This is a genomic window from Suttonella sp. (assembly GCF_056855035.1).
Genome location: NZ_JBXGGR010000043.1, coordinates 1 through 56001 on the forward strand (window position 1 = coordinate 1; position 56001 = coordinate 56001).

General features: G+C 45.3%; 61 protein-coding genes, 1 tRNA gene and 1 pseudogene. 25 read left to right on the plus strand and 38 right to left on the minus strand.

The window, feature by feature from the left end:
- Positions 1 to 565: 565 nt before the first annotated feature.
- Genes ACJHVI_RS03845 through ACJHVI_RS03855 form a run of 3 tightly spaced genes read right to left on the minus strand, consistent with a single transcriptional unit; the run spans position 566 to position 1937 of the window.
- Positions 566 to 886, minus strand: a complete 321-nt coding sequence (locus ACJHVI_RS03845; RefSeq protein WP_483183301.1) for a hypothetical protein — start codon at positions 884 to 886, stop codon at positions 566 to 568.
- Positions 883 to 1584 (minus strand): hypothetical protein, encoded by a 702-nt coding sequence (locus ACJHVI_RS03850; RefSeq protein WP_483183302.1) that lies wholly within the window; start codon positions 1582 to 1584, stop codon positions 883 to 885. Before ACJHVI_RS03850 ends, ACJHVI_RS03845 begins: the two co-directional genes overlap by 4 nt.
- A 17-nt stretch (positions 1585 to 1601) precedes the next feature.
- Positions 1602 to 1937 (minus strand): helix-turn-helix domain-containing protein, encoded by a 336-nt coding sequence (locus ACJHVI_RS03855; RefSeq protein ID WP_483183303.1) that lies wholly within the window; start codon positions 1935 to 1937, stop codon positions 1602 to 1604.
- A 352-nt stretch (positions 1938 to 2289) separates the two neighbouring features.
- Between ACJHVI_RS03855 and mobC the strand changes: the two genes are divergently transcribed.
- From mobC to ACJHVI_RS03875, 4 genes are all read left to right on the plus strand, one after another.
- Positions 2290 to 2649 (plus strand): plasmid mobilization relaxosome protein MobC, encoded by a 360-nt coding sequence (gene mobC, locus ACJHVI_RS03860; RefSeq protein ID WP_483183305.1) that lies wholly within the window; start codon positions 2290 to 2292, stop codon positions 2647 to 2649.
- A complete protein-coding gene (locus tag ACJHVI_RS03865; RefSeq protein WP_483183306.1) occupies positions 2639 to 5155 on the plus strand; it encodes a hypothetical protein in 2517 nt (838 codons plus the stop codon). Before mobC ends, ACJHVI_RS03865 begins: the two co-directional genes overlap by 11 nt.
- Before the next feature lie 321 nt (positions 5156 to 5476).
- Positions 5477 to 5830, plus strand: coding sequence for a hypothetical protein (locus ACJHVI_RS03870; RefSeq protein ID WP_483183307.1), 354 nt, complete (start codon positions 5477 to 5479; stop codon positions 5828 to 5830).
- An 11-nt stretch (positions 5831 to 5841) separates the two neighbouring features.
- A complete protein-coding gene (locus tag ACJHVI_RS03875; RefSeq protein WP_483183308.1) occupies positions 5842 to 5973 on the plus strand; it encodes a hypothetical protein in 132 nt (43 codons plus the stop codon).
- Positions 5974 to 6699: 726 nt separating this feature from the next.
- Here the strand turns inward: ACJHVI_RS03875 and ACJHVI_RS03880 are convergent.
- The 19 genes from ACJHVI_RS03880 to ACJHVI_RS03970 all read right to left on the minus strand — a co-directional run bounded on the left by ACJHVI_RS03880 (position 6700) and on the right by ACJHVI_RS03970 (position 26651).
- Positions 6700 to 7203, minus strand: coding sequence for a hypothetical protein (locus ACJHVI_RS03880; protein WP_483183309.1), 504 nt, complete (start codon positions 7201 to 7203; stop codon positions 6700 to 6702).
- An 85-nt stretch (positions 7204 to 7288) separates the two neighbouring features.
- Entirely contained in the window at positions 7289 to 7789 is a 501-nt protein-coding gene (locus ACJHVI_RS03885; protein WP_483183310.1) for a conjugal transfer protein TraL, read from the minus strand.
- Between the two features lie 110 nt (positions 7790 to 7899).
- The gene (locus ACJHVI_RS03890) at positions 7900 to 9057 is read right to left on the minus strand and encodes an LPD7 domain-containing protein (protein ID WP_483183311.1); all 1158 of its coding nucleotides are present in this window, start codon (positions 9055 to 9057) and stop codon (positions 7900 to 7902) included.
- A 42-nt stretch (positions 9058 to 9099) separates the two neighbouring features.
- The gene (locus tag ACJHVI_RS03895; RefSeq protein WP_483183312.1) at positions 9100 to 11082 is read right to left on the minus strand and encodes a type IV secretory system conjugative DNA transfer family protein; all 1983 of its coding nucleotides are present in this window, start codon (positions 11080 to 11082) and stop codon (positions 9100 to 9102) included.
- Between the two features lies 1 nt (position 11083).
- Positions 11084 to 12151, minus strand: coding sequence for a P-type DNA transfer ATPase VirB11 (gene virB11, locus ACJHVI_RS03900; protein WP_483183313.1), 1068 nt, complete (start codon positions 12149 to 12151; stop codon positions 11084 to 11086).
- Positions 12148 to 13239: an LPD3 domain-containing protein gene (locus ACJHVI_RS03905; RefSeq protein WP_483183315.1), complete on the minus strand. Its 1092-nt coding sequence runs from the start codon at positions 13237 to 13239 to the stop codon at positions 12148 to 12150. The genes virB11 and ACJHVI_RS03905 overlap by 4 nt, the downstream gene beginning before the upstream one ends.
- On the minus strand, positions 13236 to 14645 hold the full coding sequence (locus ACJHVI_RS03910) for a PBECR3 domain-containing polyvalent protein (protein ID WP_483183316.1): 1410 nt from the start codon (positions 14643 to 14645) through the stop codon (positions 13236 to 13238). Before ACJHVI_RS03910 ends, ACJHVI_RS03905 begins: the two co-directional genes overlap by 4 nt.
- On the minus strand, positions 14645 to 15793 hold the full coding sequence (locus ACJHVI_RS03915; RefSeq protein WP_483183317.1) for a TrbI/VirB10 family protein: 1149 nt from the start codon (positions 15791 to 15793) through the stop codon (positions 14645 to 14647). Before ACJHVI_RS03915 ends, ACJHVI_RS03910 begins: the two co-directional genes overlap by 1 nt.
- A gap of 224 nt (positions 15794 to 16017) precedes the next feature.
- The gene (locus ACJHVI_RS03920; protein WP_483183318.1) at positions 16018 to 18603 is read right to left on the minus strand and encodes a DUF5710 domain-containing protein; all 2586 of its coding nucleotides are present in this window, start codon (positions 18601 to 18603) and stop codon (positions 16018 to 16020) included.
- A gap of 25 nt (positions 18604 to 18628) precedes the next feature.
- Positions 18629 to 18985 carry a hypothetical protein gene (locus tag ACJHVI_RS03925; RefSeq protein WP_483183319.1) on the minus strand — a complete coding sequence of 119 codons (357 nt, stop codon included), beginning with the start codon at positions 18983 to 18985 and terminating at the stop codon, positions 18629 to 18631.
- A gap of 11 nt (positions 18986 to 18996) precedes the next feature.
- Complete coding sequence (locus ACJHVI_RS03930) at positions 18997 to 20022, minus strand: TrbG/VirB9 family P-type conjugative transfer protein (protein WP_483183320.1); 1026 nt, start codon at positions 20020 to 20022, stop codon at positions 18997 to 18999.
- Positions 20019 to 20735 (minus strand): VirB8 family type IV secretion system protein, encoded by a 717-nt coding sequence (locus tag ACJHVI_RS03935; RefSeq protein ID WP_483183321.1) that lies wholly within the window; start codon positions 20733 to 20735, stop codon positions 20019 to 20021. The genes ACJHVI_RS03930 and ACJHVI_RS03935 overlap by 4 nt, the downstream gene beginning before the upstream one ends.
- Positions 20736 to 20932: 197 nt before the next feature.
- The gene (locus tag ACJHVI_RS03940) at positions 20933 to 21979 is read right to left on the minus strand and encodes a type IV secretion system protein (RefSeq protein WP_483183323.1); all 1047 of its coding nucleotides are present in this window, start codon (positions 21977 to 21979) and stop codon (positions 20933 to 20935) included.
- A gap of 20 nt (positions 21980 to 21999) precedes the next feature.
- Positions 22000 to 22728 (minus strand): type IV secretion system protein, encoded by a 729-nt coding sequence (locus ACJHVI_RS03945; protein ID WP_483183324.1) that lies wholly within the window; start codon positions 22726 to 22728, stop codon positions 22000 to 22002.
- Positions 22729 to 22747: 19 nt separating this feature from the next.
- On the minus strand, positions 22748 to 25129 hold the full coding sequence (locus tag ACJHVI_RS03950) for a VirB4 family type IV secretion/conjugal transfer ATPase (RefSeq protein ID WP_483183325.1): 2382 nt from the start codon (positions 25127 to 25129) through the stop codon (positions 22748 to 22750).
- 1 nt (position 25130) lies between these two features.
- The gene (locus ACJHVI_RS03955) at positions 25131 to 25469 is read right to left on the minus strand and encodes a VirB3 family type IV secretion system protein (RefSeq protein ID WP_483183326.1); all 339 of its coding nucleotides are present in this window, start codon (positions 25467 to 25469) and stop codon (positions 25131 to 25133) included.
- Complete coding sequence (locus ACJHVI_RS03960; protein WP_483183327.1) at positions 25469 to 25819, minus strand: TrbC/VirB2 family protein; 351 nt, start codon at positions 25817 to 25819, stop codon at positions 25469 to 25471. Before ACJHVI_RS03960 ends, ACJHVI_RS03955 begins: the two co-directional genes overlap by 1 nt.
- Before the next feature lie 9 nt (positions 25820 to 25828).
- The gene (locus ACJHVI_RS03965; RefSeq protein WP_483183328.1) at positions 25829 to 26410 is read right to left on the minus strand and encodes a lytic transglycosylase domain-containing protein; all 582 of its coding nucleotides are present in this window, start codon (positions 26408 to 26410) and stop codon (positions 25829 to 25831) included.
- Positions 26403 to 26651 (minus strand): Cro/CI family transcriptional regulator, encoded by a 249-nt coding sequence (locus ACJHVI_RS03970; RefSeq protein ID WP_483183363.1) that lies wholly within the window; start codon positions 26649 to 26651, stop codon positions 26403 to 26405. Before ACJHVI_RS03970 ends, ACJHVI_RS03965 begins: the two co-directional genes overlap by 8 nt.
- 162 nt (positions 26652 to 26813) lie before the next feature.
- Here ACJHVI_RS03970 and ACJHVI_RS03975 point away from each other — a divergent pair, with 162 nt between their 5' ends.
- On the plus strand, positions 26814 to 27476 hold the full coding sequence (locus ACJHVI_RS03975) for a LexA family protein (RefSeq protein WP_483183329.1): 663 nt from the start codon (positions 26814 to 26816) through the stop codon (positions 27474 to 27476).
- A 165-nt stretch (positions 27477 to 27641) separates the two neighbouring features.
- On the opposite strand, the gene ACJHVI_RS03980 is transcribed toward ACJHVI_RS03975, so the two are convergent.
- The 3 genes from ACJHVI_RS03980 to topA all read right to left on the minus strand — a co-directional run bounded on the left by ACJHVI_RS03980 (position 27642) and on the right by topA (position 31271).
- On the minus strand, positions 27642 to 28772 hold the full coding sequence (locus ACJHVI_RS03980; RefSeq protein WP_483183330.1) for a hypothetical protein: 1131 nt from the start codon (positions 28770 to 28772) through the stop codon (positions 27642 to 27644).
- Between the two features lie 86 nt (positions 28773 to 28858).
- On the minus strand, positions 28859 to 29203 hold the full coding sequence (locus ACJHVI_RS03985; RefSeq protein ID WP_483183331.1) for a hypothetical protein: 345 nt from the start codon (positions 29201 to 29203) through the stop codon (positions 28859 to 28861).
- A gap of 37 nt (positions 29204 to 29240) precedes the next feature.
- Complete coding sequence (gene topA, locus ACJHVI_RS03990; protein ID WP_483183332.1) at positions 29241 to 31271, minus strand: type I DNA topoisomerase; 2031 nt, start codon at positions 31269 to 31271, stop codon at positions 29241 to 29243.
- 125 nt (positions 31272 to 31396) lie between these two features.
- Here topA and ACJHVI_RS03995 point away from each other — a divergent pair, with 125 nt between their 5' ends.
- Both ACJHVI_RS03995 and ACJHVI_RS04000 read left to right on the plus strand, forming a co-directional pair.
- Positions 31397 to 31729, plus strand: a complete 333-nt coding sequence (locus tag ACJHVI_RS03995) for a helix-turn-helix transcriptional regulator (protein ID WP_483183333.1) — start codon at positions 31397 to 31399, stop codon at positions 31727 to 31729.
- A 49-nt stretch (positions 31730 to 31778) separates the two neighbouring features.
- The gene (locus tag ACJHVI_RS04000) at positions 31779 to 31985 is read left to right on the plus strand and encodes a hypothetical protein (RefSeq protein WP_483183334.1); all 207 of its coding nucleotides are present in this window, start codon (positions 31779 to 31781) and stop codon (positions 31983 to 31985) included.
- Positions 31986 to 32093: 108 nt separating this feature from the next.
- Here ACJHVI_RS04000 and ACJHVI_RS04005 read toward each other — a convergent pair whose 3' ends face one another.
- From ACJHVI_RS04005 to ACJHVI_RS04020, 4 genes are read right to left on the minus strand one after another with little or no spacing between them, the layout of a single operon-like run.
- A complete protein-coding gene (locus tag ACJHVI_RS04005; protein WP_483183335.1) occupies positions 32094 to 32417 on the minus strand; it encodes a HigA family addiction module antitoxin in 324 nt (107 codons plus the stop codon).
- Between the two features lie 9 nt (positions 32418 to 32426).
- Positions 32427 to 32771, minus strand: coding sequence for a type II toxin-antitoxin system RelE/ParE family toxin (locus ACJHVI_RS04010; RefSeq protein ID WP_483183336.1), 345 nt, complete (start codon positions 32769 to 32771; stop codon positions 32427 to 32429).
- Between the two features lie 60 nt (positions 32772 to 32831).
- A complete protein-coding gene (locus ACJHVI_RS04015) occupies positions 32832 to 33143 on the minus strand; it encodes a HigA family addiction module antitoxin (protein WP_483183338.1) in 312 nt (103 codons plus the stop codon).
- Between the two features lie 12 nt (positions 33144 to 33155).
- Complete coding sequence (locus ACJHVI_RS04020) at positions 33156 to 33434, minus strand: type II toxin-antitoxin system RelE/ParE family toxin (RefSeq protein ID WP_483183339.1); 279 nt, start codon at positions 33432 to 33434, stop codon at positions 33156 to 33158.
- A 348-nt stretch (positions 33435 to 33782) separates the two neighbouring features.
- Between ACJHVI_RS04020 and ACJHVI_RS04025 the strand changes: the two genes are divergently transcribed.
- Genes ACJHVI_RS04025 through ACJHVI_RS04040 form a run of 4 tightly spaced genes read left to right on the plus strand, consistent with a single transcriptional unit; the run spans position 33783 to position 36229 of the window.
- Entirely contained in the window at positions 33783 to 34007 is a 225-nt protein-coding gene (locus ACJHVI_RS04025) for a hypothetical protein (RefSeq protein ID WP_483183340.1), read from the plus strand.
- On the plus strand, positions 33994 to 34203 hold the full coding sequence (locus ACJHVI_RS04030) for a hypothetical protein (protein ID WP_483183341.1): 210 nt from the start codon (positions 33994 to 33996) through the stop codon (positions 34201 to 34203). Before ACJHVI_RS04025 ends, ACJHVI_RS04030 begins: the two co-directional genes overlap by 14 nt.
- Before the next feature lies 1 nt (position 34204).
- A complete protein-coding gene (locus tag ACJHVI_RS04035; RefSeq protein WP_483183342.1) occupies positions 34205 to 34510 on the plus strand; it encodes a hypothetical protein in 306 nt (101 codons plus the stop codon).
- A gap of 12 nt (positions 34511 to 34522) precedes the next feature.
- Entirely contained in the window at positions 34523 to 36229 is a 1707-nt protein-coding gene (locus ACJHVI_RS04040; RefSeq protein ID WP_483183343.1) for a DUF927 domain-containing protein, read from the plus strand.
- Positions 36230 to 36590: 361 nt separating this feature from the next.
- Here ACJHVI_RS04040 and ACJHVI_RS04045 read toward each other — a convergent pair whose 3' ends face one another.
- From ACJHVI_RS04045 to prfB, 9 genes are all read right to left on the minus strand, one after another.
- Positions 36591 to 37784: a tyrosine-type recombinase/integrase gene (locus ACJHVI_RS04045; protein ID WP_483183344.1), complete on the minus strand. Its 1194-nt coding sequence runs from the start codon at positions 37782 to 37784 to the stop codon at positions 36591 to 36593.
- A gap of 241 nt (positions 37785 to 38025) precedes the next feature.
- Positions 38026 to 38116: transfer RNA gene (locus tag ACJHVI_RS04050), tRNA-Ser, on the minus strand.
- A gap of 9 nt (positions 38117 to 38125) precedes the next feature.
- Entirely contained in the window at positions 38126 to 40207 is a 2082-nt protein-coding gene (gene pnp, locus ACJHVI_RS04055; RefSeq protein ID WP_483183346.1) for a polyribonucleotide nucleotidyltransferase, read from the minus strand.
- Positions 40208 to 40226: 19 nt separating this feature from the next.
- A complete protein-coding gene (gene rpsO, locus ACJHVI_RS04060; RefSeq protein WP_115218879.1) occupies positions 40227 to 40493 on the minus strand; it encodes a 30S ribosomal protein S15 in 267 nt (88 codons plus the stop codon).
- A 111-nt stretch (positions 40494 to 40604) separates the two neighbouring features.
- Positions 40605 to 41069: an S-ribosylhomocysteine lyase gene (locus ACJHVI_RS04065; protein ID WP_483183347.1), complete on the minus strand. Its 465-nt coding sequence runs from the start codon at positions 41067 to 41069 to the stop codon at positions 40605 to 40607.
- Positions 41070 to 41130: 61 nt separating this feature from the next.
- Positions 41131 to 43320, minus strand: a complete 2190-nt coding sequence (locus ACJHVI_RS04070; protein WP_483183348.1) for a 3'-5' exonuclease — start codon at positions 43318 to 43320, stop codon at positions 41131 to 41133.
- Between the two features lie 51 nt (positions 43321 to 43371).
- Complete coding sequence (locus ACJHVI_RS04075) at positions 43372 to 44301, minus strand: L,D-transpeptidase family protein (protein WP_483183349.1); 930 nt, start codon at positions 44299 to 44301, stop codon at positions 43372 to 43374.
- Positions 44302 to 44379: 78 nt separating this feature from the next.
- Complete coding sequence (lysS, locus tag ACJHVI_RS04080; protein ID WP_483183350.1) at positions 44380 to 45885, minus strand: lysine--tRNA ligase; 1506 nt, start codon at positions 45883 to 45885, stop codon at positions 44380 to 44382.
- A protein-coding gene (prfB, locus tag ACJHVI_RS04085; protein WP_483183351.1) for a peptide chain release factor 2 occupies positions 45882 to 46983 on the minus strand; the annotation gives its coding sequence in 2 pieces (ribosomal slippage) (positions 45882 to 46910 and positions 46912 to 46983; 1101 coding nt in all). Before prfB ends, lysS begins: the two co-directional genes overlap by 4 nt.
- Positions 46984 to 47099: 116 nt before the next feature.
- Between prfB and purD the strand changes: the two genes are divergently transcribed.
- The 14 genes and pseudogenes from purD (at position 47100) to ACJHVI_RS04155 (ending at position 55911) form a co-directional block, all read left to right on the plus strand.
- Complete coding sequence (gene purD, locus ACJHVI_RS04090) at positions 47100 to 48359, plus strand: phosphoribosylamine--glycine ligase (RefSeq protein WP_483183352.1); 1260 nt, start codon at positions 47100 to 47102, stop codon at positions 48357 to 48359.
- 196 nt (positions 48360 to 48555) lie between these two features.
- Positions 48556 to 49563, plus strand: a complete 1008-nt coding sequence (gene gap / locus ACJHVI_RS04095; RefSeq protein ID WP_483183353.1) for a type I glyceraldehyde-3-phosphate dehydrogenase — start codon at positions 48556 to 48558, stop codon at positions 49561 to 49563.
- Positions 49564 to 49680: 117 nt separating this feature from the next.
- Positions 49681 to 49848, plus strand: a pseudogene (locus ACJHVI_RS04100) (cold-shock protein); the annotation flags it as partial.
- A 165-nt stretch (positions 49849 to 50013) separates the two neighbouring features.
- Entirely contained in the window at positions 50014 to 50334 is a 321-nt protein-coding gene (locus ACJHVI_RS04105; protein ID WP_483183364.1) for a guanyl-specific ribonuclease, read from the plus strand.
- 1 nt (position 50335) lies between these two features.
- Positions 50336 to 50674: a barstar family protein gene (locus ACJHVI_RS04110; protein WP_483183354.1), complete on the plus strand. Its 339-nt coding sequence runs from the start codon at positions 50336 to 50338 to the stop codon at positions 50672 to 50674.
- A 50-nt stretch (positions 50675 to 50724) separates the two neighbouring features.
- The gene (locus ACJHVI_RS04115) at positions 50725 to 51525 is read left to right on the plus strand and encodes a DNA ligase (protein ID WP_483183365.1); all 801 of its coding nucleotides are present in this window, start codon (positions 50725 to 50727) and stop codon (positions 51523 to 51525) included.
- Between the two features lie 9 nt (positions 51526 to 51534).
- Positions 51535 to 53211: a formate--tetrahydrofolate ligase gene (locus ACJHVI_RS04120; protein WP_483183356.1), complete on the plus strand. Its 1677-nt coding sequence runs from the start codon at positions 51535 to 51537 to the stop codon at positions 53209 to 53211.
- A gap of 279 nt (positions 53212 to 53490) precedes the next feature.
- Positions 53491 to 54237, plus strand: coding sequence for a transporter substrate-binding domain-containing protein (locus ACJHVI_RS04125; protein WP_483183357.1), 747 nt, complete (start codon positions 53491 to 53493; stop codon positions 54235 to 54237).
- A 68-nt stretch (positions 54238 to 54305) separates the two neighbouring features.
- Positions 54306 to 54428 (plus strand): hypothetical protein, encoded by a 123-nt coding sequence (locus ACJHVI_RS04130; protein WP_483183358.1) that lies wholly within the window; start codon positions 54306 to 54308, stop codon positions 54426 to 54428.
- Positions 54429 to 54495: 67 nt separating this feature from the next.
- Positions 54496 to 54897, plus strand: a complete 402-nt coding sequence (locus ACJHVI_RS04135; RefSeq protein ID WP_483183359.1) for a DMT family transporter — start codon at positions 54496 to 54498, stop codon at positions 54895 to 54897.
- 27 nt (positions 54898 to 54924) lie between these two features.
- Positions 54925 to 55218 (plus strand): DMT family transporter, encoded by a 294-nt coding sequence (locus ACJHVI_RS04140; protein ID WP_483183366.1) that lies wholly within the window; start codon positions 54925 to 54927, stop codon positions 55216 to 55218.
- 100 nt (positions 55219 to 55318) lie between these two features.
- Complete coding sequence (locus ACJHVI_RS04145) at positions 55319 to 55459, plus strand: DMT family transporter (RefSeq protein ID WP_483183367.1); 141 nt, start codon at positions 55319 to 55321, stop codon at positions 55457 to 55459.
- A 32-nt stretch (positions 55460 to 55491) separates the two neighbouring features.
- On the plus strand, positions 55492 to 55671 hold the full coding sequence (locus tag ACJHVI_RS04150) for a hypothetical protein (protein ID WP_483183360.1): 180 nt from the start codon (positions 55492 to 55494) through the stop codon (positions 55669 to 55671).
- A gap of 24 nt (positions 55672 to 55695) precedes the next feature.
- Positions 55696 to 55911 (plus strand): hypothetical protein, encoded by a 216-nt coding sequence (locus ACJHVI_RS04155; RefSeq protein WP_483183361.1) that lies wholly within the window; start codon positions 55696 to 55698, stop codon positions 55909 to 55911.
- Positions 55912 to 56001 lie beyond the last annotated feature (90 nt).

The following is a 56001-nucleotide window of genomic DNA, read 5'->3' on the forward strand; positions in this document are numbered from 1 at the left end:
AATAAGTCGCTATAAGGCGTTAATTTTATTAGTTAAATTTTTGTCATGTTGGGTAAGAATTCATGCTCTAATCTTCCGAAAAGATAAAAAAGGCAATAAAAAAAGCAGCTTGACAAGCTGCTTTTAATCGTTAGTGGCGGAGAGAGGGTTATTTTCAAATTAGAAAAATAGCATTTTAAAACATATAAATACAAGTTGCTATTTACTGACAAATATATGAATGCTTAATTATTTTATATTTTTTCTTTTTAATATATAGATAAAAATGATGTAAGAAATGTAAGAATGTAAGAAGCTTCTGATTATATTGAATTTTTATAAGATGTTTATGTAAGAATGATGTAAGAATATGTAAGAAGTCATTGAACAATAAAGTATTTAGCACCCGCGCTAATGATAGTGGTTTGTGGCCAACCAAAGGCATTGAGCGGCAGCTAGATCACGTCCAGCAGGCGTCGCTATTCAAAAAATTGAAATTTCTCTATTTTGTGAGGTTTTGCAAAGATCTCAATTTTTAAAAAACACAAAAAAACCCACCATGCGGTGGGTCTAAATCTGTCTGATGCTACTTCCTCTGAAAGAGCTTAGTGAACCAATTTTGTTCCGTTGCTGGTGGATTTTCAGGAACCGACAGCTTGGATTGCAGTTCTTCCAAACATTGTTCAACCATTATTTTGGTTGTTTTTGCAATATCTTCTAAAGCTTCTTTTTTATGTGTTGACAATTGTTTATCAAATGTTCCTAACGATCTTGTAAGCGTATCTATATCTGATGAGAGTAGATTTAGGGTGTGTGAGCAATTTTTGATCTGTTCTTCAATGCCTATCATCCCAACATATAGGTCGCTTATCATAGCTGCTTGATCAGATTTCTGATATTCAGTCATGACTTCTCTCCCACAATTTTCATAAGATTATCAAAAATGTTGGAATAAACTTTGATTAGCCTATTAACTTTAGTCTGCCGAATATAGTGATCTGCATATTCTCTTGCTAATTTGTTATCACCAGCCTGCTTCGCTTCTAGTATTAAGGTCTTAAAATCATCATCTGTGATCATTTCAGATAATTCTTGTCCGCGGCTATACAAGTCATGACGGAATATTGTATTCTCAGGATTAACATTTACTTTTAATTTTATCAATGCACTTATTAAATCTGAAAAGACTTCTTCAACGTCTGTTTTATCATCAATCTGATTAAAAACAATGGCAATATTGTTTGATGCACCCAAAGCAACAATATCGCGTACAGTTTTTAATGTGTCTGCTTGTTGTTTTTTCTCAGCTGTTACAGGTATCACAAATAAGTCAATAGATGAGATCAGCTCATTTTCAATTTCGCTATTCTTGAGATAGTTTTCAAGATTTGATGAGCCGATGTCTAGGATTAGATCATCAGTCACTAGCAATTCTGTATAAATTTTGTCGCCATCTTCACCCCGTATAATAACTTTTTCTTTACCGTCACTATTAACAGATTCAATGGTGACTAAGTCATAGTTTTGTAGATTGTAATACAACATATCACGAGATAATGTTGTTTTACCGACGTTGCCACTGTAGTTTAATACGGCTATTTTCATAGTATTCTCCTGTTATTTCACTTCAAAATTTTCTGCATATCGCCATCAAGGATATTTTTATCTAAGTACTCGCGGCGTTCTTTTGGCGACATTTGTTGCCAGTTTTCTGGCAAACCTTCATCAGATTTACTTTTATCAAATTCATGCTCTAGCTGAGTTTCCTCTTTTAGATTTTGAACAGGTTGCGTTGAAAAGCTAATTTTGTTTAGGTCATCATCTGATAACGGATATTTTTTTAAATATCGGTATAGCGTTTTACGATCAATTCCTAGCATTTCAGCTATTGATGTTTTGCTATGACCCGTACATACAAGTTTTAGTAAGTACGACCTATCAATTTGTTTCACTTCCACCTCAATTCCCCAGTTTGGGGCATAAAAAATTTAAAAAAGTCCCAAAACGGGGCGATTTTGCTTTCATAAATGACTTAATTCCCCATTTTGGGGCGAATTTGACTCTCATCTATGACTTAATTCCCCATTTCGGGGCATTATCATCTCCCTTTGGATAAAAATCAACCTTTTTTATATTTATTGACCATTAAATACACATGTAATATACTTCGAGTCGTAAGGGAGACAGGCACGATGGCGAGTCACTACAAAACTGACGTTTTTTGTGTCTCGTTCGTGCCAAAGGGGATACCCCTTTGAAACCCCACTGCCTAGCGGCAGCAAATCTAAGTCATCTAGGAGGTTCACTAACGTGAAAAAAGAAAAGCTTTCCAGTCCTTATCAAGTCCGTTTGCCAAGAGATACCGAGAATCTCATGCGCAAAATAGCGGAAGACTCTGGAAAGCCTATTTCCTTCATCATCCGTGACTGCCTGCAAAGCAGCCGCCCCGTGTTCCGCGGACGTGTTCCTGTTGCCGTGCAGCGTGATCGATTGCTCGCGCTGCGCTATCTGCAAAAGTCCAGTAACAATCTGAATCAAATTGCACGGCATTTGAATACACTGAATCTCAAACATGAATTGTCTTATGAAAACACTATTCATTATTTGAAGATTCTTGACACAATCGAGGCGCAGATGAATCTTTGTCTGCGGTTGTGCGATGCTCATTAGAATCTCCGGCGGTTCGGGCGGTATTGTTGAATACCTCGCCCGCGGTAAAAAATCCGGTCGTGATTATGATCGCGATGAGTTGGATCAGCGAATTGCATTATCTGGTTCTTTACCTCAGCTTGAATCTGTCTTGAACAGTTTTGATACTGAACAGCAATATCAAAAATATCTGCATATTACTCTCTCGTTCAAAGAACCTCATATTAGTGAATCTGATCTGCTGGCGATAGATAAACAATTCCATGACTTTATTTTTTCTGCTTGTGTTGATGGGGAATTTCATTATTACAGTGAAGCGCATTTACCGCGTTTAAAAGCATTACCTGATAAACGCGGTAATGAGTATGAGCGGTTTCCGCATATTCATGTCATAATTCCTGAATATAATTTAATTACGGGTGAACGTGATAATCCTGTTTTCAGGATTAATAATATCACAAAATACATTGATGCGTTTCAAGAAAAAATTAATACTGATTTTAAATTTGCTAGTCCAAAAGATAATTTACGAGACATTCAAACGGGAAGAGAATCCATTATTGACCGTTATCAAATTCATGCGGATATGCCGGTAAAAGAAATCAAAAATCGTATTTATGACTTTATTCAGGCACAACCGCAAATCACCTCTGTTGAAGAATTGGCGGCAGTCATTCGTGCATTAGGCGTATCGGCTACAGTGCGTGATTCAAAATCTTTTGGCGGTAAATATATCAATTTTGCTTTTGATGACTCCGGTAAGCGTAAAGCCATTAACTTAAAAGATCCTGTTTTTTTAGATGCGTATCTATCAACTCGTGATGCAGAAAGTGCTAAAGCTTTCTTGGGTGATAAAGCGCCAGAAAAGTTATTAGTAGATTGGCACGGCTGGGCTGCGCTTGAGGCGCGTTTTGTCGGTGTTGCCGCGCCTAAAATACGGCAAGCTTATTATGCGCTGGATGATACTGGCAAGCAGGAATGGCTCAATGTGCGCTGGCAAGCGCATCAAAAGACTATTGTAGATTTAACGCCTGAGCCTGAACCGCTGACAGCAGAAATCCCCTCAATCTTTGCAGAACCTGCTATTGCGCTGCGTGAGTTTGACGACATTCCGCACCTAGACGACTTACCGCATTTGGACGATATCCGGCATCTTGATGAGATACCGCATATTGATGACTATCTTGATTTTGAAATCGAAGGCTATGCAAAACCAGCAAGAGAACGTAAACAACAGCGGGCAGGAGCAGGAGACGGCACTGCCATTTCAGCGGGAAGTACCGAATACACTGTGCATGAACTGCGCAGCAGCAGTGGTCATGGAAGTCAAAGGCAGGGAGAACTCGCTACTCTCACGGATCTACTGCAAACAGATCAATTCAATGGTTTGGAGCGAAATCAAGAAACCGAATATACAGACGTGTACTTGGTTTCAGATCAAAGAAGAGCAGTAAGGTCTGGAAGTACAGATGCAGTGATTGCCAGATCAGAATCTGCAAGCTGGACAGATAAAATCAATCATATTGACGGCCGTGTGCTGCTCGATTACCTCAGCTATCACTATCATTTGAATACGCGTGAAATCAGCGTAGAACGCAACAAAGACGGTTATGACCGCATGGTTGTAACGATGCCTAGTGTGGCTGCTTCCAAGTCTGCGACACGCCGCTTATCGGTCGCAGACATGCTGACAAAATATATGCATCTCTCATGGCCGGAAGCTAAGCGCGTGCTGGATAGTGTGCTGGAACAGCAGGATCGCGGCGGTTTTCGGCAGCAGGCGATGACATCAAAGGCGATGTGGCAGCGGTTTCAGAATTATGAAGCGCAATTGCCGGGGTTAGCCACTGTGCATCATGAATATCGGCAGCGCCGCAATGCAATTAAAGCCCGCTGGCGCTGGGAATATGACCACAGTCAAACAGCCGCACAAAATGCCGTTAAACGCAGACTGTACCAACAGCAGCGCAAAGCTGAGTACCAGCAGGCGAAATCCGATTGGCAAGAGGCGCAAGTGTATTACCGTATGCGCCCGCATGAGCGTTATCTGAAATATCTCCAAGAAGAGGCAAATGCGGGTAATAACATGGCGCTTGGTGAGCTGCAGCGGATTTATCCTACTGAAGATGATAAACGCTCATACAACGCTTTAACGATTGAGTTGCGTAATCCGCGCCAAGCCTTACCGGCTTTCAAACCCTTTGACTTAGGTTATCAAGTCAAAGTACAGAAAAATGGCATGATTGAATATCGTGATGAACAAGCGCAAACCGTTATCCTCGACTGCTATCAGTCAATACAAGTCAAAGTCAGAACGGAAGATGTTATCGCGCAAGCGCTGGAAATTGCTAAAGCACGCTATGGCGTGAATGGCTTTGAAATCCGCAACGCGAAGCAATCCGATCTTGCTGCGATTCAAGCAGCGGCTAACCGCACGGGCGTTGACATCACTTTAATCGCCTCTCAGCCGGCTAAATCCAGCGTGAACGCGAAACAGCAAAACCGCACATCACAAGAAAGACAGTAACGCATGGTGCATCAAAACTCTTTTATAAACTTGAGGAAATAAAATGATCGATTCTTTTCAATATTTCAACTTTATCTGCTTTTTGGATTGTACCCATAAGTTCATTTATCAAACATTGGAAAGAAGGTCTCCAATTTCCATTTAATTTTTATGGGATTATTAAGAATAAAAATATAAAGCGAGCTTTACAGTAATGGGCAAGAAAACAAGTTACAGAAATTATTGTTGACCAAATTTAATTAATGGGAGGTAGAAAGGCGCAATAAGAAAACTTTTTGAAGAATTTTAGTTTGAGTTAAAAAATTATAAATGGATAAGTTTATGCGTAAAAATAATTACATAAAAATTGCCGATGAAAAAGGTAATTTTACAAGGATTTTAAAGTTGCATTACTTTAGAGACACAAATAAACCTTTTTATATTGAACCTGAATTTGAACTTTATAGTGGAACCATAATAAGAAAAGATCACATTTATGAAGCAATGGACATTATAGGTATCAATGGTTGCGGATTTTTGCCAAGTAGCTTGAACGAATTCAGAAAATATTGTAGATATAAATACTATAAATTTAAGGATGAAGAGGTTATAATCAATCCATTAGCGGTTTGGCTAGGCGTAGCGGAACCCAAGTATGATGATAAGGCAGTATGTTCAACAAAGTATCATATTTAAGGAATGTAGCGATGACTGATAAAATATATTCAGAAGAATTTGAAAATGACAATATTGTTATTGATTTAAATAAAAATTCTACTGAAAATAAACTTAAGGGCTATAAGTGTATTTACACTTATGACAAAGATCAAAAGATATAGGTTAGTGATTTTATTAATAAACCTGAGAATACAGAAAAAATTCATTTATTTTCCTTAGGGATGTCTTTGAGGCATTTATTTATTGAAGAAAAGCATGGATTTATTCTAAAAAAAATTATTCTTATCTACTATTTGTCAATTTCTGCAATTATCGTTGCCAATATTTTTTTATTTCTTAAAGACTCTGCTTATAAAGAGGCGAGAAATTTGGATTTTATAGTTTGTTTACTACATATTATAGGCTTATGGTTTGTATCAAAATCAGCATTGACCGCTGCGTTCAATTATTTTTATTACCCTATTCCTTTAAAATCTAGATATATTATAATATTTTCTCGACCATTTAATTTAATGTTATTCATCCAGTTTTTATCACTTGTTTTGTATAATTACAACTATTATAAAACCATGTCGGAATACACTTATATTACAAGAATTGTTCTGTATGAACGATTGTCGCTCCTGAGTTTTTTTATTATATTTTTTTGGTTTTATTTATGCGATTTTGGGTTTTTTATATATTAAAAATTATGAAAAAAATATAAGATGAAATTGTGGATTTTAATAATTGATTAAAACAGGGTATTTAGCCCTGTTTTTTATTAATTGCTGAATCTTGAACAGCCGACTTATTGGCTTAGGTTATTGTTATTTCTGATAACACTGGGAGTGGCAAGAAAACTTTTGAAAAAATTTAGTTTGAGCCAAATGAGTTATAATTTGTGCTCAAATATAATCTTCCACAGTGATCCAATTTAAAGAATGACCATGTTCATTAATAATATCTAATCTTTGCTCTTCTAATTTAACAGAGATATTTCCTTGGGGTAAGAAATTCTGAAATTGAGATTTTAACCTTTTTGTATTAAGAATGGCTTCAGTACAATGTTCAATACCAGATTTTAATTCTGTCAAATCAATGGTGTTATAGTCTAATATGAATTTATACATCAATTGACCAGAAATTATTCTCTTAACTCCGTTAGACAAGTGAATAATTTTAAAATTTGTCGTATTTTCAATGATATCATCATTATCTAAAATATTACGATGATTCAACCTAAAAATGAGGTTTGAAGGAAATTTGCTTCCTTTTGATAATAATTCCAGTATTGCAGAATTGAGGGATAGATTGTTAATTTCGGCATAATTTACTAATTCCTGATAAAGTTTTTGTGGTAGTCTAAGTTGTGTACGTGTATATTTTTTGCTTATATCTTTTTCAATCATAAAAATTATTTTTAATTTATTATGCGTTAAATTCAATTTGAAAGAGGATGAGTTATAATCATCCTCTCACTCTAGACTTCAATTTTTATTGAAAATAGTAATTTTCGCCAAGTTGCTGTCCTTTTTCAAAGATTTTGATGCGATAAAAAGATCCGATGCAGCCCAGAATGAGGACTGGATCATTATCTTTGCCGCGCTGTATGTAGCAGCTGTAACCATGTCTATCATGAGCTGGCACTGTTTTATAAGATGCGCAATAGTCTTTTCTGTACCCTGATGTCCAATGAGTGCATACTTGGTGCTCTCTTATTCGCAAAATACGGTCAAATGAGTAAGTGAAGTCCTTTGGATCGGTGCCTGTGGATTCATCTTTAACCGCGCAAGACGAAAAATCGGGCAGCGGAGATTTGCCTTTTTTGATACGTTTTATCATCGCTGACTTTGCTGCACTGCAACCTTCAGGAAATCCACCAGGTGCGCAGAGCCAAATGGCGCATTCGTCTTCTGATACTGCCAGTGCCGGTGTGCTGATGAAACTGCCGAATGGCAGTATGAGGCTTAACAATAAGGCTTTTGATGATTTCATAGGGGTCTCCATCTTGTGAGGAAAAAGAAGCAGTAAAGTTCGTTTTGATATTCAATTGGCATGTTGTCCTCCGTTTGTTTTCAAATATTCAATGTCTTGCTTTATCGTCTTCATCGGCTGCGCTCTTCTTTTGGTTTGCGCTGTGCGCTATTGGCTGCTGCCTGCACTGCGGGATTTTTTGAGGGCGTTTGCCCGCTTTTTTCCGCTTGCCGTATGGCTTTGCTTTGCTCGAGTTTTGCTGCTTGGTCTAATTCCTGTCTTACTATCGGCAGACCTTTTTTAATATCATCTTTTATTTTGTTGAGATCGCCTTTGCCGCCTTTGACCGCATAAGTGAGCTGCTGTTCTATTTGTCGATCAAGCTCTTTGTATTCTTTTTCATCCAGCGGGAAATATTTTTCGACTTCGTTCATGATTTCTTTTCTAGCGGCAGCTATTCGTTCATCGCCAGACGCGTCTTTTTCTTTTTCAGCCGTCACGGCAGGCGGAGATTGTGTTTCAGCTTGTTTTTTAGCAGCAGCGGGCTGTTCTGCCGTTGGCACTTTTTCTTGCGGTTTTTCTGCTGCTTTTTCTGATAATGGTTCAGGCGCTTTGGGTTTGATGTCCAAGTTTTCGGTGAGCTTTTCGGCTTGTTTGGCCAGCTTTTCTTCTTGCGCTTGGCGTTCGCGTTCTTGCGCGCCCAATAGGCGTTTCATGTCTTGCTCACTGGGCTTGTAGCCGCGCGTGTCTAAACCGCGCATCTGCGCCTGAAACCATAATTCCGCCTGTGCTTGTTTTGAGCCGCCTTTGATGTTGATGGCTGTCCAACCTTTGTCTTGCGCAATGTCTAGAGCAGCGGTGATGTTTTCAGGCGTGTTGTCGATCGCTATTTTGTCTTTATGTACATGGATTTTTGAGCCGTCAGTTTTGCTTTGGAATACGGCTTCTTTGCCCGCGAGTTTTGCTAAAGCATTATTTTTGACTTCCGTGTATTGATTGCCCGCATTGAAACGGTAGTAGCTGTAGTTGAGATCGATATTGCCCACCGTGTGTTCATCTGCGCGGGTCGGCGTGCTTTTGCCGTCTTTTTCTGTGTCGGCGCTTTGTTTTTCGGAAGCGCTTTGCGGGGCTGAAGGTTTGCTGGCTTGGTCAGCCGTGTGCGGCATTGACCGTTGTTCCGGCATAACGGTTTGCGGGCGCAGATAGGCATTGTCTTGACCTTCTAAAAGTCCTTGTTTTTTCTCTTCTTCGACTTTGCGGCTGTAGTCAATAAGTTCTATTTTTTCCATAAGATTTTCCTTTTTTTAGGCGAGTTGGCGTAACTGGGACGGTTAAGCGGCGCTGGCTTGCGCAGCGGTACTTTCCTGCACGCTGCTTTCAATACTGCGGCCGATAAAATTGCCAAGTACGGTGATTTCGATATGCTTGTAGAGCGTACCTTTGATTCTGTCCTCGAGAATTTGCGTTTGGCGGCTTAACCCATCAATGTCTTTGCGGACGTTTTCGCGCTCTTGCTGGTCTTTTTCTTCTGCGTTTAAACGTTTTTTCAGCGGTAAGACTTTGGCTTTGCCTTGATAGGGTTTATAGCGCGAGACAAAGACGGGATCGTCGTAATATTTGTTTTTCTCGGCCATGATGGGATGGCTGATGCCTTCAAACATGATGATTTCTTTGTCTTTACTCATTTGTCTGAGTTCTTGCGGCATCATTAAGTCACGCTGATTGAGGCTTTCGGTGTGGGATACGCCTTTGTTGCCACCGCCGCGGGATTTTTGCGTGTCTTCATTGACCGTGATTTTGCCCAGTAATTTGGAATACTCTTCACTGTCTGCCACGTCATTGGGCTTGTAGAGGACTTTCAAAGCGACATTGGTGAGTATGTTGCGTGCGCCGTGTTCGCCGTATACGGCACGGTCTTGCAGCTGTGCCGGACTTTGTGCGATAAACAGCATGCGCATGTTGTAACCCGCCATATAACTCACGGCTTTTTCCAGCACAGCAATACGGCCAGGGGACGTGCCTTCATCCATCAGCATCAGGCATTGATATTGCAGATTCTTATCATTTTGCGGCAGCGCGGCGGTGTTTTCGTTAATCAGCTGGCTGTAGAACAGATTGATGATTTTCTTTGCTTTGGCGAGATCTTTCGGCTGAATCCCGATATAGATGGTCATGCGCTTTTTGCGCACATCGCGCAGGTCAAAGTCATCACCGCTGGTAGCATTCACCACAGGTTCTGATAACCACGGTGTGAGGTTGGCGGTGAGGGTAGCGAGGATTGATGCAAAGGTCTTATCACCTGCCGATACCGCAGAGTTAATCGTTTGTTTGGCAAGCGCGCTGACGTAAGGATCGCCCATCAGTGAGTTGAAGTGTGTGATCGCTTCACCCTCAAAATTGGTGGTCAGATCAAGGATTTCTCGAATGGTCGGTGTGTATTGCAGGTTGTTGGCGTGATACCAGCGTTCTTTGTCCAAACAGTAGAGTGCAAGACCAATAAAGAGCTTGCGGGCAGATTCTTCAAAAAAGCTGTCATCACCGCCGCTGTCAGGGATTAAGCAAATAGCGATTTGGTTGATGTCATCTACACGCAGCTCATCAGAGCGGGAGACGTATGACAGCGGATTCCAGCGTGCGGTTCGGCCTTTAGGGTCAAAGGGGTTGAACAAATACACGGCTTGCCCGCATTTGGCGCGAAAGGCAGCAGTAATATCGAATAATTCCTGCTTAATATCGAGTACCACCATAGAATGATCATACGACAGCCCCACGGGAATGACCACGCCGACGCCTTTGCCCGAACGGGTTGGCGCTGCGAGATACACAAATTGCTGATCGGCCAGTCCGATATAGTTGTTGCCGATTTTGCCGACAATAATGGCTTTACCAGCAAATAAGCCTTTTTTGTGTAAATCCGCAGGCAGTTTGGCAGACGGGCGCTTGATGAGCAGCCCCGCTTTTCTGACTTCTGCAATAGTCGCAAAGCGTGCATCGCCGTACAGTGACGGCGCTTTTTTCACCGCCGCATAAATTGCATAGGCAATAAGCGCATGTGCCAGCACCGACAGCATCCATGCCCATTTGATTTGCTGCGGATATTGCCCAGCGTATTGGTGATAGCTAAAGATGCTAAACGGCATGCTCTGCACCGTTGGGTTTAAGGCGATGCCGCTAAAGAGGCTTTTTAGCGCGCTTTGCCCTGCAGGAAAACTCATCAATACACGGAAAAGCCAAGAAGCCAGCCAAGAGACTGTGGTTGCGGCTATCGCCAGTCCGCCGAGTCCTAACAGCGTTTTTTTTGTTTGGGATTTCATCTTACGCTCCTTGCAGCAGGTTAATCTTCCGTTCAGGATTAAAATCAATCGCGGTGATAAAGCGTTTCCCTCCGTGATTAGCAAAGTGAATAGAAATATCGATGGTCATCATGATGAGGCGTCTAATCACGTCATAACTGAGACTTGCGCCCTCGGGGCTGGCGTTAATCATAAGTGCTAATTGTTCATACGCCATCAATGCAGAATCGGCATGGCAGGAGGTGATAGAACCGCTATGCCCGTTACCGCAGGCGCGGATAAAATAAAACGCTTCATCACCGCGGACTTCCGCCAAAATGATGCGGTCAGGCTTCATGCGCAGGGTGGCTTCTAAGCATGACTTGGCCGTCACCGTGCTTTGGCTCATGGATTTGGGATACATCAAATGCACCTTATTAGGATGATCAAGATAAAGTTCTCGTGCGTCTTCAATGGTGATAATGCGCTCTTGATAGTCTATTAAGTCAATGAGGGTTTTCATGAAGGTCGTTTTGCCGCTGCCGGTTGCGCCGCTGACCACGATATTTTTACGGTATTTCACTGCGCCTTCTAAAAATGCGCGGTATTCGCGTTTTACCAACAATTCTTGTAGTTCCCGATCTTCGGGGCTGATATGCCCGTCACTGGGAATAATATCGGCAAACAAGCCTGAGGCTTCATATTGATCCATGCTGAATTTGGCATTGCTGGGAATACGCACGGTAAGACTGCATGCCTCGGCAGCGGGTTTGCGCACCAGCTGCGCGCGTTCACCGCCGGGCATGGTGAGAGACAGCATGGGATTGTTTACGTCAAACTTTTGCGATTGTCCGGCATGGTTGATCAGCAGCGTACCTAGACCTTCAATCAGCATATCGGAGTTGTTCACCACCTCTTTACGTTTCCATTGGCTGTTCCGCTCAAAATAGATCACATTCGGTTCGTTGATAGCGATTTCTGTTACGCCGGGTTCGCGCATCAAGGGCAGAATGCCGAGCGCGTCAAAGGTGTGATTGATCTGCGCAACGATTTTTGGCGGGAGTTCAATGTCTGCGGCAGCAGAACTTTGAGATAACGGTAAAGTACTCATCGGGTGATGTCTTTGTCTTGATGTCGGGTACGGGTGTTGCTTTGTTCAGGCAGACTGCGCACGGCAGACAGCCAAACGTCTTTACGCGGAATGGGGTGCAGCGTATCGGCTTGAATGAGCGCTTTAGCGTCAATCTGTTTGCCTGCTGTATGGGCTGAGAGCATGACTAAGGGCAGATGGGCAATATCGCCGCTTACGCTGTCATGCAGCTTGCGCGCAGCTTCACGGTTGCCGAGTCCGTTGAGGTCAATCAGCGGGCTGGGAACGCTGCGGGTGAGAAAGTCTAGGGTGGGTTCGAAGGTGAATGAATTGAGGTGCTGGGAGAGATTTTTGCTGTTGAATGCAATGATGTTTTCTGCTAGATTAATGACTCGGGAAACGCCGAGAGGCCGGATGGGAGTCAGCTTAGTTTCACTAAGGTCTGCGACCGCCACAGTAACTGGGGAGGCGTTTCCTTTTTTTGTGTCCGAATTGAACTTCTCAATGATTTGCTGACTATCTAAGATATTGATCGTTTCAACGGTATAAATACGATGACCGCTTTCCCCTAAACTAAATAATTTAACTGTGGTTTCTGCTAGAAACATCTTATTTTCATACGTCATTGGCGCAAAAATTCTTGGAAGACCAATGATATTGGAATCATTTGAACGATCGTCCTTCACCCACCCTAATATACCCTGAGTAAAAAGAAGATCTACATTGACTGCTGCTGTAAGATGAACTAATCCCGTATCAGTCGTAAGCAGTGATTTTTCAAAAGCGTCAGAAGATAAAATCTTATCAACGGAATTATTAGATAAATTGGCAACAATACCGCTATCTATATTCGTTAGATCTGTCTTAGTTAGCGTTCTTAAAATATTGCGTGCATCTTTTTTATTTTGACTATGTCTATGCAGCTTGTGTTCACGGGCAAACTCCCAATCCCCATATTCCGCCTTAAAGGCAGGCGTGCGTACCTGCACCCAGCGATCCAGCGGTAACTGTGTTGCACCAATTTCAACTGCCTGCGCATAGCCTTCAACACCGCCATGGCGGGTAAAGGTTTCGCTGAACTGCATAGCATCGCGTGGTAAAGCACTCATCGGTTAATGCCCTTGTCTTGATGCCGGGTACGGGTGTTGCTTTGTTCAGGCAGACTGCGCACGGCAGACAGCCATGCGTCTTTACGTGGGATAGGATGTAAATCAGCCGCTTTGATGAGCGCTTGCGCATCTATCTGTTTGCCTGCGGCTTGGGCTGAGAGCATGACTAAGGGCAGATGGGCAATATCGCCGCTTACGCTGTCATGCAGCTTGCGCGCAGCTTCACGGTTGCCGAGTCCGTTGAGGTCAATCAATGGGCTGGGCAGCGTGCGGGCGAGAAAATCACGCGTTGGCTCGAAGGTGTACGGGTTGAGATGTTGAGAGAGATTTTTGCTGTTGAATGCAATGATGTTTTCTGCTAGATTAATGACTCGGGAAACGCCGAGAGACCGGAGGGAATTCGGGTAAGGGTTAGACTTATCTGTTTCCGCCATAGTTATTGGGTAAGTGTTTCCCGCTTTTTTTGTGTCTTCAATAAATTTTTCAATGATTTGGTGTCTGTCGAAGACATTAATGGCTTCAACCGTGTAAATACGGTTACCGCCATACTTTTCATCAAGCAGTTTGACGGTGGTTTCTGCCAAATACATGGAATTGTCAAAAGTCATTGGAGCAAATACTCTAGGCAGCCCTTTGACTTGTATGGCTTCTACTCTATCGGGTTTTACCCAGCCTAAAATACCATTTATTGGGTTTAATGTGGCTGCAATATCTGCTGGATTGATTCTGCCGTTGCTAAAAGGTAAAATTTCATTTGATCGCTCAGGAGTATAAACCTGCGGTGGGCTGGATGTTGCGCCAGTCGGCGATTTGACCCAGACTGTTTTTGTGGATAGTCTGGGTTTTTGACGTGAAGAGGTTTCTAAAACACGTTCAACATACTCAATTCTTCCGCCCGAAAAGGCTTTGCTGTATATCAGTGAACTTCTATTCTGCCCTGCTGGCTTAATGCGCAAATGATCATATCCGTCTAAGACAACAGGAATGCGTTTTAAATCCATTAATGTCAAAGACCGTTGGTTTTTTTCATTGAAAGAATCTGCATGATGTCGATTAAAGGCATGTTTAAATTCATGTGCGACGAATTCATGAACAAAACCTGTTGCATCAACCCCCAATTCTTTACGAATTTGTTGAATTTCATGTTCACTAACTTGCCTAAACTCTAATGCTTCTCTCGGATCATGACTGGCAATAGCTCGTTCAATAAAACTATCTATCTTTTTTTGATAGTTGAGTGTTTCCCAATCTCCATATTCCGCCTTAAAGGCAGGCGTGCGTACCTGCACCCAGCGATCCAGCGGTAACTGTGTTGCACCAATTTCAAGTGCTTGGGTATAACCTTCAACACCGCCGAAACGGTTGAAGGTATCGCTAAATTGCAGTGCGTCTTGCGGCAAACACATCAATGCGCTCCAAACCAAACGCTGCGAGCTTGGTAGACGGCAGACAGGTCAATATCATCTGCCACGTAGATATTGATGACTTCCCCTTCGCGGATATAGATAATCGGGCTGAGGTCGATATTTTTTTCCAATATTTTTTCAGCCAGTGATTGCGAGGTGTCTGCTGTATTGGAATCCACAATGACTGCTGCACTATCGCTCTTATCGCCTGCGATACTGAGTGCATCACTGATAAGACTGACCAACAATGCTGAGCCGATACGCAGTCCCCAGCGGTTATCCACTTTACCGGTCACCCCTGATGCGCCTAAGCGGCCGGTCGAGGGCGATTTAATCTGCACCGCAACATCATAGGGCGTGATGAGTCTGTCCCAGATGACTTGCAGACGGCGGTCGCCGTTTTTTACGCTACCGTGATATTCGCCGCTCACTCGCGTGCCTTTTTCGAGCAGCAAAATACGGGCATTGCCGCTATAGACGTCTTGGCTAATCACGCAGCTGGTAAAGCCGTCTTGTTCACTGATGATATTGGTTTCCAGCACGCAGGGAATTTTCGTGCCTTTGACCAGCGTGTAGTCAATGTTTGCCATTAATTTCACCCGCCGGTCTGCTGTATTGGCGTTTTCTGCTGGATTGGCCGCATTGGCGGTATTGACGGTCGTCGATACCGTTGCGGTATAGGCATTGATGCCAGATGCCAAGCGTTTAGTGCGCACTTCGTCTTGCGGGTTCGCGGTTGGTACGGCAGCAGGTGCAGCTTCGCCTGGGCGGATGACAATAAGTTCTGGTTCGGGTTCTATCGCAACAGCGGCAATAGGTTCAGGTGTTTTTTCGGCTTTTGGCAATTCCGGCGGAATGAATTTACCGATACTCTCGGGTGCGCTGTGATAGGTACGCGTTGTTTTGGTTTTGGGTGCGTCATCACCGCCGAAATGCAGATTGCTTTTGATGTAGTTAAAGCCGCCGAAAATACCCAGCGCCGGCAAAGATATGCCTAGCGCAATTAGCATAGCCAGTTTCCCGGGGGAGGTTTTTATCCGCCCTGAACCGCTGTTTAAAGCGCTGTTATCTGTGCTTTCTTCAATGATGATACCGCCGTTTGCGCCGTCATTAGGCTTAACCGTTTTTTTATCATTTGCTTGACTCATAAGGTTTCCTTCATTGTTCTGTCCGTGGTTTAGCAATACTGAGTGGTTTAGCAATACTGAGCGGTATGTCCTGCATCATGTCTTGCGCACAGGATTTTTGCCGCTCTTGTGCCAATTGATAGCCAGAATATGCGCCGTATCCATATCCAGCCGCTGCGCTCAAAAATCCAGCAAGGGCAAAGATCAATTGCCGTTTGGTGAAAGGCAGTTGTCGGCAGTTCGTGTCATCGGCTCATCTCACTGGTTTCAGTTGTTTTTACGGGTTGGCGGATTGGCAGTGCAGGCGCTGCGGGATTTTTGGCAGGTGCTTTGCTGACGGCTTTGGTAAACGCGTCTTGCAGCGTGATTGGGTGTCCAGCAGCAGCGAGTAAGGCGCGTTCGTCTAATTTGTAGCCTTTGGCGGCAAGCGCTTTGCTGAGTTCAGGGAGTTTTTGGATATCGCCTCCAATGACTTGGTAAGCCGCTTTGCCAATCTCTCGGGCGCATAAGCCGTCTATGTTCAGCTCAAGTGCTTTGTGTTGCGGTGCGTGCTGGGTTTTAGGCTGTACAGTTTGCGTTTGGACAGATTCTTCAGCCCGAAAATGCTTTACCGCATTGTCTATCCCTTCTTTTTGCAGATAGTCATTCCAATCGGTGCTTTTGCCGTCAATGGCTGGCGGCAGGAAGATTTGCATGTCTGGGTGTTTGGCTTGTACTTGCCGTGCTGCTTCTAGTCCGGGATTTTTACCGCTTTTGAATTCTGTGCTGCGATCATTGTCAGCCGCAATGATTTTTTCTGCATTGGGATAGAGTTCAGCAATTTTATCCGCCACTTTCAGGAGATTACCGCAATCCACCGCCGCAATGGCTAATGTGCTTTTGTCCTGTTGTGTTTGGGCAATTTGTAAGGCGCTTTCTGCTGTGGCAAGCCCTTCGGCGATGATGACGCGGTTGGGATTTTGATAGGCAAAAGCTGTGTTGCCGAGGGCAAAAAAACCGCCACTTTTTTCGCCTTGTGTCATGAGTTTTTTATTGCCCTCTGGACTGATGGTTTGCAATGAGCGGATTTGCATGCGTATTTGACCATCTTCATCACGCTGCGCATCTAGAATCGGCATTACAACTGTGCCATCATCGAGGCGTTTTAAGCTGTTGCAGTGCTGTATGCCTTTCTGCTGCAGATATGGCTCATCACCGCGGGCAGGCGGTAATTGCTGATACAGCACAATGGCATCAACACTACGCAAATGTGCGACGGTATCGCGCATTTCCTGCATGGCGATCTGTCTGAGATCAGCATTGAGCTTGAGCGCTGTTTTGTGTTCTTTACCCAGTGAGCTTTTTTTTGCGCCGCGGTTAGACCAAGTGATTTCCTCTCCGGTTGATAAATTACGGGCGATTGCTCCAATAGTGCCGTCTGCATTGTCATACAGACGTACTGCGCCGTCTTTATGGCTGTAATGCTTGCCGTCAATTGCCAGCCGTTGCCAGCTGCGTGAGGTGCTGTCAAAACCGCCCATTTGTATGCCGATGCCGCGGGCAGCATCAATAAAGTCATTGATGTCCTTGCCGCCGGTCACTTCTGCCAGCTTCGGCAGATAGTGCTGCAGCGGTGTTTTATCTATGCCGGCCGGCACATACCAAGAACCATTGTTTTTGTCCCATTTTGCGCCTAGGGATTTGGCTTCGTGTCTGTCTTCATAGGGTACGGCAAGATAAACGGGCTTTTCTGCCATAATGCTGTCGAGCATTTGGATTTCGTCATGGCGCTGGTAAAACGTCTGCCAAAAGGTTTGTGTTGTGCCGTTATCATGATTGGGGGTATGCGATTCGCCAGGCGCTGCGTTGAAAGAGGGGGTTTTTGTCTCTACTGCTGGCTTTTCCGCTTGTTGAGCGGGAGTAATTTGTTCTGCTGTCTGCGTGGTGTGTCCCTCGCTTGGCGGTGCTTGTGGATTGGCAACGATGGTGCGTTCCGCCTGCTCTTTGAGCGTTTGCCGTGTTTCTTGCAGCGCGGCTTGTGGTGTTTGCTGTAGGGTTTGTTCGGCTTCTGCCTGCCATTTGGCAAACGGTTCAGGGGCAAGGCCTTCAGGGACGTACCAGCTTTTGGCATCTTTGTCCCATTTTGCCCCAAGCCCTTTTGCCTCAAAGCGTTCCATGTAAGGCACGTCAATGTAATGACGTGCTTGTGCCGTATTTTCTGCCGCCGTTTGAGTGGTTTTTGCGTTTTTTTGCGCCCGTTTTACCGCCAAAAGGGGAGATTTTTCGGCAATGTAAGCCGCCGTTTTTTCAATCGCGACCGCTTTGTCAGTGATTTCGGCATTTTGCCAAGGTGAATAGGCGTTTTTTAATGTCGCTCTATTGGAGAGTGAGACGCGGTAAATAGCGGTCTGATCATTGTCTTGACTCAGGTGCAGCGTGATTTTTTCTGCGCCGCGCTCGAGGTGTTGGAAAATGCCATAGTCTCTGATTTCTATGGCCTTGGTTTGATAACCTTGCTCAATCAATGTCTCGGCAATGCCCTGAAGATAAATTTGCCCGCTTTCGCGGAAATTTTCGCGGTCAACGGTGTAGCCCTGAATGCCTCGCGCTTGGGCTTCAATCTCGGACTTAGCAAGGTCAATCTTCAGTCGTTCTTGCCCCGGCAGAAAGTCATAAAACGGCTCTAATGGCGTATCTTGTTCAATATACCAAGTATAGCCGTCCCACTGTGCGCCCAGTTTTTTGACGCTATGCCGCTGAAAATAAGATGCGTTCAGGTCAATACGCTCAGCGGCTAAAAATTGAGGCTGAGTTTGATGGTCTTGTTTAGGGCTGTCTGTCGTTGTACTCATCGTATGCTCCTAAGGTGTCGGCGGGTTATGAAAGATCGTTGGTGAGGCTGTTAGGGTTATTGGGATTGAAAAGCAGTGCTTCTAATCGCTGTATGTCTTGCTCTAGGAATTCACACGCTTGCCAATAGGCTTTTTTGCCCTCGAGAATTTTTTGCCGCTGACTGTCCTCATCAAACTGCGCAAAGTCTTTGTAGTTCTCAGGGTTGTATTCGCTGTCTTCCCACGCCGTGCTGATGGCATCGTTTAGCTCGGCTAAGGCGTGATGGGCATCGTCCCAGCGGTCATAATCGGTAATGCAGTCCATGCCTGCTTTTTGGCGTGCAGCTACATAGCGTTGGTGCTGTTCTGCGGTTAAGATGGTTTCAGCTTGTTCGTGTTCCATACGACTCTCCGTTATTGCAGTGTAGGTTCTGCGGTGATGGTGATGATTTCAGGGGTGAATTTGCTGGCAGGCGCTGTTTCGAGTGCTGGTTCGTCTACAGCGGTTTCTTCTGATGCAGGTATGGTTGCTGGCTGTGTTGGTGTAGGCACGAGCGATAATCTGCGTCCCAATAGATTTTGATTCGGCATAGGCGCGCCATAGACGGTTGGCGCGGTGTCGGCAACGGTGCGTACGGTGCCGTCAACGCTGGTTTTTTTGTCATTTTCGATACGGCCGCCTTGGGTATTGCGCCGGATTTCCACCGCCTCATCACCCAAGCGGATAATGAGGTTTTGATACACGCCGTGTACGACTAACAAGCCGTTTTTTTCTGTGTGCTGATTGATGAGATGGCTTTTGCGGTTATGGTCTAGTTCATACACTACGCCGCGCTTTGTGCCGGGCTTAAACGCAATGTAGGTGAGTGTGCCGTTATCCCACATACGATGTGGAATGAGGTCACCGGCATAGACGCTTGCGCGGTAGTCATAATTAGCGTGCAGATAACCGCTTTGCGGGCTGATGTCACGGTTACGCAAGATACTGTCGGCTTTGGCTTGTTCGGCTTTGCTTTTCTCTGCTTGGGCTTTGGCGGCCAGTGCTGCTTTGCTTTTATTGTCCCGATAGGTCATGCGCATCGAATACACCGCGCGGCTGGTATTGGGATCGTTTTTCCAGTCGTTGTTGCCGCTAATGACGGTGAAGAGATAATCGCGTTTGTTGGTATGGACGATTAAATTCGTTTCCGGCTGTTCATCTTTGGCTTTGAAAACAAGAATATGGTCGCGTACGACTTGACTTTCCCAAGCACTAGAAAACCCGAAAGTGCTGTATTCAATCGTTTCATCATCTTCAAAGATGATTTCTGTCGCGATACCTGCGGCTGTGACAATCGCAGGAATTTTGTCGCGGTTGTACTGCACGTATTGAATGCCTTGTGCCGATACCGCTTGAGCAAGTGCCGCCACTAAAGCCAGTATCAAGCTGCGGCGAATCATGGCGTATCTCCCTGCGCGCTGCTTTGTGTGATTTGCGCTTGGTCTGGATCATAACGATAAGAGGTCACAGTAAAGCCAAAGGGATTCATATTTCTTGCGCGCTCGTCCATGGCAAGATCTGCGTCATAACCAAAGGTCATGGTGACTGTGCCGGTTGACTGCGACAGCACTTGATCGCTGCTGCGGATGGTCTTTTCCACCCGTGCCTGCATAGTCACACCGCCACTATCACTGTCTTTAAATGGCGTCGGTACATGAGACGGCGTCATGGATAAGACAGTTATATCCAGCACTTTGTCACGCCCTAATTGCTTCTCAATTGAAACAGGCGGTTGGAATTTTTGCGTGTAGGCTTTGAATACTTGTGGGTCGGAATACAGCTGTATGGTCGCATACGCCTCGCGGATGGCGTAAAAGTTGTAGCTGTCATGGGCAATAATGTAGCGCTGTGTGAAGTATTTGTTCAGCGCCTCATTTGCGGTAACGTCTTTGACGTTACCCGTCTCAAATGACGATAAAGCAGTGATTTCTGAAGGCAGGCCGGTGTTTTTATCGACAACAAGCACTTTCACATCCGTCATTTTAAGGGGCAGCATTTTGACAATCGCGCCGGTTAGTCCTAAACAAACCAATGCTAATACGCCGGTCATTGCCCATGCCGCTTTTTTAGCTTTGATATTTTCTTCGTCTAATCTTTGTTCAAAATACTTCATTTGCCGATACTCCCTTCGTAAATACGCTGCGCTTCAGTCTTTGAAAAGTTTTCTGGGTTAATCGGATTCCATACAGCTTTGTTATCAGGAAAAGATTCGTTTTCGTATGATTTAACGGATGAGCAGGCGGAGGTTAGTAACATTAAAATGATTAAAACTATTTTCATATAAAATTCCAATATTAGATTAATTAAAAGTCATGCTTTTACAATTTCTGCTGGATTTGGATTTGGTTTTGGCTTTTCAGGTTTATTAGATTTTCGTCTTCTTCGATTTTCATGATGTTCTTTAACTCTAGAGTTTGCTTTACCTATTGAACCATATCCCAAAGCAGCGAATAATGCATTAGTGCCATCTGTTATATTTCCAGCGCTGAACCAACTACTAGCTAAATCACCAATTCTAGCAATTACTTTTGCCATAAAAAAACAAGCAAAAAAACTTTTAGCTGTGCTTTCCCAAGTTAAAATTGAGGTGCGAGTTGGATCAAAGAAAAATGACTGTGTAATATTTAGCATAAAACCCCAAACCATAAAAACAGCTACAAATGTAAATAAGTATCCTAGAGTTGATGCAAACCATGACCAAAACCAATTTCTTGTTACAGTAAAAGCAGAAAATAATAAAAAAATTGGTGCAGCAGCTAAAGATACAAAAGCAAATATTCTGCTAGTTAATACAGTCATAAATGATATTATTCCCATATACAACGCTCCTGCACTAATTATCATTAACTTTAAAATTATACCAATAGTTGTTAGCCAGCCTTTTACATCTATAGCATCATAAATACTGCTGAAGAATGATTTTATTTTTCCCCAAGCACCTTTCTCAGAGCTTTTTTCATCGGGTGATGTTGCTGTTGTCATCCCTTCCACAACATCATCCAATAACTTACCTACTTTTGCAAAGACACCTGTATTTTCTGCCCCAGATATTTCTTCAGCAAGCTCTATTGTAGGATTAATCAGAAATGATTTAGATAAATCTGTAAATTCTGAAGCAGAGATAGAAATGAAAAAGAAAATAACAAATTTAATTAAAAAATCTTTTAATATTTCTAAAAATGGCTCTTGAGTATACCCCATCATGATGTTGTGGGATTTAAAAACAAACCATACACTTGTAAATGAAATTGCTAAGATGCTTGCGCCTCCAGCAAATGTAGCAGATAGATTTAGAATATTATCAATACTTGAAAAAATATTTTTCTCAATTTCTTGAAAAAAATCTATCATGCTCATAATTGCTACCTATTGTTTATTTAATTTAATATGTTTTTATAATTTTCAATTTCTAATTCACTGGAAGAATCTTTATTTTTTTTCAATTCTTCCCATTCTTGTGATGCGTATGTTTGCTGAGCTTTTTTTGAAATAATTTTTTTCTGCGCTTTTTGCAACAGTTCAAAATTATCTGATTGCTGTTTGAGTATCGCAATAGCATTGGCTTCTAGCGCAATGTTTGCTTGCAGTTCCTGCATGGATTTAGCATCATTGGCGCTTTGCGCGCGCTGTGATAACTCTTGCACTTTTTGCAGGCGGTTTTGCAATTCTGTATTGAGCTTTTCCGCGTAAGCCTCTTTGATAATGCCTTCATATTCCGCGGTGCAGAGTGCTTTATCAGCGCCCTTTGGGCAGTCAATTGTTTTGCCAAAATAGTCTTGTACGCGCTGCGCAATGTTTGCGGTGTTGCCTTTCATTAGGTCATCAAAACTTGATAGCATGTCATCACTGATTCCGCCGTTTTTGAGAACATCAATAAAGCCTTTTTTGCCGGTAATCGCTTGGTATTGCTGTTTCATCTGCTGCAGCTGTTTTTGTGCTTCGGTCAACTGCTTCACCATTTGCGTAATAGTTTGTATTTGATTTTGAGCAGATTGTGCAATGGATGCGCCATCAACAACGGGGATGCCGCTAGCATTTGCATGTAATGCTGCCAATGCAATTGCAATGCTGATTGTGAGTGTTTTAACTGCTGTTTTGAGTTTCATGAGCGTTTCCTTTTAGGTTTTAGAGGGTTTTAACTTGTTCGTAGTACGCTGGAAGCCAATTTTCAGGAGATTCTCCGTATTCGCGGATAAGACGCTGGGCAAGCCTTGCACGGTCTTCAGAGCCGCTCATGACTTCAACGGCTTTAATGCCACGTAAATTCAGCTTGCAGTGCGTGGTTTCGCCTTGATAGCGGATTAAGAACTCGCGTGATGTCACCCCCATATTTTTGATAATGGAAAATTCACTTTCATCTAGTCCCAGCTGTCCCAAATAGTCTTCCCGTTTGGCTTTCGGGTTCGGTAAGAAGATTTGTGTGGTGATTTGTTCAATCATGGCTTTGGGAACATTGGCAAAAAAATCACTCGGTGATTGCGAAGTCAAAATGAGCAAACCATTTTCTTTACGAATTGTGCGTTCTTTGTCTTCAATGTACTGCCGGAATTTTTCGTCTTGCAGCGGTTTCCAGGCTTCATCAAGGCTGATGATGATGGGTCGGCCATCAATGAGTTTTTGAATTCGGTGAAACAGATACATGAGAATCGGCGTACGCACTATTGGCATATCCAAAAACTGCGTGTAATCCACGCCGATAATGTGGCTATTAAGCTCAAAGTTATCGATTGGGTTGTTGAATACCCATGCATACCGCCCTTCTGTCCACGGTTTCAGCCGCTGGCGGATACTGTTATCTCCATCGGGCAGGTAGTTGGCAAATGCTTCGATATCGGCGATTTCTTTCGGGCTGGAGAGCGTTTTGATGACCGCATCGGCAATCATGTTTTTTTCGCTTGCTGTCGGCATGCCCATGCCGTCCATTTCTAAAATTGTGCCGATCAGCTCATTTAAAAATGCTTGATTGCTTTCTGTATTGGCGAGATGAAAAGGATTAAAGCCAGTCGGTTCACCAAGTTTAATTTCTGCGCATTGTCCGCCCATGGCTTTGACGAATACATAAGATCCAAGATCTTTGTCAAAAATGATGGTTGTTGGCGGTGTCTCATAACGCTGAGCTTGCGCCAGCAAAAATGACAGCAGTACTGTTTTACCAGCACCTGTTTGCCCGGTGATCATAGTGTTGCCGGGCAATCGGTCTCCGGTGTTATTGCTGTTAATATCTGATTTGTGGAAGTTGAAGTAGAAAATGTCGTCACTGGCGGTACGCAGCATACTGACTGCTGCTCCCCACGGGTTGCCAGAGGCTTTGCCGCGTGACTGAATCTGATAGGGCATCAGCTGTGCGGCATTGAGTGATGATAGCTTTGCTGTCCGTGGTTGCAGGTGTATATTGCCCGGCAATTGGCAAAAATAGCTGTGCAGTTTAGCCGCGCTGTTGGCTGATGCAGTAAAGCCGCAGTCGGCAATTAATGCTGTAGCCGTTGCAATTTTTCTCTTCAAACTATCTGGCTTATCATCAATCAGCATGATTGACCAGTAGTAATCACCCAGCAGGAAATTATCTGCGCGTACGCCCTCGCGTGCGTCAAGTAAGTCTTGTAAGTCTTGCTCTGAGCCGCTGTCCATGTTTTCTAGACGTTTATATTCGCGCCCGAGCCACTCGCTGGCTGTTGTTTTGTTGATTGGTACAAAGGTTTGGCTCACGATCATGCGCCAAGGTAACTCTAAGACCCGCTGGATTTGCCCTGTTAGCGTGCTGTCAGGATATTCAGATAGCGTTAAGATTGCGCAGTAATAAAACTTTCCATGCCCGGTATCAACGCGGATAATTTCATTTTTTCCCAAAGTCAGGGTTGACGTTGCAAGATATTCGCTAATCTGCGCACGCATAATAGGTACGCGAGTTGTATGTAAATTGATGATTTTGCTATAAAACTCTAGCGGTTCTGAAAACGTTACATGAGGATTATCAGGATATTCATAAGCTGTCAGGACTTCAGGTTTATATTCTGCAAAGCTGCCCAAGACTTTATTTTTCAGGTTTGCCAAAGCTTCGATGGCATTTTTTTGGTATTCAGCGATTTCTCGCTTGGTTGTTTTGATGGTTGCCATACCGCCGACCCGTTTGTATGGGCGGTAAATCAAGCTGAGATAGTATTCTGTTGTGATGATCGGCGCACCATGTATCACTTTGTTTTCGTAATCGTTATTCAGCTCAGCTAAAAAGCTATGTTCAGCATAACTGTTCGGCAGATAAGCATTGCCGTCAAAATGTAAGCAGTGGCTTTGTATATAGACATTTTCACGGTCGGGTGCGCGCAGCTGAGCAATCAATTTATTGATCTGCAACACGCGGTTATCGATTTCATCTTGTGAGATGCCTACATACGGCACACCGCGTAGAAGAAAAGTCATTACATACGATCCGCCTTGTAATTTGATGATTTCAGGGCTGATATGGCTGCTGTATGGGATTAATTTATTTGCACCGTAAGTTTCAGCCATTTTATTCTCCCAACAGCTCGTGTTTGCGCAAATTGTGCGGCGGCACGATAGTCAAGTCATGCAAGCGATTACACCGTAACCAGCCAAATCGTTCCTTAAGTTCCAGCATCAGCATGTTCAGATGCTGATCATCACGTTTTGTGATTTGCCGCATCACAGGAACTCCTGCGAAGATCGGGACAAGCAGCAGTGCCGAGAAATATCCCAGCACGTCATAAAGCATAAAAAAGGCAAGAAATGATGGTGCTGAAACTAGCAGCAATGCATTGACCGGGATGCCAAAAAACATCACCGGTTTTGTCGCCCCGCGGAATAGCGGGGCTTCAAACTTGGCACTCATCACGGGATTAGCTTCAAAAGTTCAGGTGCCGCGATTAAAATAGCTGCACCAATAAAAAATGGAACAAGATCCTGTAATCGCTTATTACCAATCCAAATCATAATGACGCTCCAACCGATAACAGCAATCCCAATTCCGCGGGTCAAGTATTTGAGACCAGTGCCAATTGAATCAACAACCTGCCCAGTTTGTTGCGCCCATGCTTGCGCCGCGGCCGGCTGAACTGCTAACAAACTTAATATGCCAAAGATCGTTGCGAGTTTTGCCTTTCGGCTAAAGCGAAAGTGTGTGTTGCTTTTATCAATACCAGCCTTAAGTTCAGCTGTGGTATGTTGATTTTCTGTGGTCATAGATACCTCTTAGTGTGTTATGGATAAATTGGCACTTAAACGCCGCTGTTTAAGTGATAGCGGTTGAACTTGGCTTGCAGCTGTTACAGTTGCAGCTGCAGGTTTTGATGATTTTCTCGGGATGATTTTTATTGGCTGTAAAGAGGCATAAGACGCAACACTTGTTGATGTGAGCAATCGTTTTTTTAGATTCTTTAAAACCTTTTGAACATAGCCATGCTTGAATCCGGTGACCGGATTACCGCTGTAGTAGCAGCTATATGCCTTCTTCCAATCTTGATGCTTGTCATAGCAAGCTTTAAGAATTTTTGAGCCGGCAAGGAGATTCTCACAACGTGAAAATAGCTTGTCTTTGCTGAGATAACGCCCGAAATTGACTTTGTTGACTTGAGCTAGTCCTACGCTGTAGTTATGCCCATCGGATTGGAGTTGGGTAATGACTTCCAGCGCTTCGGCTTCAGATGACGGCTGGCGCGACAAATAATGCCCCACAACACCAATGGCATATGGATTTGATGAGCTTTCTGTACGCACGATAGCGCTCATGTGGGCAGGCGGGACAGTAATTTGACAACCTAAAAGCTCAAACATTTCTATCTTCTAGAGAGGTTCTAGTGTTGAGATGTGCGATGATTTCGGGAGTATAAATATCAGGGCGGACGTGGTAAGGCTTAACTTCTTTGTTTGTCGCTAGCCAAAGACCAATAACACGATTAGCCGGCACATGATTTGATTGCTTCCATTTTGAAATTGCAGCAGGCGTTACGCCTAGCTCTTTAGCAAGCCTAGCCGCCTCGCCGTGATGTTTTTTCAGATACTGACATAGTTTCATAATAAAATACACTATCTATCTATCTTATAAAGCATAAAATATATTTTTAGTGTATTTTACAAATAGGGCGTTTTTTTTTCAACCTTCTTTATATTTTTTCAGGCACTTCGTAAACCAAATGTGCGAAAATGTTCGCTATTGTTACTTAACCAAGATAGAAACATGAATAAAATTTTAGAAAATTATGTGCCGAATAAAGAAATTTTCGTGAAGTCGCTTGAAAAAGCTTTTGCAAAAATAGGGTTGCAAGAGCATGGCAGAGGCTTACAAATTGCAAAGTTACTTGATGTGTCTCCCCAAGCTGTCAGTAAATGGTTTTCTTTAGACTATGCGAACTACCCTAAAACTGAAATTTTGATTGAAATTGCCAAAATAACGAATACATCTTTGGATGAGCTGATGCTTGGACATTCAGATGAGACAAAAAAAATAGTGGCGATGATGCCATGCCTAAATACAGAAAATTTGACAATATATTTATGCGAAAACAAGTTACCAGAGGATATTAATTTTTTAGCTGCGCTGTATGACATTGAAAATGGTTTTCTGTTAAAAAACCCAGATGAAAGTATGCTGAATGCAGCCTCCCAACCTAGCTTTGCTAAAGATATACTGCTTGCTTTTGAAAAAGATGCAAAGCCAAAAACTGGAGATTTTGTATTAGTGCAATTAAATACAAATGCTACCAACACTAATTTTTTATTTAGAAAATATATTGTTGAAGGTGATGCAGCCTATTTAGTTCCCCTAAATACTACTTACAAAAGCTACAACGGCAATTATAAAATAATTGCCGTATTGAGATATACAATAAACAGAATATAAAAATATTTTATTTATTGTAGAGTCTTTAGCTAAATATTTAGCCGAACAACCCTGCGCTAACTAGAAGCACAATATAAGTTGCTACGAATATTGAAAAGATAGTCTGCGAAATGGCGACAGAATTCTAGTTTTATTTAATAAATAATAAGCAAATGTCAGATAAAACTATTTTGTTATATTTTGCAATGGTTCAGCAAAGTCGCTTATTTTATTATAAACTTTATAATCACCGTCGCTTATCTTTTCAGCGGCTATTTCTTTAATAATACGGCAGGGGGTATCAAATTTAATATTACCTTTCTCCTGTAGATTTTTTGCAGACTGTAAGGATTGATAACATTTGTTATACTCTGCTATCAATGTTTCGTCATTAGAAGCTAAATATTCCCGTATAGCTTCTTTAACTTCTCGATTAGCACTAGAGTAAAATGAACATAAACTAAATGTTTTACTAGAACCGCAATACTCTTTTTCTTTTGCTGCCAAATTTTCTTTCATAGGAGAGTAATTTTGAACAACATCTCCTGTTAGAAGGACTTTTTTATACTCAGAAATTTTTTCGACATTCTTAAATTTAAGCGTGTCAGGAATGGCTGAACAGTCTAAATTAGTTTGATCAACTCCTAAAAAACCAATCTGACAGTTTTGAGGCTTTGGTAGTTGATGAAGCTCTTCAAAAGTCATTGCTTTTAGCTCTTCAATCCGCTTGTTAAGTGCAGTTTCTCGTTGCTGCTTCCAATAGTTGGTTAGGATTTTATCCTCCTCTTCATTGCATTCTTTACTGTACTCTCTACACGGACTTTCTTTATATTTTTTATTTAACTCCGACCAATCAAGTGAGCTATATACTTTTTCTAACTTATAACGATTTTCTAATGAGTCCTTACCTTTTTCTAGCTCTGCTATTGACTCTTTAATAACATTCTGCCAAACATCAGAATAATTTAGTTGTGCAGATTTTAAATTATTTATTTCAATAGCCCGTTTTGCAATAACGGCTTGCTGGCAAGTCTTATCACTTTCTAACTTGCTAAACTCTTTAATACTGGCTGCGATTGCATTAGTAATTTTTACGAGTTCCTCATCACTTTTAATCCTGATATTAAATAATTTAGTCAAGTTTAAATTTTCATCTAACCCATTATTTTTAGCGATATTTTCCACTTTAAGCTGGCATGAATCTAGGGCAGATTTTAGTTCATCTGGATGTTCATAATAATATTTTGCATCTTTTTCTCCACAACCAACTAATAAAATAGTAGCAGTAAGGATGATAGCTAAGTTAAGTTTATTCATGAATTTTCCAATTATAGAGTGCCGTTAAACTAGAGAGTAGTTGTGCACTATTATTTTAAATAACAATATATTGAATTAATTTAAATTTAGCACTTGCCAGCTTTTTTCAATAAAGCATTACAAACTGGTTTAGTGTGTTTATTTGATGAGCTATTAATTTCATTACAAACAGCATCAGAAGAAATCGCTCCCATTACAGTTGTAATATAACATTGATACTGTTTTCCTTTAGCCGTAACGTCAAACTTAATGGCGTCAGCTTCAGACGGTCTGCGGTTAGAGAGGACAATATTCTCAGTAGTCGTTCCTAGGGTAAATGCTGCTTTTTCTTTAAGAGTATTATCAGAGATGACTTTATTTCCTACTACAGAACAGCCCGAAAGAATGGTGATGCTTGACAAGCAGATAGCATAAAAAGTTTTTTTTGCCATGTTGTTTTCCTTGATGGATTAATTAATTTATTACATCTTATTTAGGTTTTCCCTCATTGTCAAACGTTGTGTATGTACAGCCGTTTTTGTACTCGCTACACCCCCACCAGAAAGTATTTTTCTTCTTCTTGCTAGGGTAGCGTTGTAGATAGCCCTTACCGCACTTAGGACAGGGATAGTCTGTATTTATTGATTGCTTAGTCTGCTGTTCCCCAGGTTTGCCGTTGTCATCAGGCCGCGTGCATTTGCAACCTGCTTGGTAATTTGAGCAACCCCAAAAGTGACCATTTTTGCCTTTGAGTTTTCTGAGTTCTCCCGTCCCACAGTCAGGACAAGGGTAGGTTTTGTCATTGCCGTAAGGCGTGATTGATGCGGTGGCAAATTGTGCGAGTTCTGTATCAAGCTCGTTATCGTATTGTCGTACGACATCAATATAGGTCGCGCGTCCTTGCGCAACGGCATCCAGTTGAGACTCCATGTCCGCTGTATATGCCGTGTCCATAATGGCAAATCTGCCATCCAGTGCAGATTCAACCGCTTTGCCTAGCTCAGTCGGCTTAAATAGCCGTTTCTCCAGCACGGCATATTCTCGCTTTAGCTGTGTTTCGATGATGTTTGCATAAGTTGCTGGTCTGCCAATACCGTGTTTTTCCAAGGCTTTGACAAGCGAGGTTTCTGAGTATCTTCTCGGCGGTCTGGTTTCTAAGTCAGAGAGATTGACGGCTTCAGGCTTGTACTGCTGTTGTTCCTGTAGCTGCGGTAATAATGATGATGTTTCATCGCCATCTTCATCGGTGTAATCATCTGCCATGATTTGCCAGCCTTTATAAAGGCATTCGCTGCCGCTGGCACTGAAGATAGCAGGCGCTGTTTGAGGATTGGGTACGTTTTCCAGATTGACGGCTTGTGTCGTTTGCAGCGTGGCGGTGCGCACTTTATAGACAGCATCTGCCATTTGACTGGCAATGGCTACGCGCCGTATGAGTGCATAGAGCTGTTTGGCATGCTCATCACTAATCGGAGCGTCTTTGACCGCAAAATCCGTTGGCCTTATCGCTTCATGCGCTTCTTGTGCATCGTCTTTTGCTTTCCATTTGTTCGGTTTGGACGCGATATGCGCCGATTGCCCAACGGATGCTAAAAAATCATGTAATGAGGCAATTGCCTCATCGGATAAGTTGGGATTATCCGTACGCATATAAGTGATTAGCCCAGCTTCAAAAAGTGTTTGCGCTGCTTTCATGGTATCGCCAACGCTCATTTTGAGTTTATTAGCGGCGGCTTGCTGTAAAGTAGAGGTGATCAGCGGCGCTTGCGGTTTACGCTTTTTCTCTTGCTCTTGGTAGTCAGTAACGATTAAACCCAAGTCAGCAGCATCAACAACTTTCTGCGCTTCGCTGCGGTCAGTAATGTAGGGATTGTCTTCGGTGATAAAGTCATCCTTTTTCCACGTTGCCTGCCAAGTTATGTGGTCTGTTTCAAATTGACACGATACGCCAAAATGCTTTGTTGCTACGAACCGCTGAATTTCCTGCTCGCGCTCAACAATCAGCTTAAGTACAACGGATTGCACGCGTCCTGCAGATACGCCTTTTTCGCACAGCTTGGACGAGAGCATGGGAGAGATTTTATAGCCGTATAGGCGGTCAAGTACCCGTCTGCCTTGCTGTGCCATGACTAAATTCATATCAATGTCACGCGGATTTGCTATCGCTTTTTTCACAGCTGATTCAGTGATTTCGTTGAACGTCACGCGTTTAACCGTTTTACCACGTCCGAGTAATTCGTACAAATGCCATGCAATGGCCTCTCCCTCGCGGTCAGGGTCAGTGGCTAGCCAGATTTCAGATGCCTCTTTTGCCAGCGCTTTGAGTTTAGCAACCTGTTTTTGACTGCGTTCACCGACTTCATAAATGGGGGCATAATCGGGGGCAGATACGCCTATTTCATGCACCGGTAGGTCACGGATATGACCAAAACTGGCTTCTACTTGCCAGCCTTCACCAAGGTAGTGTGCGATTTTCTTGGTTTTTGATGGAGACTCAACAATTAATAGTTTGTTTTTCAAGATATTTTCCTATTTTCTTGTCAACTAAGGCGAGAGAATAGTAACATAAAAATATACTTTTGGTTGATTAATTAGGCAAAATAAATGAAAATAAGTTGATGTTGTTTGCTTATCAAGGAGTCTTTATGTCGATAAATTTACTAAAAATCAGTAGCGTATCAAAAAAATTGGATTGTAGCCGCAACACAATACGCAAGATGATAAGAGATGGGCTATTTCCTGAGGGTATTGGTGAAGGCAAAGATAGAAGATGGCTAGAGCCAGAAGTGGACTTTTACATCGCAAGGTATTTCAATCTTGAGCATTCTTATTTTCAAAAATCAAGTGAGCTTCTAGACCTCAATCAAAAAATAAAAATTGAAAAAATGGTTAATAAAAACAGAGAAATAAATGCATGTTGCATGCAAAAACAGCTCGAAAAAATAAATAGCGGATTGAATAAGCGGGAGAAAAAATAAAAGAATTGTTCACGGCGCATTTGCCGTGATTTGTAACAAGGAGAATATTATGAATAACATTACAATTACATTCGGAGCTGACAAGTCAAACTATGAATATATTAGCCAGATAGAAAGAAGTTTGTTAGAGACTCTGCAAATTGCATTAGAGAATCCTGATACCCCATTAGATCCTTTAGCCGCAGCAGATATTGTTGATTTTTGCCAAAAATTACATCGTCTGCTAGATAACGAATTTAAAGTCATTAATTCATAAATAGAAAGCACCTGTTGGAGCAGGTGCTTCTGAAATCCAGTAACTTTTGGAGAGTTAGTTATGGAAAAATTCAATTGTGCATATTATCGCTTATATAGAAGCGATAAATCAAGCCATTTCCTGCATTCGCGTACTTGGGGTAATACGAGCAACCGCTTCAGCCTCTTGAACTTCTGCAACTTTGGCATCATAGGCAGCTTGCCAGCGCAACCAGTATTCAGTGGAAGTGCCGAAGTATTTTGCCAAGCGTGCAGCGGTTCTTGGAGTGATAGAGCGCTTTTCACGCACAATTTCATTGATATTTGGTGCTGGCAAGTGCAAAGCCAATGCCAGCGCACTAGCACTCAACCCCAACGGAATCATAAAATCTTCACGCAAATGCTCACCTGGGTGGATAGGCGGCAAACCGTTGTTTCCTCTTGGATAACTCATAAAATACTCCTAGTGATAATCAACAATTTCAACATCATAAGCCTGATCCCCCTCCCAATAAAAACAAATCCGATACTGGTCGTTGATGCGGATACTGTACTGTCCTTTACGGTTACCTTTCAGCAAATTATCTGCGCGTACGCCCTCGCGTGCGCGGATACTGTACTGTCCTTTACGGTTACCTTTCAGCACCTCCAGCCGATTGCTTGGTGGTACGCGCAATTCATCAATGCTTTTAGCCAGCTCCAACGCATTGAGCTTACGCAAAGCAACAGGGGCAATGTGAGCGAGCTTAATACTGCTCTTTTCATTGAACAATCTTTTTGTTTCTTTATCGTTAAAACTGGCAATCATAAGGTTCTCACAGGTGATAACGACAACAATACAACTTATCGCTTATATGATGGCGATAAATCAAGCCATTGCTTGCATGGGAATAATACGCGCCAGTGCGTCTTTCTCTTTAGTTGCGATGACTTTTATATCATAGCTGTTTTGCAAGTTCAGCCACAGCTCGACAGATGTACCAAAATACCGTGCCAAGCGCAAGGCTGTATCAGTCGATATACTCCGTTTTTCGTTCACGATAGCATGTATCCGCGTGGCAGGTACACCCAAAGCCAATGCCAAACCGTTAATGCTCAAACCCATTGGCTCAAGAAAGTCCTCACGCAAAATTTCGCCTGGATGGACGGGACGCATACCGTCAACAATACCTGTAGTCATAATGCAATACTCCTAGTGATAATCAACAATTTCAACATGATGAGCATCGCCATCATGCCATACAAAACAAATCCTATACTGGTCGTTAATTCGGATACTGTACTGTCCTGCACGGTCGCCTTTCAATGCTTCCAAACGGTTTGCTGGTGGTATTTTCAAGTCTTCCAACTTACCAGCTGCTTTCAAAAAAGCCAACTTTCTGGTAGCTGTTTTCTGGATGCCAGCAAATCTGGCAACAAACTGTCCCCTAAAAAGTTTTTCTGTGTCTTTGTCAGCAAAAGAGATAATCATGATGTTCTGTGTCTAGGACTAAGTGTGGGTTATTTTATTATCTTTAGCGTAATACGTCAAACGGAAAATAATACCGTTTTACTCTTGACACTTATTTCTATTTTTTCCTATAATGCGCCCGTCACAGCAACACCTGTGATCGGGATTGGAACCCCGTTGATACAAAGGCGCACCAGCGCTGTTCAAGCGCTATTTTTATGCCTACAGTGTACGTTATGGCAGCGTGCGCAGGAGAGCCGTCAGGCTCGCCGTTCCCTTTGTAGCGGTAGTTCCAATCCTGCGTATGCTGTCGCCCTCTTGCTTGGAACCAATGGCGGCAGTCTTCAAAATCTTACAAAGGAGACTGTTATGTCTAATCATGTTGCATCCCTGCATGCGCTCTCTCATGAAACACTATTTGCGCGTATTGATGCCCTCATTACCGCGCTAGAAGTCGCAAACGATCATCCGCAAAATTTATTACTCCCCTCCGACCATTACATCATCTGCCAAATCCTGCATCAGCATATTGCCGTGCTTGCAGAGCAGTTAGACAGCCTGCGCGCCAAGGAGGTACGTCATGATGACGTCTAATGATTGTCTAAACAAGGCCTATGCTGTGCTCATCAGAAATCAAGGCTATTTCATCGAAGCGCTTAATCAGGCCATTGCCGAGATAGATGAGGCAATAGAGTGTAAAACGACAGTTGTGCCAGATTTACTGGTACAGCGGCGTAATGAGCTTATCGCCGATGTTGAACGGATTGAAGAAATCGCACTGGGAGAATGAGATGATCAAAATTAGCAATAGACGTGCCGTCAAAATCCATGAACTTGCTCAACACTGGCGCAGCATAAAAGATGCCGTATCTGAAATTGACCGCAAAACAGGCTTTGTCTTAATCAATCGAGAAGTCAGCAAAGTTGATGGCTGGATAATGGATCTTGTTGAAGATATTGGCGCATTGAATGCGCCTTGGAAAGTCGCAGCAGGAACATATGCCGTTGACCCCGAAGGCAAGATTTATCTTGCCGCAGGTAATGCCGGAGGCTGGGCAACACGGTGGGAATCAGTCATTCCCCGCTCTGAAAGTTAATCAGAGGTAAAAATGGATACTAAACAACCGTATACCGTGGTTGAAGATCACGGGCAGGGAGACTTTATCTATCATTACCCTGTAAAAGCCGATGGCAGCGTGTATCTCGCCCCCATTCGTTTGTGCGAAGCCTTTGACGTTGTGGGCTATGGCACAGACAAAGAAGGACAGCAGCATCACGTTATCGAGTACAACAATGGTGAGCATTGTTTAATCGCCCGTGGTGATGTCGGCACGAACGAAGGCTGGCGCAAATTGCGTAATGTCATCAATATTCCAAGTCAAAGACGGAAATTGGATTTGCTCACCGAATACATTCAAGAGCGAATTTCTTGGGTGCGCTGGGATATTCCTGATTCTGCTGGCTGGCATAAAGACGTCTACATCCTGCCAAACGGAGAAATTATCGGGGATAAAACCAACATCTTGTTCAACGGCAAAATCCCTGATGATAAAAAAAGCGCCTTTGGCACACGTGGTACGTTGACTGAATGGCAAGCCAATATCGGGCAATATGCCGCTGGCAATAGCCGTCTTGCTCTCTTCCTTGGTGCGGCATTCGCCGCGCCGCTGCTGAAATGGTTCAACATTGATGGTGGTGTCATCCATATTTACGGTGATTCATCAAGCGGGAAGACCACGATACAGCGTGCCGCACAATCCGTATGGGGGCATGGTAAAGATGCCGCTGAAGATTGGGATACCACAGCTTATGCATTAACAAATACTGCCTTAGCTCTAAATGACGGCTTACTTTCTTTAGACGAAATCAGTAAAGATGAAAGCGGAGATAGCGTCAAACGAGCAATTTATGCTATGTCGAACGGGAAAGGACGTACTCGAGGCAGTATTGATAATGGCAATCGTCCAACAGCAAGATTCAGAGTTTTAGCTATTTCAACGGGCGAAACTGATCTAGAAACGCACCTTAAAAAACGCGGAAAAACGGTGATGGCTGGTGAGCTTGTTCGCTGCCCATCAATCCCTCATATCCTAGAAAATCATCATGAGTTTCAGGACGCGCGCACTTTCGCTAATCATCTCAATCATGCAGCAACAACGCTTTATGGTGTGGCAGGTAAAGTGTATATGACTGAACTAACCCAAAATGCATCCATAAAAGAGCGTGTCATCAGCTGCTATGAAAAGCATCTAGCCGCTTTACAAACCAAAAGCGGTTTAACAGACCAGACCGCGCGAACAGCCCGCCTGTTTGCTGCTTGCATGACAGGACTGGATTTGGCTTGTGACTTAGGCATACTGCCTATCGATAAAGTCAAATCATTACAAGGAATTGAAACATGTTTTCAGGACTGGCTGGCACTACAGCCAAAAACCGAATCTTATGAAGAGCAGAAAATTCTACAAAACGCCATAGATTTTTTACAAATTCGATCCTTATTTTTTATTGACGCTATCAATGCCACTTTAGTTGCCTCATACGAGCATCCCGGCTTTATTAAGCGAGAAAAAGGCACAAACGATATTTATTATGTCTATCCAAAGGTCTTTGTCGAAGAAATCTGTAAAGGCTACAACGAAAACAAAGTCATTGAAATACTGCATAAAGCAGGCTGGTTAGAAAAAGCAGGATCTGGAAATCGCTGGAGAAAACAACTAAAATACCTTGATAGACTTAGTGGGAATTGGAAATCTCGCGGATATTTTTACGTTTTTAATGGGATAGAACCACCAAGCATAGAGAAAGAATCACAATGAAAGTCAAAAAATCATTCAATTTAACTTATCAACATTTAGGAAAACCAATGATAAAGAGTTGCCATCAACCGCATTCTAGATTGCGAAAACATGAACTACAAGCAATATTCAATCCTACTTTAGTGGGATTTTTCATTTTTAAAGGCTATTTTCCTACATCGAAAAAAGCATTCTTACATCATTCTTGCATAAGCAGCTTATAAAAATTCAATATAATCAGAGAGTTCTTACATTCTTACACTTCTTACATGGATTTTTTACGCCTATTTAGAATTTATGGTGAAACATTAACTCCATTTTTGATTGATTTTTTGAATTAAAAAAGCCTCGTCAATGACGAGGCTCTAAAATAATTAGAAATTTATTTTGAGAATTGTTCTCGGATAAAATTGCTATACCATTGCATCATTTTTTTTCGTTCTTCTAGATATTCAGCGCGGTTATAGGCAGCTCTTACCGCGTTTTGTTCTTTATGCGCCAATTGCCTCTCTATCGCATCCGCATTCCATAATCCGCTCTCGTTTAGACAGCTGGAAGCTGTCGCCCGAAAACCATGCGGAACGGCTCTGTTTTCGTATCCTAGGCGTTTCATTGCAACGGATAGGGTCATATCGCTAATCGGGGTATTACGGTTTCCTGTCACGAAATAAGGACTGTTGTATTTATTAAGCTGGCGCAATTCATCTAGCGTTTCTAATGCCCAATCTGACAAAGGCACAATGTGCGGTAAACCGTTTTTCATCCGCGCTTCTGGAATATGCCATTCATCGCCGTGCAGCTCTTCCCATTTACCGCCCCGCAGTTCTCCGCTGCGCGTCATGGTGAGAATGAGTAGACGCAACGCTAATGCTGTTTTGCGGTTTGCGTAACCATCACAGCGGCGCAAAAATTCACCGAGTTCCTGATAAGGCAATGAGGGATGATTTTTCTGTTTACCGCGCCGTTTCATCATCGGCAAACTGGCCGCAGGGTTAGCCGTTGCTCTGCCTGTTTGAATGGCGTAATCAAATACCGCTTTGATGCGCTGCTTAACACGGCTGGCGGTTTCGTGTTTGTGCGCGATACGGTCAATGATGGTCAATAAGTCAGGAGTAGTAATCTCGGTGATTGGGGTATTGCCAATACTGGAGAAAACGTATTGGCTTAGCGTGTTAATTACCTGTTGCCCATGCTTGGCATTTTTCCATTCATGGCGTTTACGCTCGTACCACTCACGGGCAATCTTCTCAAAGGTGTTTTCTTGCGCTTGCAAGGCTTGTTTGTAGCTTGCCTGCTTGCGTTTTCGCTCTTCCAGCGGGTCAATACCCTTGAGTACCTGGAAACGGAACTCTAAGGCCCATTCTCGGGCTTTTTCCAGCGATAGCACTGGGTAACGTCCTAACGACATATGGCGAACCTTACCCGCAAAGCTATAGCGAAAATAGAAATATTTATTACCGCTAGGCTTAATATCCACCATCAAGCCGTCAGAGCCATAAAGACGCTTAGATTTACCATTTGGCGGAAAAGCTTCACGAATCAGCTTATCGGTTAGGAAGGTTGTTGGACGAGGCATTTGTATATTTTTGATAGATTTTATGACGGGTAAGTCAATCTATCAGATATAAACAGCCTGCAAAATGCTTAACTAAAATTCAAAAAACAGCCTAAAACGTTTTGTACGGTTTTGCACGTAAATGACAACAAAAAAAATGGTTACATTTAAGTAACTATCTGAATAAAGGAAACTTTCTGACTCCAAAACCTGAAAAAAGGCAATAAAAAAAGCAGCTTAACAAGCTGCTTTTAATCGTTAGTGGCGGAGAGAGGGGGATTCGAACCCCCGATACGCTATTAACGTATACACACTTTCCAGGCGTGCGCATTCGACCACTCTGCCATCTCTCCGTTTTTACTTTAACTGTTTAATGCTTCTTTAATAGATAATCTTACTCTACCTTGTCTGTCGATTTCCAGTAATTTTACTTTGACTTCATCGCCAACAGCCAATTCGTCTGCGACATTTTCAACACGATGTGCAGCAATTTGAGAAACATGCACCAATCCTTCTTTGCCGGGCAGATAACTTACAAAAGCCCCAAAATCGGTTAATTTAACGACTTTAGCTTCATAAATTCTACCTACTTCCGGCTCGGCAGTGATTTCTTCAATCATACGGCGCGCTTCATCTGCTGCCGTTTTATCCGTTGCGGCGATTTTGATGCTACCGTCATCTTCAATTTCAATGGTGGTACCAGTTTGTTCGGTAATGGACCGGATAGTCGCTCCACCTTTACCAATCACGTCTTTAATCTTATCGACATCGACGCGCATAGTTGAGAAACGAGGCGCATAATCAGATAATTGCTGACGCGGCTGACTAATCGCTTCATTCATAATATTTAGGATATGCAAACGACCTTCATGTGCCTGTTTAAGCGCTTGCTCCATAATTTCTTTAGTAATGCCGTCAATCTTAATATCCATTTGCAATGCGGTAACGCCTTTTGCAGAACCGGCTACTTTGAAATCCATATCGCCTAGATGGTCTTCATCGCCCAAAATATCGGTTAAGACGGCAAAACGTTCGCTTTCTTTGATTAAGCCCATAGCAATACCTGCTACCGGTGCTTTTGTCGGCACACCGGCATCCATTAAGGCAAGGCTTGTGCCGCAGACTGATGCCATTGAGCTAGATCCGTTAGATTCTGTAATTTCAGAAACTACGCGCAATACATAAGGGAATTCTTGTTCATTCGGTATAACTGCTGCAACACCGCGGCGAGCTAAACGTCCATGACCGATTTCACGGCGTTTCGGCGAGCCTACACGTCCGACTTCTCCTACAGAGAAAGGCGGGAAGTTGTAATGCAGCATGAAATTATCTTTAATTTCGCCTGCCAAAGTGTCAAGCAATTGCGCATCGCGTCCTGTGCCAAGCGTTGCCACGACTAAAGCTTGTGTTTCGCCCCGCGTAAATAAGGCAGAACCATGCGTGCGCGGTAAAACGCCTGTACGGACAGTAATCGGACGTACGGTTTTCGTATCACGTCCGTCAATACGCGGTTCATTAGCAAGAATACGATCGCGCACAGTGCGATATTCCAATTCATGCACATAATTGCTCACGGTTTTTTCATCCCATTTGCCGTCTTCAGTAACTAAGGCGGCTTGCGCGGCAGCATGCACTTCCGCCACAGCGGCTTGACGGGCTTGTTTGTCCGCTACTTGATAGGCGGCAGTCAATTGTGCTGCAAATTGTGTTTTGATAGCGCTATCTAATGCTTCATCGCGCGCTGGTGCCTGCCAATTCCAAGCCGCTTTTCCTGCTTTTTCAGCCAAGGCATTAATTTCGTTAATGACAATCTGCTGCTGTTCATGACCGTACATGACCGCACCCAGCATAATTTCTTCGGATAATTGATCGGCTTCGGATTCCACCATCAATACCGCACTGGAAGTACCTGCCACAACTAAATCCAATTGCGATTGTTTGAGTTGTTTGCGCGAGGGATTAAGCACATATTGTCCGTTAATATAGCCTACACGCGCCGCGCCAATCGGTCCTTGGAAAGGAACGCCGGAAAGTTTTAATGCTGCTGAAGCGCCAATCATTGCCGCAATGTCCGGATTGACTTCCGGATTAAAAGAAATGACGGTCGCAATAATTTGAATTTCGTTGAAAAATCCTTCAGGGAATAAAGGACGAATCGGACGGTCAATCAAGCGGGAAATCAGGGTTTCTTCATCGCTTGGACGACCTTCACGTTTCAAAAAGCCGCCCGGGATTTTTCCTGCGGCATAGGCTTTTTCCTGATAGTCAACGGTCAGCGGGAAAAAATCCTGCCCATCGGCTACGCTTTGTTTCGCCACAACGGTAACCAAAACCGTTGTGCCTTCCATATTTACCAGCACGGCGCTGTCGGCTTGACGGGCGATTTCGCCTGTTTCCAGAATAACTTGGTGCTGTCCGTATGTGAATGTGGCAGTAGTTTTCACGCTTGACCTTTTTCTTAAATTAACGACGCAAACCTAAATCGGCAATCAGGCTGCGATAGCCTTCAAAATCTGTGCGTTTGAGGTATTCCAACAAACGACGGCGAGAACTGACCATGCGCAATAAACCGCGGCGTGAATGGTGGTCTTTTTTATTATGCGCGAAGTGTTTTTGCAAATCTTCGATACGTGCAGTCAAGAGCGCGACTTGTACGGCAGTTGAACCGGTGTCGCCTTCTGCCTTTTGGTATTTCTTAATAATTTCAGCTTTGTTTTCAATAGTTAGCATTTTAAACTCCAATTAATTAACGCTTTGCCGATGGCGTTGGCATGGCGAAAGCGCAGAAGTGTAGTGTAAAGCGGGAATAAAGGCAAGTGCTTCCCTGCGTTTTTGTTTCGATTAGGCGAAAACAATTTCCCATTCGTCGCGTTTGGCAAGCAGGTCTTTTGCCAAGGCTTGCGCGCCGGCGAGCGAGTGGCTTGCCGCCCAACCGCATTGGATTTCATTGCAGGCAGGCACTTCCGTTGCCGCCAAAACATCATGCAGGGTTTTTTCTACCAAATCCAAGGCACTTTGATAATCGGGTTCGTTGATTAAGGAAATATAAAAACCGGTTTGACAGCCCATCGGCGAGATGTCCAAGACTTGCGAGCTGTGGTTACGCGATAATTCCGCCATCAAATGCTCCAATGAATGCAGGGCAGGCATTTCCATATGGGCTTTATTCGGCTGACATATGCGCAAATCGTATTTAAAAATCGTATCGCCGTGCGCGCCTGTTTTTTTATCGGCTAAACGCAGATAAGGGGCTTTGACTTTGGTGTGGTCGAGATTAAAACTTTCCACATTCATTTTTTGACTCATGTTATTTCCTTAATTATCCTAAAATTTACATTATTACAAAGATTGCATATTAAATTCGAGGTCAGATTTTACTTAATTTCGCATAAGCAAGCACCAGCCATTTTTCCTGTTTGTCGGCAAATCGCACCAGGGCACGCGAATGTTCGCCCTGTCCTTCCAAATGCGTGATTGTGCCTTGTCCGAAACTAGGGTGCAAGACATCTTCGCCGATTTGAAATGTTTGCCCTTCGCCGCTGCTTTGTGTTTTATGTTGAATCTCCGTTTCATGACGCCACGGCATCGCTTTGTGGAAAACCAAGGGACGTACGGCATGCAGTAAATGCTCGGGAATTTCCCCCAAATAGCGCGAAGGTTCCGGATATTTTTCATTACCTTGAAAGCGGCGGCGCTGGGCAAAAGAAATGGTGAGTTTCTGCATGGCTCTGGTAATCGCCACATAAGCCAAACGCCGTTCTTCTTCCAAAGATTTTTTCTCATTCAGCGAATGATAATGCGGAAAGATGTCTTCTTCGCAGGCAACCACGAACACTTGCGGAAATTCCAAACCTTTGGCGCTGTGCATGGTCATCAATTGCACCGCATTGCCGTCCTCTTCTGCCTCATTATCGCCGGCATCCAAGGCGGCATCGGCAAGAAATTGCTCGATACGATCGCCAATCGGCACCGATGCACCTTGATAACGCGCATCGGCATAAGCCGCGGCGCTGACTAATTCTTGCAGGTTTTCCAAGCGCGATAAGGCATCTTCTTTTTTGCTTTGCTCGTACATGGCATTCAAGCCGCTGTCTTTGAACAAGATTTCCATAGCTTCTTTCAGCGTGTTTTGCGCCGCCAGCGCATCGCGCAAATGCAGAATCAGACTGCGGAATTGCGATAAGGCATTAACGGCTCTTGTGGCAATATGACGGCGCAGCAAGGCTTCGTCTTCCAGCAATTGCCAAAATGACAGATTGCCTTGTTGGGCCAGACTGCGCAAATCTTCCACCGTCTTATTGCCAATCGCGCGTGCCGGCACATTTACAATCCGCTCGAAGGCATTATCATCATGTGGCTGCAGCGCCATACGCAAATACGCCAAAGCATCTTTGATTTCCGCCCGCTCGAAAAAGCGCAGACCGCCGTAAACGCGGTAGGGAATCTGATGACCGGTAAAGACTTTTTCAAATACGCGCGAAATCGCATTGGAACGGTACAAGACCGCACAATCGCGGTAATTCCCCCCCTGCTCCAATATGAGCAGCACTTGCGCCGCCACGTATTCCGCCTCGTCATATTCATTATAAGCGGGATAGACGACAATTTTTTCGCCGGCATTACCCTCGCTCCACAGCCGTTTGCCCAAACGCTGCGTATTTTCCGCAATCAGGGCATTTGCCGCTTCCAAAATGGTTTGAGTAGAACGGTAATTCTGTTCCAGACGCACCGTTGCCACTTCCTGCGGAAAACGCTGTTCCAATTCCAGCATGTTTTCCACGCGCGCGCCGCGCCATGAATAAATCGACTGATCGTCGTCGCCGACCACAAAGAGGCGACCGCTTGGCGATAACAGCAATTCAATCAATTGCATTTGCAGACCGTTGGTGTCTTGAAACTCATCGACCAAAATCGCTTCAAAACGGCGGCGGAAACTCTCGCGCACATTGTCGTGGCTTTGCAATAATTCCACCGTTAGCAATTGCAATTCCGCGAAATCCATCCGCCCCTGCTCTTTGCTGCGGTATTCATACTGCTGATAAAAATTGCGCATCACGACCGCTTGCGCGGATTTAACGACCACCGCATTCGCCCGCAAGCCCTGCTCTTTCTGCTTATTGATATAATTTCGCAAATCCTGCGCGCTGATGGTGTCGTCCGACCATAAATTATCCCGCATCAGGCGGCGGATAAAGCTCAATTGGTCTTCGCTGTCCATGACGACAAAGTCCTTAATCCAGCCCATTTTCTCCGCATGACGGCGCAGAATACGATAGCAAATGCCGTGGAAAGTCCCCATCCACAAATCCGGCAAACGACTTTGTACGCCGGCTTCCAAACGCTGCTGCATTTCGCGTGCCGCCTTATTGGTAAAGGTCAGGGCAAGCAAAGCCTGCGCCGGCAGTCCTTCCACCTTCATCAGCCACAGCATTCTCTGCACCAAGACCCGCGTTTTGCCGCTGCCGGCACCGGCAATCACGCGCACAATCCGCTCATGATGGCTGACCGCCTCGCGCTGCTCGGCATTCAAGCCTTCTAAAATCTCGCTAACATCCATAAATCATCCTTTGCAAGAAGAACGGCGGATAAATCCGCCGCTTGCTTTCTTTTACATACCGTGGCGCTGATAAGCCACCGAGACCGGCATACCGGTAGCCTCATTGACCACCGCGCGAATCACGTTTTCTTCCACCGTCAAACCGTATTGCGCCGCTTTGCGGTTGACCAAATCAATCGCCTCATACATTGCCTGTTCGGGGGAAATATTATCCTCTTCCAAAGGCGGGTGATATTCCAAATACAGCTCGTCGCCGAACCAGCCGACCTTCATTTCCTCTTTCAGGATATTGACCTTAGTGCCCACGCCGACTAGCTCGAACAATTCCTCCACCCCTTCAGGATACATGCGGATACAGCCCGAAGAAACGCGCATCCCCACGCCCCAAGGCTTGGCGGTACCGTGAATCAAATAGCTGGGATTAGTCAGACGCATCGCGCGCGTCCCCAAAGGATTATCAGGCCCCGCCGGCACCACCGCCGGCAGAATATGCCCTTCCGCCGCATGTTCGGCGCGAATCGAAGCCGGCGGCGTCCACGTCGGATTGCGGCGCATTTCGGTAATCGCCTGCACACCCAGCGGCGTATCGCGTCCTTCGCGTCCGATACCGATGGCATAGACGCGCACCGTCTGCGCCTGTTTATCAAAATAATACAGACGCATTTCCGGCAAATTCACCACAATGCCCTCGCGCGGCACATCGGGCAGAATATAGCGCGTCGGTACCAAGACATTGCTGCCGGCGCCGGGATACCAGAAATCCACGCCGGGATTGGCATTTCTCATCGCATCGCCGCCCACATTAAAGCGGCGCCCGATATCGAGCAAGGTATCTTGATCGCCCGCCTGCACTTGGCGCACCATGCCGATAACATCAACGCCCTGCGGCGGCAGGCGCACCACTTCGGTTACCTGCGCCATACTCGCTGCCGAGAAACAGAGCATCGCAGCGGCGGTCAATAAACTGTTTAGTTTTTTCATATTCACTCTTTACATCAGAAAAACGCGCATTCTAGGCAAAAGCCGAGCACAGAATGTTAATTTTCCGTAGCGCGGCATTTATTCGGGACGCATTTGCGGGAATAACAGGACATCGCGAATCGAAGGGCTGTTGGTCAGCAGCATGACCAAGCGGTCGATGCCGATACCCTGTCCCGCGGTGGGCGGCAAACCGTATTCCAAAGCACGCACAAAATCGCCGTCATAATGCATAGCTTCGTCGTCGCCGGCATCTTTCGCCGCCACCTGTGCTTTAAAACGTTCCGCTTGATCTTCGGCATCATTAAGCTCCGAGAAGCCGTTGGCAATCTCACGTCCGCCGATAAAGAGCTCGAAACGGTCAGTTACCGCCGGATTGTCATCATTGCGGCGCGACAAAGGCGAGACTTCCGCCGGATATTGCGTGATAAAGGTCGGCTGAATCAATTGATGCTCTACCCCTTCTTCAAACAGCAGAGTCAGCAATTGTCCTTGCGCCATCGCTTCATTGGCATCGATTTTAAAGCGTGATTTGAGCAAGGCGACCATCGCCGCTTTGTCGTCTAATATCTCCGCCGCCTCGGGCAAATACTGCTTAACCGCCTCGCGCATCGGCAAACGCGTGAAGTCTTTGCCGAAATCAATCAGCGTACCTTGATAATCCACCGCCGTATTGCCCAAGACTTCCTGCGCCAAGCCACGCAACAGTTTCTCGCTCAGACTCATCAAATCCTCATAATCGGCATAGGCTTGATAAAATTCCAGCATGGTAAATTCCGGATTATGGCGGGTAGAAATGCCCTCATTGCGGAAATTGCGGTTAATTTCAAATACCCGCTCCAAACCGCCTACCACCAAGCGTTTCAAATACAATTCCGGCGCAATCCGCAGATACAAATCCATGTCCAAGGCATTATGATGGGTTTGGAAAGGCTTTGCCGCCGCGCCGCCCGGAATAGGGTGCATCATCGGCGTTTCAACCTCTAAAAAGCCCTCATTTTCAAAGAAATGTCGGATATAACTGATGATTTTCGAGCGCGCGACAAAAACTTCGCGGCTCTGCGCGTTCATTATTAAATCCACATAACGCTGACGGTAACGCGTTTCTTGGTCGGTCAAGCCATGGAATTTTTCAGGCAGGGGACGCAAAGACTTCACTAATAAACGGATTTCCCGCGCATGAATGGTCAGCTCGCCGGTCTGGGTGCGGAATAAATAACCGCGCAAAAAGACGATATCGCCCACATCCCAAGTTTTGAAATCGGCATATACGCCCTCGGGCAATTCATCGCGCGCCACATAAGCCTGCATACGCGCGCCGCTGCCGTCCTGCAACTGGGTAAAGCTCGCCTTGCCCATAATGCGTTTTGCCATCATACGTCCGGCAATGCTGACCTCGCCGACTGCCGTCAATGCCGCTTCGTCTGCACCGTCGTAGTCGCTATGCAAAGCCAGTGCCTGATGACTGGGACGCGCGTCATTCGGAAAGGCTACCGCCTGAGTGTCGCGGATTTTTTGCAATTTCTGGCGGCGCTCGGCGACTAATTTGTTTTCATCTGCTGCGATGTGATTGGGCTGCTCACTCATGCCTCAACTCCCTGTTTCAAACTTTCTTTAATAAACGGATCCAAATCGCCGTCTAAAACGGCTTGCGTATTGCTGGTTTCATAGCCAGTGCGCAAATCTTTAATGCGCTGCTGATCCAGCACATAGGAACGAATCTGGTTCCCCCAGCCGATATCGGATTTGCTGTCTTCCATAGCCTGCGCGCTGGCGCTGCGTTTTTTCATCTCCAATTCATAGAGTTTGGCGCGCAATTGCCGCATACAGGTGTCTTTGTTCTGATGCTGACTGCGGCTATTTTGCGACTGCACCACGATATTGGTCGGCAAATGCGTAATCCGCACCGCCGACTCCGTTCTGTTGACGTGCTGACCGCCCGCACCCGAAGCACGGTAAACATCAATCCGCAAATCCGCCGGATTGATATCGATTTCCACATTATCGTCAATCTCCGGCGAGACAAACACCGCCGCAAAAGAAGTGTGGCGACGATTGCCGGAATCAAAAGGCGATTTGCGCACCAAACGATGCACGCCGATTTCCGTGCGCAGCCAGCCGTAGGCATACTCGCCTTCAAATTGAATCGTGGCGGATTTAATTCCTGCCACATCGCCGGCGGATTCTTCAATCAATTCGGTTTTGAAGCCTTTTGCCTCGCCCCAGCGCAGATACATGCGCAGAAGCATCGACGCCCAGTCCTGCGCCTCGGTACCGCCCGAACCCGCCTGAATGTCCAAGAAAGCATTGTTGCCGTCCAATTCGCCGGCAAACATGCGGCGGAATTCCAGACTCTCAATCTGCGCTTCCAAGCCGCGCAAATCTTGCAAAGCCTCATTGACCATGCCTTCGTCGTCCGCCGCCTCCGCCAGCTCGATAATCTCGCGCGTATCGATAAGACCGCTGTTGATGTGATCGAGATTATTGACCACCGCCTCCAGCGACACCCGCTCTTGATTGAGTTTTGCCGCCTCATCGGGATTATTCCACACATCGGGCTGCTCCAGCTCGCGGTTTACCTCATCCAAACGCTCGGATTTGCCCTCGTAGTCAAAGATACCCCCGAAGCGCATTCGCTCGCTCGAGCAGCGCGTCAATATGGGCATAAGTGCTATTTAATTCCATAAACGATCCATTGAAAAAACGGCGCATTATACGCCTTTTACTCGGCAAGCTCTATGTTCATCGCCGCATAAAATCAGTAAAATGCCGCATTTTTCCACTTAAAGAAAAGGACAGCCATGAAAGCCCTTATCATCGGAAACGGCGGACGCGAACACGCCATCGCTTGGAAATTGGCGCAAGATCCGCGCATCACGCATATCTATGTCGCGCCCGGCAACGGCGGCACCGCCTCGCTGGAACGCGCGGAAAATCTCGCCCTCACAGACAGCGACGCACTGCTGCAATTCGCGCGCAATAACGATATCGGGCTGACCTTCGTCGGCTCGGAAGCATGGCTGGTGGACGGCATTGTGGACAGATTCCAAGCCGCCGGTTTGAACATCTTCGGGCCGCATCAAGCGGCGGCGATGCTAGAGGGCAGCAAGCGCTTTGCCAAAGCATTTATGCAGAAATACGGTGTCAAAACCGCCGCCTACCAAAGTTTCGACCAAGCCGAACAAGCCCTTGCCTATCTGAAAACCTGCCCCTATCCGACAGTGGTCAAAGCCAGCGGCTTGGCGGCGGGCAAAGGCGTGATTATCTGCCAAAACCAAGCCGAAGCCGAAAAAGCGGTGCGCGATATTATGTTGGAAAACCGCTTCGGCGCGGCGGGAACGGAAACCGTGATTGAAGAATTTTTGGAAGGATTTGAAGTTTCTATCCTCAGTCTTTGCGATGGCAAAAACATCGTGGCGCTAAAAAGCGCCAAAGACCATAAAACCATCGGCGAATACAATCAGGGCGAAAACACGGGCGGCATGGGTGTCGTCGCGCCGCATCCGAGCTTTACGCCGACGCAATACCAAGCCTTTATCGACGACATCATGCTGCCCACCCTGCGCGGCATTCAGGCCGAGCAACTGCAATTCGCCGGCATTATCTTCTTCGGCTTGATGGTCAATGAACGCGGCGTATTCCTGCTCGAATACAATATGCGCCTCGGCGACCCCGAAACCCAAGCCGTGCTGCCGCTGATGCAAAGCTCGCTTTTAGACGCCGTCTTAGCCTGCATCGACGGCAAATTGGCGGATATCGAGCTGCAATGGTCGCAGCAGCATGCCGTATGCTTAGTCGCCGCATCGGCCGGTTATCCCAATGAATACACGGTCGGACTGCCGATTAGCGGTATCGAAAAAGCCAGCTGCTTCGCCCAAGTCTTTATCGCGGGTGCGAAAAAAGTCGATAGCGGTTTTCTTACTAGCGGCGGACGCGTATTAAACGTGGTCGCGCTCGGCGACAACCTTGGCAAAGCACGCACGCAGGCCTACAGCGCATTGGAAAAAATCCAATTCGAGCGTATGACCTATCGCAAAGACATCGGCAAAATCCCGTCTTAAGCCGCCGATTTTGTGAATGAACTGTGAAATCACAATACGGAAATTTACTAAAAAACAAGCGGTTTTATTTCTAAGCCGCTTTTCTTATTGAATATTATCCGACGAGAAAGGTATAATCCTCCACTCAAAGGCTCTGCCTTTCTGCTTCGGCGCAACTATGCGCCGAATAAACCCCATCTCACTCAGGAGTGTTTTAATGAGTATTAAAGTTGCAATCAATGGTTTTGGTCGTATCGGTCGCTTGGCATTACGTCAAATGACAGAAGTCGAAGGCTTGGAAGTGGTCGCTATCAATGACCTGACCCCTGCCGACATGCTCGTGCATTTGTTCAAATACGACACTACGCAAGGGCGTTTCAAAGGCGAAGTGGCGCTGAAAGACGATGCCATCGTTGTCAATGGCAAAACAATTAAAGTCTTCTCGAATGCCAACCCGAGCGAATTGCCTTGGGGCGATTTGGGCGTTGATGTGGTTTTGGAATGCACAGGCTTCTTCACCAGCAAAGACAAAGCCGAGCAACACATCCAAGCCGGCGCGAAAAAAGTAGTGATTTCCGCACCAGGCGGCAATGACATCAAAACCATCGTATTCAATGTAAACCATGACACCTTAGACGGCAGCGAAACCGTCATTTCCGGCGCTTCTTGCACCACTAACTGCTTAGCGCCGATGGCAAAAGTCTTAAACGACGAATTCGGCATCGTTACCGGCATCATGACCACTATCCACGCTTACACCGGCGACCAAATGACGCTTGACGCTCCACACCGCAAAGGCGACAAACGCCGTGCGCGCGCTGCCGCCATGAACATCGTGCCGAACAGCACCGGTGCAGCAAAAGCTATCGGTTTGGTTATCCCCGAACTCAACGGTAAATTAGACGGTGCGGCACAACGCGTGCCTGTGGCGACCGGCTCTGTAACCGAATTGGTCTCTGTGCTTGAGAAAAACGTTACTAAAGACGAAATCAATGCCGCGATGAAAGCCGCAGCCAATGAATCTTACGGCTACACCGAAGAAGAATTGGTCTCTTCCGACATCATTGGCTCCGAATTCGGCTCGCTTTTTGATGCTACTCAAACCAAAGTCATGGAAGTCGGCGGCAAACAATTGGTGAAAACCGTTGCTTGGTACGACAATGAAATGTCTTACACCAACCAATTAATCCGCACCTTGAAATACTTCGCCGGCTTAATCAAATAATCCGCGAGAAACTGATGAAAACCGCTGCTGAGACGGCGGTTTTCTTATGCCAAAAAATCATTGCCGAAACCATAGGCGCTCGCTACAATAAGAACCAATAAATTATTGGGGATAACAATGCAAGTCGGCACAATCAAGCATTGGAACGCAGGCAACAGTTACGGATTTATCTGCCCTGAAAAAGGCGGCGCAGACGTCTTTTTCCATCTCTCGGCATGGCTTGGAAAAGAGCCGCCGCGCGAAGGTTTAACTGTTTATTATCAATACGATCCCAAAAGCGGTGGGCGTCCGGCAACAGCCGCCGTCAATACCGTTGCGCATTTGCCGCCGCTTGCCCCGCAAACTAAGGCAGCATCAATAGCAAACGACAAAACCAAACTCAGCCCCCTAGGCAAACTCTTCAATACCGCACTCATCATTATCCTGCTGATTCTCTGCAGTATTTTTGGTGTGAATTTTTTCACCCTCAGCGATGAAAGCGAGCTAAACCACAGCAGCTTCGCCCATATCCAAGACCCCGAACTCAGACGCAGTTTGGCGCGCATTGAAGCCGGTGGTCCTTTCCCCTATCCCGAACATGACGGCAAAGTCTTTTACAATCGCGAAGGGCTGCTGCCGCGCAAAGAACAAGGCTATTATCGCGAATACACGGTGCCGACGCCTGAGGCGCGCAACCGCGGCGCCCGCCGCATCGTAACAGGAGGTAATCCGCCCAAAGTGTATTACTACACCGAAGACCATTACCGCAGTTTCCGTCAATTGGAGAAATGACATGAGCCGCAGTCCCGCCATTCAATACCGCAGCAGCAAAGATCAAGCGCCAAGCCAAGCAATCGAACTGAACATCGGGTCGAGTGTAGACAAAAGCCGCATTTTGACCGCATTGGGCGAAGCCTGCCGTTTTCCCGATTATTACAACAGCAAAAGCTGGGATGCCGCTTGGGACTGCCTGCAAGACAGCGAAATAGAGCATCTGGTCTTGGATTTGCACAGCGTCGATCAACTGGACAAAACGGCACTGAAAGAATTCATCAGCCTGATTGTCGATGCCTACGACGCTTGGCAGCAACCGCAACTGTGGATTATTCAGGACAAAGATAAAAAAGGCTAAACATGCGCACAATCCTCATACCCTTATATGCGACAAGTTTTGCACTCGGTATGGGATTATTGACGCCGACGGCGGCGCAAACAGCGCAGCAAGCCGATATCGCACCGCCCCTCATGCTGGCGCAGAACTACCGTCAACAAAGCGTAAACGACTGGCTTGCCAGCGAAAAATTAGACGGCGTGCGCGCCTATTGGGACGGCAGGCATCTGTATTCGCGCAGGGGCAATATCTTCGATGCGCCTGCCGATTTTCTTGCGCAACTGCCGCCCTTCCCTTTGGACGGCGAACTTTATCTCGGACGTGGACGCTTTCAAGAAACCATTAGCCGACTGCGCAGTAAACAATGGCAGGACATTCGCTACCACATCTTTGACGTTCCACAGGCAAGCGGCGGCTTAAATGCCAGACTTCAAACCTTTGCCGACTGGCTGGTAGAGCAGCCGCAAAATCAACTGCGGCTGATTGAACAAATCCCGATTCGCGACATTGCCCATGCCGAAGCATTAAGAGCCGACATCGAAGCTGCAGGCGGCGAAGGCTTAATCTTGCGCGCGCCCGAAGCACCCTATCTCGCCACGCGCAGCGAATTCATGCTCAAGCTCAAAAGCCATGACGACGCCGAATGCCGCGTATTGGCGCATCTCGAAGGACAAGGCAGACATCAGGGACGCTTGGGCGCGCTGCTCTGCCGCCTTGACGACGGCAGAATCATCCGCATCGGCAGCGGCTTTTCAGACGCCCAACGCCAATCGCCGCCGCCGATTGGCAGCCGTATCACTTTCCGCTTTCGCGGCTATACCGACAAAGGATTGCCGCGCTTTGCTACCTTTTGGCGCATTCGTGAAGAATAAGGAGTTAACATGAGCCATCTGACAGACGCTGAAATCGCCCGCCAAGCTAAGATTCGCCCCATTCAAGACATCGCCGCAAAACTCGGACTATCCCCCGATCAATTGGAATCCTATGGACATTTCAAAGCGAAAATCGCGCTTCAAGACGCCTATACCCTGCCGGCAAAACAAGGCAAACTCATTTTAGTTACCGCTATTAACCCCACCCCCGCCGGCGAAGGCAAAACCACCGTTACCATTGGACTCGCCGATGCGCTGAATCATATAGGCAGACAAGCCATTGTCGCCATACGCGAACCCTCGCTAGGCCCCGTCTTCGGCATCAAAGGCGGTGCGGCAGGCGGCGGCTACGCGCAAGTTGTGCCGATGGAAGACATCAACCTGCATTTCACTGGCGATTTTCATGCCATTACCGCCGCCAACAACCTGCTTGCCGCGCTGCTAGACAACCATATCCATCAAGGCAATGCCTTAAACATCGACCCGAAGCGCATTCTGTGGCGGCGTGCGCTGGATATGAACGACCGCCAATTGCGCCACATCGTCAGCGGCATGGGCAAAAGCAGCGACGGCGTGATGCGCAGCGACGGCTTTGACATCAGCGTCGCCTCTGAAGTCATGGCAATCTTCTGCTTAGCCAAAAATTTGCAAGATTTAAAACAACGCCTTGGCAACATCTTAATCGCCTACAGCAAAACAGGCGAAGCCGTCTATGCCCGCGACATCCAAGCACAAGGCGCCATGACCGCCCTCCTCAAAGACGCCCTAAAACCCAACCTCGTACAAACCCTCGCCGGCACGCCGGCCTTCGTACACGGCGGACCTTTTGCCAATATCGCGCACGGCTGCAATTCCGTCATCGCCACCCGTCTTGCCCTGCATCTCGGCGATTATGTCGTAACCGAAGCAGGCTTCGGCGCGGATTTGGGTGCGGAAAAATTCTGCGACATCAAATGCCGCCTTGCCGGTCTGCAACCCGATGCCGCCGTCATCGTCGCCACCGTGCGCGCCCTGAAATACAACGGCGGACTCGGCAAAGAACAACTCAATGACGAAAACCTCGAAGCCCTGCACATCGGACTGGGCAATCTGCGCCGCCACATCCGCAATATGCAACAAACATTCGGTTTGCCGGTAGTCGTCGCGCTTAACCGCTTTAATAGCGACAGCGACAAAGAACTTGCCGCCGTGCAAGAGGCTTGCGCCGCCGCGGGCGCAGATATCGCATTAACGGAAGTCTGGGCGAAAGGCGGCGCAGGCGGCATCGAACTGGCCGAAAAAATCATTAAAAACATCGACGCCGCAAACACCTCCTTTCGTTTTGCCTATGCGCTGGAAGACAGCATTGAAGACAAAATCGCCGCACTTGCCAAAAAACTCTACGGCGCGGCGCAAGTCGAATACAGCAGCGAAGCCAAGCAAGAACTGGAACAACTCAATGCCCTCGGCAAAAGCCAACTGCCGATTTGCATTGCCAAAACCCAATACTCTTTCAGCGACAATCCGCAATTGCTGGGCTCGCCCGAAGGTTTCAGCCTCCATGTGCGCAATCTCAGCCTCTCTGCCGGCGCGGGATTTATCGTCGTTATCTGCGGCAACATCATGAAAATGCCCGGACTGCCGAAACAGCCTGCCGCGCATCGGATTGACGTGGACGCAGAAGGCAATATTATTGGATTGTTCTAATTAATTCTTTAGCACGTCCAATTGATCAATTAGCATTCTTGTGCGCATTTTCCTGCTGTAAGGCAAGAAAAATAAAAGAACTTGCTTTTATAGCTTTATCGCTTTTATGATATGTACAAAGTCGTATCCAATACGATTTGACACCCGATTTTTAAATAATGACAGGACAATTTATAGTCGAAGAACTGAAAAAGTGACACAAAATATCAAGCTGCGAGCGTTATAGAGAGTACAGCAAAATGAATCAAAACTGTAACTCTTTTTGAAATCTTTGACTATATGATTAAATTAAAAACTTTTTCTCTTGCCGCCGCATTATCATTGGCTTTTCTTACAAATGCACAGGCAGAAACCCTGAAAATGGGCATCAACTATCTTGCCGCTCCTTACAGCTATCAAGGCGACGCAGGTTCTTTAGTCGGATTTGAAATTGATTTGATACAGGCTATCGGCAAAGAAGCCGGCTTTGAAGTGGAAGTGGATCCGATTGTCTTCTCTAAATCCTTACCGGGTTTGGAAAAAGGCGAATATGATTTTGTCGGTCACGTATATGGTTCTGCCGAACGCGAGCAAAAATATAATCTCATCCATATTTATGACGATCAATTCAAGTTCATCCGCTTAAAAAGTGATGATGCTTCTCCGGAACCTTTAACTGAAAATTCAAAAGTATCAGTGATTAGCTTTTCGCCGCAAGACGATAAATTGCATGAAATTAAGCAAACCCAATTGCCAAATATCGAAATCGCCTCTTTAGATACCAATTTCTTGGCATTTAAGAATCTCTTCTTGAAAAAATCGGAAGTTTTGTTAATCCCTGCTTCTGAAATGAATTATCTGATTGAAAACTATAAATATTATGAGTTTCAAACTTTTGACGTTCCGGAAGAGTATTTGAAAAACCTTTCGATTAACTATGCCACTACAAAAGAAAACAAAGCTTTAGCCGATAAAATTGCAGCCGGTTTTGAAGCGGTCAAATCCAAAGGGATTTATGATGAACTGAAGAAAAAATATCGCCTATAATATCTCTCTCGAGCCTTTAACAACGGCAGTTTTTCTGCCGTTTTTTATTTGTCGGAGAAAATGTATTAATGTTTCTATTCAGCATATTAGGCATCAGCATCGGCATTCCGATTGCCCTGCAAACGGCGCTTAACGGCGGATTGCGCCGCTATAGTCAAAGAAATGAAAAAGTGGCACAGAAATACTGCTAACAGGTAGCGCAGAGAGTACGGCGAGATGTGTTTAAACTGTGACTCTTTTTGAATTCCTTAACTATATTTGCGTTCTCCTTTTCTCACCTCCGCCGTTTCTTTTGCAGTTGGCACCGTTTTTCTCAGCTTAATCTGCTTATTCAGCGGACAAAGCACGCATTTTCCTGCTGAAGTCTTGCACATTTCCGCATGGTGGCTATGGATTGGCGGCGCATTAGGCTTAATCGGTCTGACTTCTAATATTCTGATTTTTCTGCATTTAGACGCGGTTCAAACGGCAATCTTGCCTATTTTGGGGCAAATCCTCATGGGCATGCTGATTGATCAATTCGGCTGGTTAGGCGTAAGTATCACGCCTTTTAGCCTTTACCGCGCCGTCGGCATTATTTTCGCCCTTAGCGGCATTTTTCTTGCCGTGGTGTGGGCGGAGCGTTTACGCCATCGGTATGCACCTAAAAATATTGAATAAAATTATCGGCAAATCTGGTTATGGCGCATACTTGGCATCATTTCCGGCACTTTCATGACGACACAGGCGGCGATTAACGGACGTTTAGGTCAAATCTTGCATTCGCCCTTGCAGGCAGCTTGGGTCTCTTTTATGGTCGGGCTAAGCCTGTTGCTGCTGTATGTGCTGCTGTTCGAGCGCAGTTTGCCGCGCCTCAAAGAAGCTTTCCGCCTGCATATTCCGCCTTATTTATGGCTGGGCGGACTGCTGGGCGGCACATTCGTTTATGTCAATGCCCTCTTATTGTCTAGAATCGGCGCAGGACAAACGATTGTTTTATAGTCAATTCAGCTCAAATAAAGACACAGTTTTTATATGTTAGCCCGTACAATAGTAAAGCTTGATATTTTTAGGTGTGCAACTTTGTCATGAATTGACTATAGTGCTGCTCGGTATGATTAGCGGCGGCTTGCTTGTCGATCATTTCGCTTTATTCGGCGCTACCCGCAAACGCATATTGCCTGTGCAATTGCTGGGGCTTGCTCTCTTAATCGCAGGCGTCGCCATTATCCGTCTGCTATAATTTTGCCGCGCATAAGCGCATTTTTCAAAGAAATGATGATGTTAACCTTGTATTACCTGAAAGGCGCCTGTTCTTTAGTACCACATGTTGCCTTGGAATGGGCGCAGGCAAGCTATCGAGCGCAAGAAGTCAGCCGCGAAACACTGAAAACGCCAGAGTATTTAGCCTTAAACCCGCAAGGCGCCGTGCCTTTACTGCAAGACGGCGACTGAACGCTCTCGCAAAATCTCGCCATTGTGCAATATCTGCATGCGCACTATCCGCAAGCACGCTTATTCGGCACAGGTGACAGCAAGGCGCAGGCAAAAGCATGGCAATGGTTGGCCTTTGCCAACAGCGATGTGCATAGCAGCTTCGCGCCTCTGTTCAATCCGCATAGCAGTGAAAACGAACGTCATGCCGCCGTCGCAAAACTCTTGGCGCTTTACGGACAAGCCGATCAAGTTCTGTAATATCAGGACTATCTGGCAAGAGAACTCAGCATTGCGGACGTTTATCTCTACGTTACGCTGCGCTGGGCGAAAATGCTGCACATCGATTTA

Excerpts from the sequence above, each read along its gene's own strand:
- ACJHVI_RS04015 (WP_483183338.1), bottom strand. The coding sequence starts at position 33,143 with ATGACTACAGGTATTGTTGACGGTATGCGTCCCGTCCATCCAGGCGAA.
- ACJHVI_RS03850 (WP_483183302.1), bottom strand. The coding sequence starts at position 1,584 with ATGAAAATAGCCGTATTAAACTACAGTGGCAACGTCGGTAAAACAACA.
- ACJHVI_RS03920 (WP_483183318.1), bottom strand. The coding sequence starts at position 18,603 with ATGAGTACAACGACAGACAGCCCTAAACAAGACCATCAAACTCAGCCT.
- ACJHVI_RS03890 (WP_483183311.1), bottom strand. The coding sequence starts at position 9,057 with ATGGAAAAAATAGAACTTATTGACTACAGCCGCAAAGTCGAAGAAGAG.
- ACJHVI_RS04150 (WP_483183360.1), top strand. The coding sequence starts at position 55,492 with ATGATGATGTTAACCTTGTATTACCTGAAAGGCGCCTGTTCTTTAGTA.
- ACJHVI_RS03930 (WP_483183320.1), bottom strand. The coding sequence starts at position 20,022 with ATGATTCGCCGCAGCTTGATACTGGCTTTAGTGGCGGCACTTGCTCAA.
- ACJHVI_RS03905 (WP_483183315.1), bottom strand. The coding sequence starts at position 13,239 with ATGAGTGCTTTACCACGCGATGCTATGCAGTTCAGCGAAACCTTTACC.
- ACJHVI_RS03950 (WP_483183325.1), bottom strand. The coding sequence starts at position 25,129 with ATGGCTGAAACTTACGGTGCAAATAAATTAATCCCATACAGCAGCCAT.
- ACJHVI_RS04115 (WP_483183365.1), top strand. The coding sequence starts at position 50,725 with ATGGGATTATTGACGCCGACGGCGGCGCAAACAGCGCAGCAAGCCGAT.
- lysS (WP_483183350.1), bottom strand. The coding sequence starts at position 45,885 with ATGAGTGAGCAGCCCAATCACATCGCAGCAGATGAAAACAAATTAGTC.
- ACJHVI_RS03985 (WP_483183331.1), bottom strand. The coding sequence starts at position 29,203 with ATGGCAAAAAAAACTTTTTATGCTATCTGCTTGTCAAGCATCACCATT.
- ACJHVI_RS03925 (WP_483183319.1), bottom strand. The coding sequence starts at position 18,985 with ATGGAACACGAACAAGCTGAAACCATCTTAACCGCAGAACAGCACCAA.
- ACJHVI_RS03935 (WP_483183321.1), bottom strand. The coding sequence starts at position 20,735 with ATGAAGTATTTTGAACAAAGATTAGACGAAGAAAATATCAAAGCTAAA.
- ACJHVI_RS03975 (WP_483183329.1), top strand. The coding sequence starts at position 26,814 with ATGAATAAAATTTTAGAAAATTATGTGCCGAATAAAGAAATTTTCGTG.
- ACJHVI_RS04030 (WP_483183341.1), top strand. The coding sequence starts at position 33,994 with ATGATGACGTCTAATGATTGTCTAAACAAGGCCTATGCTGTGCTCATC.
- ACJHVI_RS04035 (WP_483183342.1), top strand. The coding sequence starts at position 34,205 with ATGATCAAAATTAGCAATAGACGTGCCGTCAAAATCCATGAACTTGCT.
- ACJHVI_RS04075 (WP_483183349.1), bottom strand. The coding sequence starts at position 44,301 with ATGAAAAAACTAAACAGTTTATTGACCGCCGCTGCGATGCTCTGTTTC.
- ACJHVI_RS04025 (WP_483183340.1), top strand. The coding sequence starts at position 33,783 with ATGTCTAATCATGTTGCATCCCTGCATGCGCTCTCTCATGAAACACTA.
- ACJHVI_RS04045 (WP_483183344.1), bottom strand. The coding sequence starts at position 37,784 with ATGCCTCGTCCAACAACCTTCCTAACCGATAAGCTGATTCGTGAAGCT.
- ACJHVI_RS04120 (WP_483183356.1), top strand. The coding sequence starts at position 51,535 with ATGAGCCATCTGACAGACGCTGAAATCGCCCGCCAAGCTAAGATTCGC.
- ACJHVI_RS03955 (WP_483183326.1), bottom strand. The coding sequence starts at position 25,469 with ATGAGTGCCAAGTTTGAAGCCCCGCTATTCCGCGGGGCGACAAAACCG.
- ACJHVI_RS03875 (WP_483183308.1), top strand. The coding sequence starts at position 5,842 with ATGACTGATAAAATATATTCAGAAGAATTTGAAAATGACAATATTGTT.
- ACJHVI_RS03995 (WP_483183333.1), top strand. The coding sequence starts at position 31,397 with ATGTCGATAAATTTACTAAAAATCAGTAGCGTATCAAAAAAATTGGAT.
- ACJHVI_RS04065 (WP_483183347.1), bottom strand. The coding sequence starts at position 41,069 with ATGAGTCAAAAAATGAATGTGGAAAGTTTTAATCTCGACCACACCAAA.
- purD (WP_483183352.1), top strand. The coding sequence starts at position 47,100 with ATGAAAGCCCTTATCATCGGAAACGGCGGACGCGAACACGCCATCGCT.
- ACJHVI_RS03895 (WP_483183312.1), bottom strand. The coding sequence starts at position 11,082 with ATGAAATCCCAAACAAAAAAAACGCTGTTAGGACTCGGCGGACTGGCG.
- ACJHVI_RS04110 (WP_483183354.1), top strand. The coding sequence starts at position 50,336 with ATGAGCCGCAGTCCCGCCATTCAATACCGCAGCAGCAAAGATCAAGCG.
- ACJHVI_RS03865 (WP_483183306.1), top strand. The coding sequence starts at position 2,639 with ATGCTCATTAGAATCTCCGGCGGTTCGGGCGGTATTGTTGAATACCTC.
- ACJHVI_RS03885 (WP_483183310.1), bottom strand. The coding sequence starts at position 7,789 with ATGAAATCATCAAAAGCCTTATTGTTAAGCCTCATACTGCCATTCGGC.
- gap (WP_483183353.1), top strand. The coding sequence starts at position 48,556 with ATGAGTATTAAAGTTGCAATCAATGGTTTTGGTCGTATCGGTCGCTTG.
- ACJHVI_RS03965 (WP_483183328.1), bottom strand. The coding sequence starts at position 26,410 with ATGTTTGAGCTTTTAGGTTGTCAAATTACTGTCCCGCCTGCCCACATG.
- ACJHVI_RS03910 (WP_483183316.1), bottom strand. The coding sequence starts at position 14,645 with ATGTGTTTGCCGCAAGACGCACTGCAATTTAGCGATACCTTCAACCGT.
- ACJHVI_RS04005 (WP_483183335.1), bottom strand. The coding sequence starts at position 32,417 with ATGAGTTATCCAAGAGGAAACAACGGTTTGCCGCCTATCCACCCAGGT.
- ACJHVI_RS03880 (WP_483183309.1), bottom strand. The coding sequence starts at position 7,203 with ATGATTGAAAAAGATATAAGCAAAAAATATACACGTACACAACTTAGA.
- rpsO (WP_115218879.1), bottom strand. The coding sequence starts at position 40,493 with ATGCTAACTATTGAAAACAAAGCTGAAATTATTAAGAAATACCAAAAG.
- ACJHVI_RS03970 (WP_483183363.1), bottom strand. The coding sequence starts at position 26,651 with ATGAAACTATGTCAGTATCTGAAAAAACATCACGGCGAGGCGGCTAGG.
- ACJHVI_RS04000 (WP_483183334.1), top strand. The coding sequence starts at position 31,779 with ATGAATAACATTACAATTACATTCGGAGCTGACAAGTCAAACTATGAA.
- ACJHVI_RS04130 (WP_483183358.1), top strand. The coding sequence starts at position 54,306 with ATGTTTCTATTCAGCATATTAGGCATCAGCATCGGCATTCCGATTGCC.
- ACJHVI_RS03945 (WP_483183324.1), bottom strand. The coding sequence starts at position 22,728 with ATGAAACTCAAAACAGCAGTTAAAACACTCACAATCAGCATTGCAATT.
- ACJHVI_RS04020 (WP_483183339.1), bottom strand. The coding sequence starts at position 33,434 with ATGATTATCTCTTTTGCTGACAAAGACACAGAAAAACTTTTTAGGGGA.
- ACJHVI_RS04070 (WP_483183348.1), bottom strand. The coding sequence starts at position 43,320 with ATGGATGTTAGCGAGATTTTAGAAGGCTTGAATGCCGAGCAGCGCGAG.
- ACJHVI_RS03960 (WP_483183327.1), bottom strand. The coding sequence starts at position 25,819 with ATGACCACAGAAAATCAACATACCACAGCTGAACTTAAGGCTGGTATT.
- ACJHVI_RS03870 (WP_483183307.1), top strand. The coding sequence starts at position 5,477 with ATGCGTAAAAATAATTACATAAAAATTGCCGATGAAAAAGGTAATTTT.
- ACJHVI_RS03915 (WP_483183317.1), bottom strand. The coding sequence starts at position 15,793 with ATGAGTCAAGCAAATGATAAAAAAACGGTTAAGCCTAATGACGGCGCA.
- ACJHVI_RS03845 (WP_483183301.1), bottom strand. The coding sequence starts at position 886 with ATGACTGAATATCAGAAATCTGATCAAGCAGCTATGATAAGCGACCTA.
- virB11 (WP_483183313.1), bottom strand. The coding sequence starts at position 12,151 with ATGAGTACTTTACCGTTATCTCAAAGTTCTGCTGCCGCAGACATTGAA.
- ACJHVI_RS04125 (WP_483183357.1), top strand. The coding sequence starts at position 53,491 with ATGATTAAATTAAAAACTTTTTCTCTTGCCGCCGCATTATCATTGGCT.
- ACJHVI_RS04010 (WP_483183336.1), bottom strand. The coding sequence starts at position 32,771 with ATGATTGCCAGTTTTAACGATAAAGAAACAAAAAGATTGTTCAATGAA.
- ACJHVI_RS03980 (WP_483183330.1), bottom strand. The coding sequence starts at position 28,772 with ATGAATAAACTTAACTTAGCTATCATCCTTACTGCTACTATTTTATTA.
- ACJHVI_RS03940 (WP_483183323.1), bottom strand. The coding sequence starts at position 21,979 with ATGAGCATGATAGATTTTTTTCAAGAAATTGAGAAAAATATTTTTTCA.
- ACJHVI_RS04040 (WP_483183343.1), top strand. The coding sequence starts at position 34,523 with ATGGATACTAAACAACCGTATACCGTGGTTGAAGATCACGGGCAGGGA.